Here is a 54591-nt window from a genome sequence, read left to right as displayed (position 1 = left end):
ATCAATCCGGTGACTCGGCAGAACACCATGAACGCCCGGCAGGCATCCTCGGTCCTGACCACGTCCACCGTAGCGCCAAAGCAGGCATTGAAGGCTTTCTGATACAACGCTCCCTGCCGGCGTGCCGGCCAGTCCTGGAGAAAATCCAGCGCCTGCTCGACGCTGTAAATCTCCTCTACCGGCAAGCCGGGGCCTTGCGCAATGCGCACCGGCACCTCGAATTGCAATCTATCCATCAGACATCTCCCGAACTGGCGTCGCCCAAGCAACGCCGTTCGTCGTCAAAAGTTGCTTTGACAGGTTTGTGCCAGGCAAATGTGTCGTCACTGCGGAAACGGCCATTCTGCTGCGGAAAACCCAAGGAAAGTGCCGCCCGCACCAGTTGGTCCGCGGCGCTTTCCAAGTTGACGGGACGATTACTGGTTGGCCGGATCTGTCTCCGCCTCGAAGGCCATGCGCACCACCATCAGCAGAACATAGGCCGACGGCAAGGCGAACAAAGCGCCAAGGACTAGCGCTCCGGTCCGCGAGAGATAGAGCGTCTCGGCGACCGCCCAATAGATGGTTCCGATACAGATGAAGGCCTGGACGGACAGAAACGATGCAGCCGAGGCCGCACGCGTCAGGCTTTTGAATGTCTTGATACGTTGTTGCATTGCAATGATCCGGAAATGACGCGCCGCGCCACCCATGCGCGGCTTAAAGCCGCCGCACGGGTGGCGGCGCGAATGACTTGAACTGGAAGGTGAAGTGCGGTGCTGGACCGCTCAGGCCTGCGTGGCCGGCGGCGCACGCGGCTGGTTGGCGCTGGCGCCAGCGGCGAAGACCGCGCCGGATCCGGTAACAGCCACCGCAGGCGATACCGGAGCGAGCCAAAGGAAAACAGCTTGCGGACCCGGCAGGGCCGGATAGCCGCCGGCGAACTTGGCCAGCACTGGCCGGGCGGCGCGAACCTCCAGCGCGTGGACCTTGTTGGTGACGCGCAGCAGCGCCGCGATCTCACCCGACCGTTCGACGCCAACGCTGGCGCCGCCCTCGCCAGGATCCGCGAAGGCGGGCACATCAGGCCGGCCAAGGCACAGCATCGCTAGCAGCACCAGGCCCAAAAGACATGAGCAGGCTGCCGTCAGCGGCGCTTCAAGCGATCTGGGGCGCTTGGCCGTGGGCAGCGAACGCGATCTTGAAAACATCCTCTCGCCCTAGCGCAGGATGGCCGCGAAGGAAAGCCACCGCGCGAAAACCGGCAAGAGACCGCCCGACGTGACGAATATCCGGGCGGCTCTGGCGGCATCGGCCAGTTCTTCCCTGAACCTTTTGCTTGAACCTTTTGCCCCCAAGTGCCAAATCTGGTGGCATATTCACGCCAGCACTCCTGCTGCGCCCACGCTTCCGTACGGACAACATGGTCACCTATCTCGACGCCGCCACGGCTCCCCTTAGAAACACCGGCCAGATCCGCCTTTATGGCGAAGACGGTTTTGCCGGCATGCGCAAGGCATGCGATCTCACCGCACGCTGCCTCGACCAACTGGTGCCGATGGTCGCGCCCGGCGTGACCACGGACACGATCGACCGTTTCGTCTTCGAGTTCGGCATGGACCACGGCGCGCTGCCGGCGACGCTCAACTATCGCGGCTACACGAAATCGTCCTGCACCTCGATCAACCACGTCGTCTGTCACGGCATTCCCGACAACAAGCCGCTGAAGGATGGCGACATCGTCAATATCGACGTCACCTACATCCTCGACGGCTGGCACGGCGATTCCTCGCGCATGTATCCGGTCGGCACCATCAAGCGCGCGGCGGAACGGCTGCTCGAGGTCACCCATGAGTGCCTGATGCGCGGCATCGCGGCGGTCCGGCCCGGCGCGCGCACCGGCGCCATCGGCGCCGCCATCCAGACCTATGCCGAGGCGGAGCGCTGCTCGGTGGTGCGTGACTTCTGCGGCCATGGCGTCGGCCAGCTTTTCCATGACGCCCCGAACATCCTGCACTATGGCAGCGCCAATGAAGGCGTAGAGATGCGGCCCGGCATGATCTTCACCATCGAGCCGATGATCAACCTCGGCCGACCCCATGTGAAAGTGCTGTCGGACGGCTGGACCGCCGTGACGCGCGACCGTTCGCTGTCGGCGCAGTACGAACATACCATCGGCGTGACCGACACCGGCTGCGAGATTTTCACGCTCTCGCCCAGAAATCTCGACCGTCCCGGTCTGCCGGCCTGATATTTTAGGACGTCGGGCGACAGCTTCGCCCGATTGATTGGCCGGATGCGGGGGCAGATGGGGAAAGCCAGCGACGACGACGAGCGGAGTTTCTTCTCCGAGGTGCCAATCCGGCCAGCGGCGAAAGCCAGGCCGGCTCCAGCCGAAAAACCTGGCTATCTCGGCCATCGCGACCGCTTGCGCGAGCGCTTTGCCTCGGCTGGTCCAGACGCCCTGCCCGACTATGAGCTCCTCGAGCTCCTGCTCTTCCGGCTGATCCCGCGCGCCGACACCAAGCCAGCCGCAAAAGCCTTGCTGGCGCGCTTCGGCACATTTGCCGAAGTGCTCGGTGCGCCCGTCAATCTGCTGCAGGAGGTCAAGGGTATCGGGCCTGCGGTAGCGCTCGACCTGAAAATCGTCGCGGCGACAGCGCAGCGCATGGCGCATGGCGAGGTCCATGGCCGCGAGATCCTTTCGTCGTGGACCCAGCTTCTCGCCTATTGTCGCTCGGCCATGGCCTTCGAGGCACGCGAGCAGTTCCGAATCCTCTTCCTCGACAAGAAGAACGCGCTGATCGCTGACGAGGTGCAGCAAACCGGCACTGTCGACCATACGCCCGTCTATCCCCGCGAAGTGGTCAAGCGCGCGCTCGAACTCTCGGCCACGGCGATCATCCTGGTCCACAATCATCCGTCTGGGGATCCGACACCTTCCCGCGCGGACATCGAGATGACCAAAGAGATCATAGACGCGGGCAAGCGGCTGGGCATCGCCGTGCACGACCACATCATCATCGGGCGCAAGGGATACGCCAGCATGAAGGGCCTGTTGCTCATCTAGGCAACGACCGATATCGACGACCAGATCGTGTCCGTCGAGGGGGCAACCAGGGCGATGTCGCGTGATGCATCCGACCAGGCTTTCGTCATCGACTTCCCGTCTTCCAACGCCTTTCCGATAGGCCGCCCGATAATCATTGATCGGCAGGCAGGACCATGGTCTGACCGGCATGGGACTTCAGTACCACAGGCGATTTTTGGCGCTGATTTTCTTGCAATATCAAATTGTTAGGTTTCCAGCGACTCCCAAGCTCGCGTATTGCGACCGCATTTGTCTAAAGTTTACTCCGTGGCATTAGCGGTTTCTCATACTACGCTTGTTCTAGCGGTTGGGCGGAGGTGGCGATTCCCCGAGGAGATACCATGACAAACCGAAAGACTTTGTTTGCGGCACTTGCCGCATTGGCGCTTCTGGCGTCACCCGCGCTCGCCGGAGCCGGCGGCAACGGGCACGGGGGCGGCGGTGGCAATGGCGGCGGCAATAGCGGCGGCAACGGCAACGGTAACGGCGGCAGCAATGCTGGCGGCAATGGCAATGGCAACAGCGGCGCCTCGCACGGCAAGTCGGCATCGGCCCCAGGACACGTTGGCAAGGTTTCGGCGGACACAACGACGTCCACCACAGTCGACACCACGGTCGACACGTCCACTCAGGTTGCATCCGTGCCCACGGAGAAAAACATCCATGCCAAGCTTGGCCGGCTGAACTCTCTGCAGCGCAACATCAACGCCTACATGAACTCCAAGAGCAAGAAGTTCGCCGCCATCCAGGCGTTCGTGACGCAGTCCGCGAAGGCCAAGGTCGCCCAGGCCGCGGCAGACGCGGCAGCCGTCGCAGCGGCGGCCGCCCAAACCCAGTTGGATGCCCTGAATGCGCAGCTGACCGCGCTGCAGGCGGATCCGACCGCTACGCCTGAACAGATCCAGGCTGTGCAAGACCAGATCACGGCTCAGCAGGCCGTTGTCGACGCCGACAACACGGCGGCGGCCCAGGCGGCGGCGGCTGCCGCCGCTGCGACCGTCGGCACCGATCCGGCATCGCTCGACGCAGCGCTGACGGACATGGCGAACAAGCCCGTCGATGCCGAGGTCACGGCCTGGGCTCAGGGCGTCCTCGCCGGCAAGATCGACCAGATGGCCGCCGGAATGACGCCGTAGCGCAACGCGACGCGTTTCGATCAAAGACAATGCCGCCGGGCTCGCCTTGGCGGCATTGCCGTTTCTTGGCATCGGAGAAACCGGTTGTCGTGACGTTTCGTGCCAGACCGATGTCCTGCGGCGAAAGGAAAGCGTCGCGGTTGCCGAAGCGACCGAGGGTCAATTGTGCGTGGGCTTGTTGCCGAACGAACGGGTCTCGGTGCGCGATCTCGTCGATTGCACGAAGGCGATCGCGATTGCCGTCGAGAAATGGTGCCTCTGAACTCGCAGTGGGCTGAAGTCACCCGCCAAATCGCGGCTCGGGAACACCGGTCACGCCGAGGTCGGTGATGGCGAACAGGCTGCCGCGCAGGACGCCGTCGCTGGGAAAGCGCGGCAGCGGCGGCTTGGCCATCGAGGTGACATAGAGCGTGTCGAGCTTCGGCCCGCCGAACATGACGCTGGTGATCTTCTTCACCGGCATGTCGATGATGCGATCGACGCTGCCGTCAGGCGCATAGCGCACCAGCCGGCCGTCATAGACCAGCGCGTTCCACAGATATCCCTGCGAATCGACGGTCGAGCCATCGGCTGCACCGCCCTTGCTGGTGTCGACACGCACGAAGGTGCGGCGGTTGGTGGCGGCCCCCGTGGCGATGTCGTAGTCGTAAGCCCAGATCTCACCGGTCCAGGTGTCGGCGAAATAGAAGGTTCGGTCGTCGGGGCTCCAGCACGGACCATTGGAGCAGATGATGCCGGAATCGATCTTTTTAACCGAGAAATCCGGATCGAGCCGGTAGAGCCCGCCTGAAGGCCCCTCCTCCATCGTGTCCATGGAGCCGGCGAAAAAACGTCCGCGCCGGTCGACCTTGCCGTCATTGAGCCGGTTCATCGGCCTGTCCGGTTCCGGATCGTGGATCAGCGTCACTTCGCCGGTGGCGAAATCGAGCAGATGGAAGCCGCGCTGCAGCGATACGACGGCGCCACTGCCGTCCTTGAGCAGCGCCATCGAGCCGATCTTCATCGGCACGTCCCAGGAGCGGATTTCACGCCCGTCGGCCGTGGCGCGGAACACGCGCCCGTCGAAACTGTCGATCCAGTAAAGCCGCTCCTGTTCGACGTCCCACAGCGGGCCTTCACCCAGTGTCGTCTTCACGTCCACCACGACCTCGATCTTCATGCCATCCTCCTCATCTATTCGATATCGGCGCAGCGATTTGGTCTGGCCGTGTCAGAAGGCGACCTTGTCGCCGCCCTTCAGGGACAGGATCTCGCGCGCCTCGTCCGGCGTCGCCACCTCCATGCCAAGTCCCTCGATGATCTTGCGCGCCAGCACGACCTGCTCGGCGTTCGACTTGGCGAGCTTGCCCTTCCCGGCCCATAGGCTGTCCTCCAAGCCGACGCGGATGTTGCCGCCGAGGGCTGCCGATTGCGCGGCGATGCGCAACTGGCTGGCGCCGGCGCCGAGCACCGACCAGCGGAACTGGTCGCCGAACAGCCGGTCGGCGGTTCGCTTCATATGGGCGACGTCCTCTGGATGGGTACCGATGCCGCCAAGCAGGCCGAACACCGACTGCACGAAGAACGGCGGCTTCACCAGCCCGCGGTCGGCGAAATGGGCGAGGTTGTAGAGGTGGGCGATGTCGTAGCACTCGAACTCGAAGCGCGTGCCATTGTCGTAGCAAGTCGCTAGAATATACTCGATGTCCTTGAACGAATTGCGGAAGACGAGGTCGCGCGTCGCCTCCAGATGCGGCTTTTCCCAGTCGAACTTGAAGGTCTCGTATTTGTCAGCAAGGTGATAGAGCCCGAAATTGATCGAGCCCATGTTGAGCGAAGCCACTTCCGGCTTGAACTGGGCGGCCGGGCGCACGCGCTCCTCGACCTTCATGTAGGGGCTGCCGCCTGTGGTGATGTTGATGGCGGCATCGGTGCCTTGCTTGACACGCGGCAGGAAGCGGGCAAAGGCCTCCGGCGTCTGGTCGGGCTTGCCGGTCTCCGGGTCGCGCGCGTGCAGGTGCAGGATCGCGGCACCGGCCTCCGCCGCCGCGATCGCCTCCGAAGCGATCTGATCCGGCGTGATCGGCAGATAGGGCGACATGGTCGGCGTGTGGATGGCACCCGTCACCGCGCAGGTGATGATGACCTTGCCCCTGGCCGCCGACGCGCCTGATTTGCGGCTGGTTTCTTTCATTGTCCGAACTCCTGATCCGATTTCTTCTTGTGAGCCGCCAGCGCCATCAGCCGGCGATCCCGCCATACCTGCCGCTCACCGAGCCCATCTCTCGGCAAGCGCTTGCTGCGTTCGGCCTCGACGGTTTTCATGACCTCGCCCGCCCAGTCGACCCGGCGCAGCATCTGCGGGAAGATGTTGGAATAGATGCCCTGGTAGCGGTCGACATAATCGCGGACGCCGCCGGGCGCGTTGAGGTCGATGGTCTCGAACGGTCCCATGAACGACCAGCGCAGCGCCAGCCCGTCACGGATGCCGATATCGACGTCCTCGACGCTGGCGTAGCCGTCGGCGACAAGCCGGAAGGCCTCCTCCAGCAAGGCGCCTTGCAGCCGGTTCATGATGAAACCGTCGAGTTCGCGCTTCATCACCAGCGGCGCATGGCCGGCATCGATGAGGAAGGCGCGCGTCCTTTCCAGCGTCTCGGCCGATGTCCACGGCGCCGGCACCACCTCGGCCGCCGGAATGAGATAGGGCGGGTTGATGGGATGCACGACCAGGCAGCGGTGCCGCCCTTGCAGATGGTCGGTGAATTTCGACGGCAACAGCGCCGAGGTGGAACTGGCAATGACCGTTTCAGTGCCTGCAAGGCTATCGATCAGCGGAAACACCTTCCGCTTGACGTCGAGGTTTTCAGGCGTGTTCTCCTGGACATGGACCGCACCGGACAAGGCCTCCTCCAGCTCGGCGGCGATGGCGATGCGGCCAAGCACGGTGTCGACGGACTGCCCGCGCAGCAGGTCGTTTCCGGCCAGATCGCCGAGCACGCCTTCTATGTAATCGCGGGCGCCACCCGTTGCGGCGGGCGACTGGTCCCACATGCGCACCTCATGGCCGGCGCGGGCGAAGCTGATCGCCCAGGCCCGCCCGATGAACCCGCTCCCGACAATCGCGACATTGGCCATGGATCGTTCCTCAAAGTGTTTCGACGTTGCCGTCGACGCCGAGGGACTGCCCCGAAATGTTGATGCCGGCGTCCGACAACAGAAACGCCACCATAGAGGCCACGTCATAAGGACTGGTCATGCGGCGCAGCGAGATGTTCTGCAGATAGCGTCCGGTCATCTCCTCGTGGCTGATGCCGACCTGTTTGGCGCGTGCCGAGATGACGCCCTCTATGCGTGGCCCCTCGATAATGCCGGGCAGGATGGCGTTGACCCTGATGCCGTGCGGTCCAAGCTCCTTGGCAAGGCTCTGCGTGAAGCCGATGACACCGAACTTGGCCGCCGAATAGGGCGTGCGGAACGCGTAGCCATGGCGTCCGGCCGCCGACGACATCGACACGATCGAGCCGCCGCCGGCCGCCTTGATCAGCGGCACGGCGCGCCGCGCGCAGAGGAACTGTCCGGTGAGGCAGATGTCGATGCAGCGCCGCCAATCATCCGGCTCGATCTCGTCGACGCCGCCGGTCGGTCCGGCAATGCCGGCATTGTTGATCAGCGCGTCAAGGCCGCCGAGTTTTTTCTCGACCGCCTCGAACAGCCGATCAACGTCATCATCACGTGAGACGTCCGCCTTGACCGCCGCGACCAGTTCGATCTTGCCCGGAGCCGCGGCCAGCGCCTCTTCGGAAATGTCGCAGACGACGATGCGGGCGCCGAGCCGCGACAGCGTATCGGCGATGGCAAAGCCGATGCCGCCGGCGCCCGCCGTCACCAGCACGCGCTGTCCTTTCAACCCGGCCAGAAATTCGTCCGCCGTTTCGGGTGCTTTTGCGCTCATCGTCCAGTCCTTTTCATTGCAGCCGCCGTTCGCGCAGCGCCATGACGGCGCCCAGAACGACCAATCCGTAAAGAATTGCCCTTGTCGCGTAGGGCAGCGTGGTGCCGGCCAGCAGCATCTGCAGCGCGGTCAAAAGCATCACGCCGCCGAGCATGCCGAGATAGTGGCCGCGTCCACCGGTGATCAGCGCGCCGCCGACCACCACGACCGCGATCGACGGCAAGAGATAGTCATCGCCCATGCCGAGGCTGGCCTGGCCTGAAAAGCCGGTCAGCATGATGCCGACAACAGCCGCACAAACGGCCGACAGCATGTAGACCAGGATCAGCGTGCGCTCGACGTTGATCCCGGACAGGCGCGCCGCGCGTAGCCCATTGCCGATACCGTAGACCCGACGTCCGAACGGCGTGCGTCCAAGCAGCAGCACCGCCAAGACGACGAAGACGACCATCAGCAGGACGATCGGCGTCACGAAACCGAGCCTGGCGGTCATGAACCAGCGCAGCATCGGCGAAGAAAAACCGGCAGGGGTTCCCTGCGAATAGATCAGCGCGAAGCCTTGCAGGATGCCGTTGGTGGCCAGCGTCATGACGATCGGCGAGATGCCGAGATAAGCGATACCGAAGCCGTTGGCGAAACCGATGGCGCAAGCCAACACCAGCGCGACAGGCAAGGCGTAGAGCAGCGCCGCATCGGAGCCATTGACCATGCCGGCCAGGATGATGCCGGAAATGCCGATCGTCCACGGCACGGACAGATCGAGCCCGCCGGTCAGGATGACCGTTCCCTGCCCCAGCGCCAGCACCGCGAGGAAAGACGACAGCACCAGCAGCGAGTTCCAGTAACCCGGATTGAGGATGGCGCGGCCAAGCCAGATCTGGGTAACGATGACGATGACGACCAGGCACACATAGGCGGGCAGCGCATAGCGCAGGGTCTCGGCGTTGCGCAGACGGAAGGCCGGGGGTGGTGATGCCGGACCGCGCTGGCCGTCCGGGGTTCCGGCAAGTTTCAGCCGGCGGTCGACCGCCTCGATCTGTGAGGGTAATATTCCGGCGCGCCAGGCGGCAAGCCGTGCGCGGGCCGCGCGCAGTTGCACGGCAAGCACCGATGCGTGGGACAGGGATCCGGCAAGAGCTGCCAGCACCAGGATGGTGCCTTCCGCGATGGTCGAATAGTAAGCCGACACATTGAGCACCAGCAGGATATTCACCACCATCATCAGGATATAGGCGCCGAAGACGGTGCCCACCGGACCACCCTGCCCGCCGCCAAGGCGCGTTCCGCCGACGACGACCGCCGCGAACATCGACAAAAGCAGGGGATTGCCGACCAGCGGGTCGGCGCTGCCAGTTTGCGCGCTGATGAACACGCCGGCAAGGCCGTAGCAGCCGCCGGCGATCACGTAGACGGCAAAGCGCACCAGCACCACATTGATGCCGACGGCGGCGGCCGAATCCGGATCGCTGCCGACGGCATAGAGCGCCGTGCCGAAACGGGTTCCCTTCAGCCAGAACCAGGCGAGCAGGACGACGCCGATCACCACCAGCGGCATTGGCAGCCAGCCGGTGATCGCATCGCCGAGGTAGAAGGTGCCGAGATCGGGCGAGACGAAACCGCCGGGCTTGTCCATCACCAGCAGTGTCACGCCTTGCAGGATGAACATGGTGGAGAGCGTCACCACGATCGGCTGCATGCGCAGCACCGCGATAAAGAAACCGTTGAAGGCGCCGACCGCCATGCCGACGCCGATGCCGACGGCCGTCCACAAAAGGATGCTTGCGCCTGGCGCCATCGGGTCCATGCTCGATGCCAGCACGACATTGACCAGCGAGATCACCGCGCCGGCGGACAGATCGAAGCCGCCCGACAGGATGACGATGGTCTGGCCGATCGCCGCCAGCGCCGAGGTCGCACCGCCGCTCGACAGGAACGATACATCGAAATAGGTCAGCGGCCCGGCGCTGATCCAGTCGACGATGAAAAGCAGGATCGCAAGCACGGCAGCTGCAATCAGCGCGCCGCGATTGCGCATCAGCGCGCGGCGCAGGCCGAAGCCGGCGGAAAAAGGTGTGAGGCCCGCTGCGCTGTTCATGCGGCGACTTCTCCGGCATGGCCGAGCGCCGGCCGCATGATGGCGGGCTCGGTGATGGCGTCGCCTTCTAGCTCGGCCGCGATGCGCCCGTCATAGAGAACCAGGACCCGGTCGCATTGGTGGACCAGTTCGGGAATTTCGGTCGAGTGCAGCAGGATAGAGCCGCCGGCGGCGACGTAGTTTCGCATCATCACATAGAGCTCATGCTTGGTACCGACATCGATGCCGCGCGTGGGATCGAACAGAAGCAGGATGCGGCTCTGCGCGACCAGCCATTTGGCGATGGCGATCTTCTGCTGGTTGCCGCCGGAAAATGCGCCGGCTCGCGTCCACAGCGCGCGGCGGTCGACCTCGACAGTAGCGAACGCCTCCTCGACGGAGCGGGTCTCGGCCGCGGCGTCGACAAGGCCGAAGCGAGTGAAGCGCGACACCACGGGCAGCGTGGCGTTCTGGCTGCCCGACAATTTCAGGAACAGGCCTTCGGATTTGCGATCCTCCGGCACCAGCCCGATCGCTATGTTGGGCCGCATCGCATCTGTGGGCGAGCCGAGCCAGACCTTACGGCCGTCGACGAGAACGTCGCCGCGGCTGATTTCGGCCATGCCGAAGCAGGCCAGGAACAGATCCTGCTGGCCCATGCCCTGCAGTCCGGCAATGCCGAGGATCTCCCCCCGGCGCAGGTCGAAGCTCGCGCCGTCGAGCTTGCGCCCGACCTTGAGGTCGCGCACGCCCAGCACCGGCGGCCCGAAGGCCTGGGCGCTGTCGGGCTTGGGCGGGAACGTCTGCTCGATGCTGCGGCCGATGATCTTTTCGATGACGTCGGCATCCGAGATATCGCCAACCGGTGCGGTGACGATGTGTCGGCCATTTCGCAGGATGGTCAGCGTGTCACAAAAGGCGCGTACCTCGCGCATGCGATGAGTGATGAAGACGATGGTCGTGCCAGTCGCTTTCAGCTTGGCGATGATGTCACCCAGCCAGTCGACGTCGCGGCCGGCAAGCGTCGAGGTCGGCTCGTCGAGCAAAAGGATGCGCGGCTTGCGGTAGACGGCGCGCGCGATCTCGATCTTCTGGCGCACCGAAAGTTCGAGTTCGCCGACCTCGGCATCGAGATCGACAAAAAAGCCGAGCTCGTCGATATGCCGGCGGACAGCCTTGCGCGCGGCCGTGCGGCGGATCAGGCCGGAGACGCCGACTGGGGCATAGGGCAGCAGCATGTTGTCGAGGACGGAGAGATCGCGCACCAGGGTCATCTCCTGGAACGCCGTCTGCACGCCGAGCGCATGAGCCGCGCGCGGCGCGCCATAAGCGATCTCCTTGCCGAAGACGCGGACATGGCCTTCGCTCGGCCGCACCAGCCCGGACAGCAATTTCACCAGCGTCGACTTGCCGGCGCCGTTTTCGCCCAGCAATGCATGAACGCTGCCGGGCGCGATCTTGAACGACACGCCATCCAGCGCGACGGTCGGGCCGAACGCTTTGCCGATGCCGTCGATCTCGACGGCGGGGAGCGCGGAATGGTCTGTCATATCCTCGATCACAGGCTGAGCACTTTTGGACACCACGCATGAGCGCGGATCGACGATGCACGGAAAAGGGCTCCGTGCATCGTCATGATTTGCCTTGGGAGGCTCAGTTCTCCGGTTGGCCAACCAGGGCGGCGTTGAGGCCGACCTCGGGCGTCTGGTCCGAAAAGATCGACGCGAACCAGCCGGGATTGGAGACCAGCGACGGCTTGAAGGCGTTGCAGCCGGCCTTCATCTCCGCCCAGGTGCCTTCATCGCACAGCTTGATAGTCTCGTTGGTGACGATCGGCAGCGGCAGGATCGTGGTCTTCGGCACGTCCTTGCCTTCGACCGCCTCGACGGCGAGCTTCAGCGCCAGCGCACCGGAATAAGGCGGCGAGGCATAGGAGATACGTTGGGCGCCTGCCGGTGCATAGGGTGGCGCGGCGCCTTCGACCTCGGTTCCCTCAGGCAGCATCTGGATACGGCCGCCATTGGAGCCTTCGCCGGCGCAAGGCAGGAGTTCGCTGGCCTTCTTGCCGGCCTCGAGTTGCATCGAATTGGCGGTGAAGCAGCCGACCTGCATCCACAGCCCGTTTATATCGCCCCAGCTGCGCGTGGCGAGGATCTTGGAGAGTTCGGTGCGGGCGACCGCCTGACTCCACATGCCGACGGCCTCGCCGACAATCTTGATGTCGGGATACTTGGCGAAAACTTCCTTGGCGGCCTTTGTGCGCTGATCGTCGACGGATGTGCCGGGAACACCGGTGATGGCGATGATGTTGCCCTTGCCGTTGAGCTTCTTGACCAGCCATTCGGCGGTCACCCTGCCCGCCTCCAGCTGATCGATATGGACATTGTAGGCGCAAGGCTCGGTGATTTCGGCGTCGTAGGCGAAGACCTTCACCCCCTTGTCGCAGGCATTCTTCACCACCTGGTTGAGCGCGGTCGGCGAGATCGGATAGACGACGATCGCTTCGGCACCGCTTTGCACCATGGCATTGATCTGCTGGATCTGGCGTTGGGCGTTGGGCCCGGCGACCTGGACCTGCAGGTCGACCTTGTCGGAAAGGCTCTTATGCGCGGCCATGGCCTTGACCATGTTTGCCGCCTCGGCCTGCCAGTCATTACCGATATAGCTCATGCTGAGAAAGATCTTGTGCTTTCCGGCTGCCTCGGCGGCCGAGATACCAAAGGCGCAAGCGGCCATGCCGGCCAGCAGCGCGAGCCGCCGGACTTTCGATCCGATACCCATGTGAATTCCTCCCGATACGAACGACCGAATGCCTCCCAAGGGCACGAGACGTGGCCCTTGCCATTCGATATCGATGACCGTATCAGCATTTGATCAAAGATCAATGATAAAATACCTTGACCACAAAGCGACAGGCGCCGACGCTTGACGCGACAGCCGGAACCCTGCATTCCGGATACGGATTGACGCGCATGCCTTTGCGCGGAAAGGTTGACGGGAAATGGCCGGAGCGGCGTTCAGGAAGCCTGGTGTCGAGATCGTGCCCCTGTCGAGGGAGACCTTGCAGGACAGGGTCTATCGCCATGTCACCGAGTTGATCCTCGACGGCAGCATCGTGCCTGGCGAGATGGTGACGGTGCAAAGCCTGGCCGACGCCTTCGGGGTCAGTCCGATGCCGGTCAGGGAGGCGTTGCGACGGCTGACCGCGGCCAACGCCTTGATGGTCGTTTCAGGCCGCTCGATCGGCATTCCCGCACTCAGCCGCGCGCGCCTCGTCGATCTGAGGAACGTCCGCTTCGAGATCGAAGCGATCGCCGCCGCCTGGGCGGCCGAGCGCATCGACGATCATGGCATCGCGCAGCTCGGCCAGCATCTGGCCGCTCTCGAACAGGCCAATGCGGCAGGGGACGTCAAGTCCTATCTGCGCGCCAACTACGCCTTTCACTTCTCCATCTACCGGGCGGCGGGCTCGGAAAACATCCTGAACATCATCGAGAACCTGTGGCTGCAGATCAGCCCCTATTTCAACATGCTGCATGATTCCGGAAACTATTCGACCGCCAACGAGCACCACCAGAAGATGTTCGCGGCGCTGCGCAACCGCGACACCGAAGCCGTCCGCCAGGCGGTTCGCGCCGATATCGACGCCGCCTTCGACGTCCTGGTCGCCCTGCTGAAATAGGCTGCGAAGCCGGCGAAAATTGGCTGGCGCCTCCGGTCACATTCTCCTCGAGCACGGTTCGGAATTCCCGCTCGACGATCATTGCGGCATGGACGAGATCCGAGCTCTGTTTCTGACCATGTCGAGGCTGAAGGTCGCCATCTATGGCTTTACCAGCCAGGGCTTCGCCATCGCCCTTGACTTCACCAAATACCTCACGGATTGGATCGTCCGCGATGAAAAACCGCAAGCGCTGGAAGTCATTTCGGGAAAACGGTTCCGGGGATCAATCTTCAACTGAGCGCCACGAACTGCGATCAGGGCGGGTCCGTCCGGCAAGTCCCGGCGATCTTATCCACCGCCTCATCGAGCCCGGCAAGGTCGAAATCGGCCCGGCCGCGGCCTGATAACAAACCGAACCGCCAGGAAAGCGACAGCCGGCTTGCGGGAACAAGGCGCTTGATGCCGTCGGCGCCGTCGCGCACCAGCATTCGGCCGCGCGACCCGACCGACCAGCTCTCGTCGAACTTGCCGGCGCGGTCGACGGTGACTGACATGGTGATCTTGCGGCTGGCCGAAACCCCGTCATTCAATTGCAGCCATTCGGTCCAGCGCGGTTCGCCGTCTGCCCGGCAGGCAATGGTCAGCACCGGGCTGTAGCCCAGGGCGCCGCCACCCGTGATCAGTTTGTTGGTGCCATGCAGCGAGGCCGTGACGAGACCATTGTCGTCAGTGCCGAAGCGCCACTCGCCGGCAAGCGCGTCGGCTTGGGCGACATCACAGGTGAAGGCCAGAATGAGCGCCAAGGCGACGGCACGCCCCGTTTCGAAGAATAGGCTCAACGCCCCCTCCAGGAACCACACGGTTGCAGCAGCGCAAATAGTGATCAACGCCATCTATCGCCAAGTGCCGCTTTCCGCAAAGCGAATCCGCTGTTGCAGTTTCGCAACGAAAAAGGCCGCCTCAAGGGCGGCCTTCGTCGATTCCATCAACCACGAGAACTTATTGGGCGTCCTTGGCGGCCTTTTTCTTCGGCGCGGCCTTTTTCTTCGGCTCTTCCGCCTCGTCCTCGCCCGCCTTGGCTTCAGCCTTCTTGGCCGCGGCCTTCTTCGACGGCTTCGCCTTGGTCGTGGTTTCCGCTTCCTCGTCGTCGGCCATCAGCTCTTCCTTGCTGACCTTGACGTCGGTGACCGAGATCTGGCCGAGCAGATGGTCTACCACCTTCTCCTCGAACATCGGTGCGCGCAGCGCGTTCAGCGCCTCGGGGTTGTTGCGGTAAAACTCGAAAGCTTCCTGTTGCTGGTTGGCCGGGAAGCGGCGAACCTGCTCGAACAGGCCGCGCTGCAGTTCTTCGTCCGACACGGTGACACCGGCTTTCTCGCCGATCTCGGCCAGCACCAGGCCGAGACGCACGCGACGCTCGGCAAGGCGCAGATATTCAGCGCGGGCTTCTTCCTCTGTCGTCTCTTCGTCGGCGAAGGTGCGGCCGGCCGCTTCCAGGTCACGATTGACCTGCGCCCAGATGTTGTTGAACTCGGCTTCAATGAGCTTCGATGGCGCCTCGAACGAATAGGCCGCATCGAGCTGGTCGAGCAGCTGGCGCTTGACCTTCTGGCGCGTCATCGAGCCGAACTGGTTCTCGATCTGGCCGCGCACGATCTCACGCAGCCGCTCCAGCGATTCCAGGCCGAGGTTCTTGGCGGTCTCGTCGTTGATCTCCAGTTCGCCGGGCTTCGACACTTCCTTGACGGTGACGTCGAAGGTGGCTTCCTTGCCGGCCAGATGAGCCGCTTGGTAGTTTTCCGGGAAAGTCACGGTGACCTGCTTTTCGTCGCCGGCCTTGGCGCCGATGAGCTGATCCTCGAAGCCCGGAATGAACTCCTTGGAGCCCAGCACCAGCGGCTGGTCGGTGCCGGCGCCGCCGGCAAAGGCCTCGCCGTCGATCTTGCCGACATAGTCGATGCTGACGCGGTCGCCTTCGGCGGCTTTGCCCGTCTTCGGCTCGTAGCTGCGCGCGGATTCGGCGACGCGCTTCACCTGATCGTCGATCTCGGCATCAGGCACGTCGAACACCTGACGCGTCACCTTGATGTCGGAGAAGTCCTTGATCTCGATCGCCGGAATGATCTCGTAGTTGAGACGGAACTCGAAGTCGGTGCCGCCGGCCAGGATCTTCTCCGCTTCCTTCTCGTCCTCGGTCATGATGACTTCGGGCTGCATGGCGGCTTTTTCGCCGCGACCGGTAATGATCGAACGGGTCGAATCGTTGAGGATCTCGTTGACGACTTCGGCCATGAACGACTTGCCGTAGACCTTGCGCAGGTGCTGCACCGGAACCTTGCCCGGCCGGAAGCCGTTGATGCGGACCTTGTCGCGGGCGTCCGATAGCCGCGCCATCAGCTTGGCTTCCATGTCACCCGCCGGCACGGTGATCTTGATCTCGCGCTTGAGACCGGAGTTGAGCGTTTCGGTGACCTGCATCGTAAAACCTTTGTTTTCACCAATGAGACTGCCACGGCCTCTGCCGTTTACAGCCTGCCGGTATAATCTTGCCGGGAATGGCTTTTGGTACGGAACCTGGCGATTTGACCGAAATTACGGCTCAAACTCTCCCACACTGCGTTCCAAAATGTGAATAAGTTCTTGTTTTTCCTACTTCTTATCACATTCTGCAGAAGCGGATCGTCGCGTCCCGTCACATTTGACACGCCTTTTGTCACAGGCGAGGCCAATTTTCAACAGTCTTCGCGTTTAGGCGAATAACCAACATTCCGGCTTCGATCCGACATCTTGTCCGTGACATTGACAGAATGATGGCTACATGGGATTGGCCGGGTAACGCGGGTATGGCGGAACTGGTAGACGCACCAGATTTAGGTTCTGGCGAGAGATCGTGGGGGTTCGAGTCCCTCTACCCGCACCACCCTTCGCTCTGACGAGCTTCGGGTGGCAGGCCACCTGAGGCTCGTCAGAGCGAAGGGTGTCCTCCGAAGCCTCGGCGAAGGAGGGCTGGCGCCAGCCAAACTCCCCCCAATTCCTAATACAGCGGCTCCTCGAACAGCGTCTTGTCGCCGTCGACCAGCGCCTTGATCTGAGCGGTGCCGTCGCTGGCGAGCGCCAGCCTTATCCCGAACGGACGCACCCGCATGTCGTTCTGGATCGTCATACCCTCGCCTTCCGGTAGATAGAAGCGCTCGATGCCGTAGTCCGGCGCGATCGTCATGCCCTCGCTGCGCAGATCCCAACCCGCGGCGACATGGCCCAAAATATCCGCCTCATCCGCGGCGGCGGGCGTCGGCGCCTTGCCGAACCATGCGGTGACCGGCGTCCAGTAACCGTCGGCGCCCTTCTTCAGGCGGACGACGATCGCGGTGTCGTCACTGGAGAACGTGCCAGCGGGAATATTGGCGATCATTTTCACCGGTATGCGCGAGATGTCGTAGCCAAGAGTGATATAGTCGCCGCGCAGCAGGTCGCGTGGATCGACGGGTTCGATCTTCAGCAGCACTTCCTTGCCGTTGCGCAGGATAGCCGCCCGGCCGGCGATGATCCAGCTCAGGAAGCCGATCTGGACGAGCGCCAGCACCAGCGCCGAGATCACAAGCCTCTTTCCCGTCATCATGCCGTGGCTCCCTCTGAAGCTGGACCCTTCATGCGTTTCTCGACGCGGATGATGATGATCGCCAGGATGCCGAGCAGCACGGCGGCGGCAAGGAAGAAGCCGGCCGTGTCGAGCATCGATTGCAAGGTCACTACATAGATCATGGCGAGTTCAAAGGCGAAGCCGAGATAGGCCAGCCAGCGCAGGCCACGGCTCTCCCGCCCAGCCAGCACGATTGCGGCAACAATGCCAGCCAGGGCGACGACCGATGCAATGGCGAAACCGCTGTTATAGGTGCTTTCATCGGCCAATTCGAACTGGATGATGGCGAGGCCGGTGAGAAAGCCGAGCAGTGCGTGCAGCGGCAGGCGGCCCCCGAGTTGCACGATCCTATCGACCGGTTCCGGCGCGAAGACGGCGGCAGCGAAGAGCATGGCGGAGACAATCACCAGCGGGATCGCCACCGGCAGCGTCGCGTGATTCCCGGCCAACAGCACGAGATAAAAGAGCAGCGACAGGATGATCAGATGCCGCGCCGGCTGGCTGCGGGTCCAGAACGAGACGACAAACAACACGATCGCCATGACGACGAAGGCATGCGGAAACGCGCTGCGGCTGTAATAATCGAACCCTTTGAGGAACAGCCAGGCGTCGGCGATGCCGACCGCCGCGACGGTCAGCGGATTCGACCGCAGCGCGACTGCCGCCAATGCCGTGCCGGCGCCCCACGTGATCAAGGCGGAAGCCTCGTCGCCCGACAAATGATACATCTGGCCGATCAGCGCGATCGAACCGCCGAAGGCAGCTGCCGCCACGATCCACAGGGCTTCGCCGATCGCCGAATGGTCGCGCGTCTTCAAGACCGCGCCGCCGACATAGCCGCCAAGGATGATGGCAAAGAGCGCGGCGACCCGCGCCAGCCGCGGAATCGCCTCCCAGTTGGCGGCGACGAAGATCAGGATGGCCGCGCCGAACAGCAGGGCCGCCATCATCGCCAGGATCGAACCGAAGCTGAGTGATTTGCGCGCGTTGGCCTCGACGTCACGCGTCAAGGTATCGGCCGTGGCGGCGTCGATCAGCCCTGCCTGCAGCCACCGCGCGATATCGGACCTGACCCGTGTCGAATAACCCGCCATGCCTTGCCTCCCCCGCTAGGTCGTTTTTTCAGCCGAACCAGCCAAACCGTTGACGTCACGGCACTTTCCGATTCTGGCTTCTTTGTGTCAGGTCCGTGAAGGCGCGTTAATGTTGCATTGCACAATTTGCATTGCTGCCATGCAGCCATAGCGCTTTTAAATCGATATGAGCCCGCCTATTTATGGTTCGTACACAAACGGAATGATCCGCAAGAAAGACGAAACGAGAACTACCATGAACCTGATCCGCAACTACCGCAACTGGCGCCGCTACCGGGACACCGTCTCCGAGCTGAGCCGCCTGAGCAACCGTGAACTGACCGACCTCGGCATCAGCCGCAGCGACATTCCTTACGTCGCTCGCAAGGCGGTCTAATCCTTCGGACCGCGAATGGTCCGAACAAGTTTCTGAAAAGAGAACGACAATGAACCTGATCCGCAACTATCGTAACTGGCGCGTATATCGCGAGACGGTTACCGAGCTGGGTCGCCTTTCGAACCGCCAGCTGCATGATCTCGGTATCGTCCGCGACGAAATCAAGATCGTCGCCCGCCGGGCTATCTAACGACGGAATTTCGCTGAGGTCGACCTCCTCCCCGACCTTAGCGAACGGTCAGCCCTTATCCTCCTCCCGAGGGTTGACCACCAAAACGGCGCTCGCCGCACCTCCTCCCGCGGCGGGCGCTGTTCTCCCGGGCGAGACTTCGTCCAAAAGGGTTTTGCCCCTTTTAAAAATGGCAAAAGAGATTTCGTCAAAGCCGACCTCCTCCCCGGCGATGACGAATAGGCCCGACCTTCACCTCCTCCCGAGGGTCAGCCAACCAAACGGCGCCCGCCGCACCTCCTCCCGCGGCGGGCGTTGTTTCCCCGGAGCGAATTTCGTTCCGAAAGGGTTTTGCCCCTTTCAAAAGATAGCAAAAGAGATTTCGTCAAAGCCGACCTCCTCCCCGGCGATGACGAATACGGTCGATCTTCACCTCCTCCCGAGGGTCGACCCCCAAAACGACACCCGCCGGACCTCCTCCCCCGGCGGGTGTTGTTGTTTTCCGGCAGGCTTTCCCGATCAGGCGTTTCTCGTTGTCGGCGCGCGACAATTGCAATCGCCGCGCCAAGCGATTATTCCGGCGCTCATGAGCAAAAATCCAATCCACATCATCGGCGGCGGTCTCGCCGGTTCCGAAGCCGCATGGCAGGCGGCACAAGCCGGCATTCCCGTTGTGCTGCATGAAATGCGCCCGGTTCGCGGCACCGATGCGCACAAGACCGATGGCCTGGCCGAACTCGTCTGTTCCAATTCCTTCCGCTCCGACGACGCCGAAAACAACGCGGTCGGCCTGCTGCATGCCGAAATGCGGCTCGCCGGATCGTTGATCATGAGCGCCGGCGACGCCAACCAAGTGCCGGCCGGCGGCGCGCTAGCCGTCGACCGCGACGGCTTCTCAGACGCCGTGACGAAAAAGCTCGAGGCCCACCCGCTGATCACCATCCAGCGCGAGGAAGTGCCGGGCCTGCCGCCAGCGGAGTGGGACCAGGCGATCATCGCCACCGGTCCGTTGACCGCGCCAGGGCTCGCCCAGTCGATCGCGGAAGCAACCGGCGCCGATGCGCTCGCCTTCTTCGATGCCATCGCACCGATCATCCATTTCGACACGATCGACATGGACACCTGCTGGTTCCAGTCGCGCTACGACAAGGTCGGGCCTGGCGGCACCGGCAAGGACTACATCAACTGTCCGATGGACAAGGAGCAGTACCTTGCCTTCGTGCAGGCGCTGGTCGACGGCCAGAAGACCGAATTCAAGCAATGGGAAGGCACGCCCTATTTCGACGGCTGCCTGCCGATCGAGATCATGGCCGAGCGCGGCGTCGAGACGCTGCGCTACGGGCCGATGAAGCCGATGGGCCTGACCAATGCGCACAATCCGACGGTCAAGGCCTATGCGGTCGTCCAGTTGCGGCAAGACAATGCGCTGGGCACGCTCTACAACATGGTCGGCTTCCAGACCAAGCTCAGGCATGCCGAGCAGGTCCGTGTCTTCCGCACCATTCCGGGCCTCGAAAACGCCGACTTCGCTCGGCTCGGCGGCCTGCACCGCAACACCTACATCAATTCGCCGACCTTGCTCGACGCGTCGCTGCAGTTGAAATCACGCCCCGGCCTGCGCTTCGCCGGGCAGATCACCGGCTGCGAAGGCTATGTCGAGAGCGCCGCGATCGGCCTGCTCGCCGGCCGCTTCGCCGCAGCCGAGCGGCTCGGCCATGCGCCATCGCTGCCGCCGCTGACCACGGCCTTTGGTGCCTTGCTCAACCACATCACGGGCGGGCACATCGTCTCCGACGATGAGCCGGGCAAACGCTCCTTCCAGCCGATGAATGTCAATTTCGGCCTGTTCCCACCGGTGGAAGCGGTGAAGATCGATGGCAAGCGCCTGCGTGGCAAGGACAAGACCGTTGCCAAAAGGCACGCAATCACCTCGCGCGCGCAGGCCGATTGCCGGCAATGGCTGGGGCTGCCGGCACAAGCCGAGGCGGCAGAATAGTCGATGGCAAAACGCTCCAGGCTGTCCCAGCTGGTGTTCTACGATTCGGCAGGCGGATCGTATTAGCTACTCCGCCGGCTCGACACCAGCCATCGGCAGCCCCGGCTTGCCCGCCTCACCCGGGTTGCGCCTGACATAGGCGGCCTTCAAACTCTCCGAAGTGTCACGCGAGCCGTCATGGCTCCAGCCGGGTGGCTTGATCAGGTAGTTGACGCGATCGCCGAGCGAAAGGCCCGGCGAAAACGCATCCCTGAACATGCCGATCCATTCGTGGAACGCCACTTTCAGCGGGTTGAAGGTGCCGAGATTCTTGACGATGCCGTAGCGCGGCCGGTCCTCTTCCAATTCCTCGACGAAGGTGCCGAACATGCGGTCCCAGATGATCAGCGTGCCGGCATAGTTAGCGTCGAGATAGCGCGGGTTGGTGGCGTGGTGGACACGGTGGTGCGAAGGCGTGTTGAAGACGAATTCGAACCAGCCCCACATCTTGCCGATGGTCTCGGTGTGGATCCAGAACTGCCAGACAAGATTGAAGCCGAAGGTGAAGGCAATCACCGCCGGGTGAAAACCGAGCAGCACCAGCGGCGCCTGCAGCACGAACATGAAGGTGAACAGGCCGGTCCAGCTTTGCCTGAGCGCCGTCGACAGATTGTAGTGCTGGCTGGAGTGATGGTTGACGTGCTCGGCCCACACCCAGCGCACCCGGTGCGCAATGCGGTGATAGACGTAGTAGCGCAGATCATCGAGCAGGAAGGCGGCCAGAAAGACCCAGACCGACAGGCCGAGATTGAAAATGCGGAATTGCCACAGCCACAGCAGCGCCCAATAGGACACGACGCCGAGCAGAAGCCCGGCGACGACATTGCCGGTACCCATCATCAGGCTGGTCAGCGTATCACGCGTCTCGAACGAGCCCTTGGCGCGGCCGCTGCGCACAAGCCAAAGCTCGATCAGGATCGCGGCGACGAAGAACGGAATGGCCAGCTGGGTGACCTGCGGAAAATCATAGCTGTCCATCACGCGGCCTCCGCGGTGGAATTTGAATGGTGCGGCCCAAGAGCAGTCAGCAAGGCCTGGGCATCGCCGGCATTGGCGAAGCGGAAGCGGCCGCCCTTCCAGGTGAAGTCCGTCAGCCGCATCAAAATTGTGTTCGCATCGCCGGCATTGGACACCGACACGTCGGCGGCCGTGACGATACGCGTCAAAAAGCAGTCGCCGATGCTGTGAACGATGCCGATGCGCCCTCGCCCGAGCTCCAGAAATGCTGGCCTGGCATCCGCGGTCAGGCGGATTTCTCGCACCATCTCATCCGGAAAATCCTCGGCGAAACGACGCACTGCCTGATCCGGATCGGCCAGCGTGGCTGTCTTGCTGCCGCCGGTGAAATGTACCGCCGTAACCGACAGCGCAATGCCAAGGACGACGATCGCGACCAAAATGGGCAGGCTCATGGATTTCCTCCGGGCCGGCCTGTCGTCTTCGGCGACAGTTCCGGCTCAGCCGAACCCTTAACACGATTGACGTTTACGTCAAAGTGCCGGCCAGCCCTTGCTCGCGCGCCGCAACAGCAGCCAGTGCCGGCGCAAGGCCGACAGCCTCGCGACGCCGTCGAGCGGCGAATGGCGCGCGCCTTCCATCTTGTCGAGATAGGCGCGCGACAGTACCAGCGGAAGGAATGCCGGGCGCAACGACACCGGCAGCGCCGCGGCGCCCCGCTCGAAGGCGGAAAGATGTTCGCGCGCCAGCGCGATCATCGCCGCAACGGCGCGCTGCGCCCCGGGGCCGCCATCGCCAACGACAAACGCTTCCGGCGACGATCCCGCCGCCGCCAGTATCTCGGCCGGGATAAAGCACTGCCCGCGCTTGCGGTGCAGCGGCAACAGCAGCAAGAGGCCGGTCATCGCCTGCGCACAGCCCGCCCTGCCCGCAAGTTCGGCAAACTTTGGCGCCTCGACGGGATCGAGCACCATCGCCGCAAGCTGGATGAGTGCGGCTGCCGTCTCGCCGCAATAGCCTTCGAGGTCGGTGCGCGACGGCATCGGATCGTCGTAGAGATCGAAGATGCGCGCTTCGAGCATGTTGTCGAAGGCCAGCCGGGGCAGGCGATGGGCGGAAATTGTCGCCTTCAGCGCATCGGCGACGGGGTGGCCAACGCCTGCGCTATCATTGTCGGCGGCGATGAGGTCACGCCACCACTGTAACCGCACTTCACCCGGCAATGCCTCATGGATGCGATCACGGATGCCGGCAATTTCGGCGTTGAAGGCATAAAGCGAAAACAGCGCGTCGCGCTTGTCGGCCGGCGCATAGAGCGCCGTGAGGTAGCGATCATGGTCGGCGGCGCGCACCGCGTCCATGACGATTTTGGCATTCTGCGACATATCAATCGACGGCGATGAGCGCGGCGGCGACCGCGCGGTCTTCCGCCAGAAGCACATTGTAGGTGCGCACCGCGGCTCCGGTCGACATCGGGTCGGAGGCAATGCCTGCGGCCTTCAACGCAGTCCGAAGCGCCGCTGGCAGCGGTCTGAGTTCCCTGCCCATGCCGACCAGCAGGATCTCGACCTTGTCGGCCTCGGCCAGCAGTTTGTCGAAATCCGCGACCGTCAGCGCCAGCGGATTTGCCGGCTCCCAGCCATGGATGCCCGATGGCAGGCACAGCAGCGAGCCGCGATGCGACATGTCGGCAAAGCGGAACCCGCCATTGCCATAGGCCTCGATCGGCGCGCGACCAGGGAAATGCGCCTCGCGGATGACGATGCCTTTTCCGGTCACCACTTTGCCACCCCTTCGGGGCCGCGCGTCAGGTCGCGACCGCCTTGCCGCCGCCGACCGGCTTCTCCTCGTCGGCCGAAGCCTGCGGCCGCAACTTGAACAGGATCAGCAGCGGGGCGGCGATGAAGATCGACGAATAGGTGCCGAACACGACGCCGAACAGCATCGCCAGCGTAAAGGAGCGGATCACCTCGCCGCCGAACAGCACCAGGGCCAGCAGTGCCAAGCTGGTCGTCACCGAGGTCAACGTCGTTCGCGACAGCGTTTCGTTGATGGCGTTGTTCAACAGCTGCGGCAGTGGCATTCGCTTGTATTTTCGCAGATCCTCGCGAACGCGGTCATAGACCACGATCGTATCGTTCAGCGAATAGCCGATGATGGTCAGGATCGCCGCCAGCGATGACTGGTTGAACTCGAGCCCGGAGATGACGAAGAACCCGAGCGTCATGACCACGTCGTGCACCGTCGCGACGATGGCGCCGACCGCGAACTGCCATTCGAAGCGGAACCAGACGTAGACCAGGATGCCGACCAGCGCGACGATCATGGCGATGGTGCCTTGCTTGGCCAGTTCGCCGGAAACCGTCGGTCCCACCACTTCGACGCGGCGGAAATCATACTGGTCCTGCAGCTCGCCGCGGACCTTGTCGATGACGGTCTGCTCGGCATTTTCGCCGCCATCCTGCGTTCCGACGCGGATCAGCACGTCGTTCGGCGCGCCGAACTGCTGAACCTGCACTTCGCCGATATTGAGTTCCGACAGCCTGCCGCGGATGTCGGCAAGATTGGCATCACCGCTCTTGGACTGAACCTCGATCAGCGAACCGCCCTTGAAATCGATGCCGTAATTGATGCCGACACTCATGAACGCCACCACGGACAGTATCGACAATGCGCTCGACAGCGCGAACGTCCACCGACGGATGCCCATGAACGGAATTTTCGTGCCGGGCGGCACGAAGGTTATCGGTGCGCGTGGCAACTCCTTCGGGCGGGCACGGCGCAGCCAGATCGACACCAGCAGGCGGGTGAAGGTGAAAGCGGTGAAGACCGTGGTCAGGATGCCGATGGCATAGGTGATGGCGAAGCCCTTAACCGGTCCGGTGCCGAGATAGAACAGCACCACGGTCGCGATCAGCGAAGTGACGTTGGAATCGACGATCGTCGCCAGCGCCTTCGAGAAACCTGTATCGATCGCCTGGATCACGGAGCGCCCGGCGCGTCGCTCCTCGCGGATACGTTCATAGATCAGCACGTTGGAATCGACCGCCATGCCGATGGTCAGCACGATACCGGCGATACCCGGCAAGGTCAGCGTCGCGCCAAGCAGCGACAACAGGCCGACGATCATCGCCACGTGCACCGCCAGCGCGATGTTGGCGAGGAAACCAAGGAAGCCGTAGGCGACGAACATGAAGGCGACGACGAGGATCGAACCGATGATGCCGGCGACCTTGCCGGCATGGATCGAATCCTGGCCGAGGCCCGGGCCCACGGTGCGCTCTTCGATGACCGTCAATGTCGCCGGCAGCGCGCCGGCGCGCAAAAGCACGGCGAGATCGTTGGCGCTCTGGGCGGTGAAATTGCCTGATATCTGGCCGGTGCCGCCGAGGATCGGTTCACGAATCTGCGGCGCCGAGATCACCTGGTTGTCGAGGATGATGGCGAACAGCTTGCCGACATTCTGCGCGGTCGCCTGGCCGAAGCGAGCGGCTCCCTTCGAATCGAAGCGGAATGAAACCACCGGCTCGTTGTTCTGCGAATTGTATGTCGCTTGCGCATCGACCAGGTTTTCGCCCGAAACGATGACGCGGTTTTCGATCAGGTACGGGACCGGCGGATCGTCCTGCGAATAGAGCACCGTCGAGCCTGCCGGCGGGCGCCCCTTGAGCGCGTCCTGCACCGGCATCGACTGGTCGACCATCTGGAAGGTCAGCTTCGCGGTCTGGCCGAGGATTTCCTTCAGCCGCTGCGGGTCCTGCAGGCCTGGCACCTGGACAAGGATGCGGTCGTCGCCCTGCCGCTGCACGATGGGCTCGGTGGTACCGAGTTCGTTGACGCGGCGCTCGACCACTTCGATCGACTGCGCCAATGCGGTCGACGTGCGGTATTTGATGCCGGCATCGGTGACGGTGAACTTGAGCAAACCCGGCTCGGAATCGTCCAGCGCCATTTCCTGGATGGAGCCGCCGGTGAACAGGCCGGCGGCGACCGGATCGGTCAAGGTCTTCAACGCCTTCTTCGCGGCGTCGAGTTGGGCTGGATCAGTGATGCGAACCTGCAAGGTCCGCCCCGTGCCACCAAGTCCGGTGTAGCCGATCTTGGCGTCGCGCAGCAGCGTGCGGATTTCGTCGCGCGTCGTCTCCAGCCGATCCTTGATCAGATCGTTCTGGTTCATCTCGAGCAGGATGTGCGAGCCGCCCTGCAGGTCGAGGCCGAGTGTCATCTGCCGCTTCGGCACCCAGCTGGGCAGCTGGGCCAATGTGCTCGCGGGAATGAGATTGGGCGCGGCGAGGACCACTGTGGCGGCCACGGCCAGCCAGATCAGGATCATCTTGAAGCGCGAAAAGTAAAGCATCAGTTCTTATCCGTTCAGGCGTACAAGCGGCAGTGTTCCGCCATCGGTTTGGTTCGCGGGCACGTTTCTCATTCTGACCACGGCCGGCCCTATCTTGCTTCTTCGGCGATTGTCAATCTCGCTGGCAATGGACCGGTTCGTAGCAGCAAGGCAATGTTTTTCGCTTCTTGAACCGTGAAATTACCTGAAATCTGACCGAAGCCACTGTCGATGGGCTCACGAATGACAGGCGCCGAAATCACGGAGTCATCCAAGATCACGGCAAACGGCTTGCCCACATTCTGCGCTGTAATCTGCCTGAACCAGGCCGTACCTTTGGAATCAAGCCGGAATACGACAACCGGTTCATCGCCTTGCGCATTGTAGCTGGCCTTGGCGTCGAGCACATTTTTGTCGGAGAGGACGACCCGTTTCTCTATCAGATAAGGAATCGGCGGATCATCCTGCGTATACAGCACCAGCGAGCCAACCGGCAGGCGGCCGTTGATAGCATCCATCACTGGCATAGAAAGATCGATCAGTTGGAAGCTCAGGCGGCCAGGCCGGGTCAGGATATTTCCTAAAATTTGCAGATCCGGAACGCCTGCCGTCTGAATAAGTATGCCGTCCTGGTCCGTCGTCTGAACCACCGGACCGGCGACGCCCAATTCCTGGAGACGATTCTTGATAACCTCGATGCACTGCGCGATCGCAATCGAAGTTTGATGCTTCAAACCCTCATCGCTCAGCAAGAAGTTGAGCAACCCGGGCTCACTGCCATCCAGGGTCATCTCCCGAACACCGCCATCCGCGGCGGGGGCAGTTATGGGTGAAAGTGCCGTCTTGGCGGCATCGATCTGCGCCGGATCGGTAATCCGCACTTGCACGGCCTTGCCCGATACAGCAAGGCCATTGAAGCCAATCTTGGCACCCATCAGCAGTGTTCGGATATCGCCGCGCGTGGCCCTCAGCCGACGGTCGATCATATCCGCCATATCCAGACGCAGCAGGATATGCGGACCATCCTGCTGGTTGAGTTGAACGACTGTCGGACCACCGACAGGCTGTGCGGGTCGCACGACTTGGGGACTGGCGGCGAAGAGGCTTGATGCGTCGAACACAATTGCCGTGGCTACGGCAAGCCACGTCAGCATCATCTTCAGGCGCCAGAAGTGGGACATATGCCGTCGCTCGTCAGAGCCTCGTCCGCGGATCGCTCCGCCTTGAATTGGGTTATTTCTTGGCGTTCTGGTTCGCCACCGGTTCGCCCTTGACGCGCACATCGGCGATCGTCGAGCGCAGCGCCGTCACCTTGGTACCACCGCCGAGGTCGATCTCGAGCTCGTTGTCGTCGATCACCTTCGTCACCTTGCCGACGAAACCGCCGCCGGTAACGACCGTGTCGCCGCGACGGACCGCCGCCAGCATCTCGCCACGCTTCTTCAGCTGCGTGCGCTGCGGGCGGATGATCAGAAAATACATGATCACGAAAATCAGGACAAACGGCAAAATGCTGATGAACATATCGGGAGAGGCGCCGCCGATGCCTTGGGCGTATGCCGGTGTCACGAACATCGAGGTACTCCTGAATTTTGAAAAACGGCCGCCAAACGGTCAAACGGGATTTGGCGGCCCTGCGAAATTTGGCCGGAATATAGTCGGTAAAGTTGTCAATGCAACTGCGCGGCCTGGCAAATCGGCTGCTTTTCCGGCCTGTTTACCCGTGTTAGAGCATGATCGCGACAAGCGCGAGCCGGTTTTCGGAAAAGATCACGCTCGAACAAAAGGTTGGAACCGGTTTCGAACCCGACGGATTCGAATGGGTCCCACCTGCCCGCCCCAGGAAACGAACCAAAAGACCTGAAATGACCGACAGCATCGATGCCCTCAACAAGAAACTCGACCGCCTGATCGAGGCGGTCAGCCGCCTCGCCCCACCGCCGGTGCCACAAACGGACCTCGGCGAGGCCGACTGTTTCGTCTGGCAGGCCGATCCCGGCTATCTGGAGCCGGTGCGCAAGGTCAACCGCGTCGATATCGGCCTGATCCGCGGCGTCGACCGTGTCCGCGACATCCTGGTCGACAACACCGAGCGCTTCGCCGCCGGCCATCCGGCCAACAACGTTTTGTTGTGGGGCGCGCGCGGCATGGGCAAATCGTCGCTGGTCAAGGCCGTGCATGCCGAGATCAACGCCAGGGCCAAATCACAAAAGGCCAAATCCGACCTGCCGCTGAAGCTGATCGAAATCCACCGCGAGGACATCGACACGCTGCCGAAACTGATGGCTCTGCTGAAGGCGGCCCCCTTCCGCTTCATCCTGTTTTGCGACGATCTGTCCTTCGATCATGACGACACCTCCTACAAATCGCTGAAGGCGGCGCTCGAAGGCGGCGTCGAGGGCCGCCCGGCCAATGTCATCTTCTACGCCACCTCGAACCGGCGGCACCTCCTGCCGCGCGACATGATCGACAATGAGCGCTCGACCGCCATCAACCCATCCGAAGCGGTCGAGGAGAAAGTCTCGCTGTCCGATCGTTTCGGGCTGTGGCTCGGCTTCCACAAATGCTCGCAGGACGAATATCTCGACATGGTCAACGGCTATGCCGGCCATCATGGCCTCGACATCGACCCCGAGCAGTTGCGCGCCGAAGCGCTGGAATGGGCGACGACGCGCGGCAGCCGTTCGGGCCGTGTCGCCTGGCAGTTCACCCAGGACCTGGCCGGCCGGCTTGGCAAGCCGCTCAAGGATTGAAGCGGCGCTGAACCGAATTGCGGGATGTCATTCGGGCGGCCGCGCCCGTCGCAAGTCACGCGGTGTCTGGCCGATCTCGCGGCGCATCCAGTGTGCCAGGTGTGACTGGTGCGCGAAGCCCGTCAATTCCGCCACCTCGCCTATGCTGAGACCGTCCTGCTGCAGCAGGACGCGCGCGCGTTCCACACGGCGGCGCAGCACGTAGCGATGCAGGGTAACGCCCGTCGCCACCTTGAACCATGTCCGCAGATGCGAGCTGCTGGCGCCTGCAACGCGGCTTAGTCGGTCGATTGAAAGCGGCTCGTGAAGAGCCGCCTCTATATGCTCCAGCACGCGCTTGAGCTGGGTATCCGATAAGCGGCCCGTTCGATCCTGGCTTGTTGGATCCCGGCTTGTTCGATCGATGTCTGGGACATCGAGGCCGAGCAGCCTCACCGCGAGCGCAGCGCCAACGCTGTCGGCAAACAAGGCGCCACTCGGCGCGCCTGCGGTGAGATCGCTCTGGAGTGCCCGGGCAAGATGTTCGATGCGCTTGTCGCGAAGCAAATGGCGTGTATCGAGCCGCACTGTTGGCGCGTTGCCGCCAAGTTCCGCCGCTACCCTTTCCAGCAAGGCCGGCTGCAAGACAATCTCGATCGTCTCGAATGGAGTCTCGGCCTCGAACCCGCCCTCCTCGCCCGCCGGCACTAGGTCGATATCGCCGGCGCGCCTGACGAAATAGCGCCCGACCTGATTGCAGTAAGAGCGGGTCGCCGCACTTGCGTGCACCATGATGCGATGGTGCGGCGCCCGGGATAGACGATGGACGCCCGCCGCAACGTGCAGCGAAGCCATTGTTACGTCGGACGGAGATCGGGGCGGAGCGAACTGCGGACGCATGCTCTCTCGATTCATGGCGAAACCTGTCCAAGATTTGGCAATTCCCGCGCGATTTTCAATGCCGCGAACCTGTACTCACGCCTCTCCATCAAGTTGGGAAGAGAGGTTGCCATGAGTTTCTATGTTGTTGTCGGTGCAGGCCCGGTTGGTCGCGAGACCGCCCGCCTTCTTGGTGAAGAAGGACATGATGTCGTTCTCACCAGCCGAAGCGTCGGTTCGCAGACGCTGCGCAACGTGCGGGCCATACAGGCCGACGCCACCGATGCGGCGGAACTGTCGCGTGTCTGCCAAGGCGCCGAGACCATCTTCATGTGTGCCATGGCCACCTATCACCGGTGGCCGACCGACTTTTTCCCGATCATCGACGGTACTGTGCGCGCCGCGGAAGCGGTTGGCGCGAAACTCATCGTGGTCGGAAACCTCTACGGCTATGGAGAAAATGCCGAGAGTCCGCTTCGCTCCGACCAGGCCCTGAACCCGACTTCGAAAAAAGGAACCGCCAGGACCATCATGTGGCAGCGGGCGGTCCGTGCCGATATACCGGCGATCGAAGTGCGGCCCAGCGATTATCTCGGACATGGCGCGATCAGCTACTTCTCGCTGGTTGCGCTGCCCTCCATCATCGAGGGCAAGCCCACCGCCTTCATTGGAGACCTGGACGCGACGCATGCCTGGACCTTCACCAAGGACGTCGCCCGGACACTCGTCGCGGCGTCCCGTTACACCGGTGAATGGGGACGGGCGTTTCACGTTCCCTCGCAATACGCCTCACCCCGCGAGCTCATCCAGAAAACCGCGGCGATGCTCGGACGAGAAGTCCCAGAGACACGCTCCTACACCGTCGCCGAGATGGAAGCCTTGGGCATGCATGAGCTCATCGAGATGCGCTACCTCTTCGAGCGTCCCTTGCTGGTCGATTCCTCCGACACCGAGGCCCTGCTGGGTGTGAGCGCCAGCAGCCTTGAGGAGATGATCGCCGACACGTTGCGTGATCATCTCTAAAGCGCGTCGCCCTGAAACGGATTCAGGCGACGCGCTTTAAGTCTTTGTTTTGATGCATGTCGTTGTCCTAGAACCGCTGCACACTTCTGGGCGACATGCAGTAAGCCCCGCGGGGCATTTTGCACAAACTGAAAAAGCCCGCTCCTTGCGGAACGGGCTGAGCCGGCGGGCCGGACTGGAGGTCAGACGGCCCGCAAATCGCTTCTTATTCTATTCGAGATAGGTCGAGGGATCGACCGGGGCCGAATTCTTGCGCACCTCGAAGTGCAGCTTCGGTGAGTCCGTCGTGCCGCTCATGCCCGACAGCGCGATCTCCTGGCCGCGCTTGACCTTCTGGCCGCGCTGCACCTCGATCGAGCTGGCATGGCCGTAGACCGTGACCAGGCCGTTCTCGTGGCGTACCAGCACGGTGTTGCCGAACTCCTTGAGCCCGTCGCCGGCGTAGATGACGACACCGTTCTCGGCCGCCTTGATCGGCGTGCCCGACGGCACGGCGATGTCGACGCCATCCTTGCCGGACCCGAAACCGGAGATCACCCGGCCGCGCACCGGCCAGCGCATCTTGCCGATACCCGTGGCATCCGGCGCGACCGCCTCGTCGTCCTCGGCCTGCTGGATGACCTTCGCGTCCTTCTTCGGCGGCGTGTAGGACGCCAGTGTTTCCGAAGGCGTGGTCTTTGCCGGAGCTTGCGTGGTTGCCGTGGTGACCGGATCGACCTTCGCCGGCTTGGCACTGGCAACCGTCGCGGTGCCGCCAGCCGGCACTTTCAGGGTCTGGCCGATCTTGAGCAAGCCGTCCTTCATGCCGTTGGCCTGCTTCAGCGCAACGACGCCGACGCCGGTCTTCCTGGCGATCGAGGACATCGTGTCACCCGACTGGACCGTATAGGTGCCGGCGGCGGTTGCCTTGGCGACCTGCGCGGGCTTGGGCTCCTTGGGCTGGCTGGCGGCGGCCGAAGCGTCGACCTGCGCGGCGGACTTGCCGTCCTTGAGCTTAGGCTGCTGCGGCAGGACGGCGACCTTCTCCGGCGCGGTGGCCGGCAGGTCGTGCTTGCCGTCCTTCGCCGGCTTTGCATCGGCGACCTTGGGTTCGGCCTTGCTCGAATAGGCGTAGGCCGGGATGACGATCTTCTGGCCGGTCTTCAGCCCCTTGGTCGGGCTCAGGCCATTCACTTTCATGATGACGTCGGCCGGCACTTTGTAATGCGCCGCGAGGCCGGAAATGGTCTCGCCATCCCTGACGACGATCTCGGTCGCGTGCGGCCTGCCCGCCTCGGCCACCTTCGGCGCATCAGGTTGGGCATTCTTGAACGGCCTGGCGGCCGGTTCGACGGTGCCGGTTGTCGTCCTGTCGACATGGGGCGCCGGCCGAACCATGGCGGGCGCCGATGCGACACGCACCGGATTGGCGGCAGGCGCGAGCGCCGGCGCCGGCTGCGCCTGGGCCGAAACGGGCGGCGGCAACGGCCGGCTCGAAACCGGCTCGAGGCTCGAGCGAGCGACCGACTGCGTGTGGGTGCCGTCGAGCGGAGCCGCCGACACATCCCCCGGATAGGGTTGCACGGCATCCTGCTTGTTGATGATGGCGCGCTGATTGTTTGTCGAGGAAGTGAAGACGTCGTCGACACTGTTGAACCGCGAAGCCTGGGAACTACACCCGGCGGCCGCGCCTGCAATCATGAGAACGGCGCAACCCCGCGCCAGATTGCGACTGTTTGTCTTCAAAACACTGAGTTGCATCGCACTAACCCGCACAAACTCTGCACCAACTGGACAGGATTAAAGCGCGTTAATGTTACTGGCCGGTTAACCCATTAGAATCCGACGAAAATTTTCTTAAAACATTTTGGGACGGTTGGCGGTGGGCCACAAACCCGAATGGCTGTCCAACGGCCCGTTGGAAAACTAGATTACAGCCGCGACGCTGCGCAGGATCGGCTGCAGCCGGACCAGGCCGATATCCTCGCGCTCGAAACGGCTGCCGACCTTGGTCAGCTTGGCCAGCACCTGCTCGCCTTCCTCCGGCCCGATCGGCGCGATGACGATGCCGCCGCTCGACAATTGGTCCAGCAGGAAGCGCGGCAGGCTGTCGAAGGCCGCCCAGACGACGATGCGGTCGAACGGCCCTTCGGCTGGCAGGCCGCCGGAGCCATCCGTCTGGCGAACGATGACATTGCCGATGCCGAGCGCTTCGAAACGCTGCCTGGCCTGCTCGACCAGCGTCTTGTAGCGGTCGATGGTCACGACGCGCGCTGCCAGCCGCGACATCACCGCCGCCGTGTAACCGGAACCGGTGCCGATCTCGAGCACCCGGTTTCCCGCTTCGATGGCAAGCGCCGCGATCACCGCCGCCTGCATGTCGGCGCCTTCGATCGCCTCGCCGCATTCGATCGGCAGCATGCGATCGGACCAAGCGATCTGGTGGAAGTGGGGCGCCAGGAAACCGCGCCGCGGCGTCGCCTCGAAAGCCGCGATCAGCGCCTTCGGCACGGTTCCCCTGCCGCGCAGGCGCAAAAGGAGAGCGGCAAAACCTTCGCGGTCGTCGATTGGCAGGTTCATGCCAAAACCTTTTTCATGACAACGCCTTGCTCAGCTGATCACGGATCTCATGCGCGGTAAGGTCGAGCTGCAACGGCGTCACCGACACCAGACGATTGCGCAAGGCATGGAGGTCGGTGCCGTGCTTGCCCTCGACCGGCTCGCGGCCAAAGCGCAGCCAGTAATAAGGCAGGCCGCGCCCGTCACGGCGCTCGTCGACCCACAGGCTGTGCACGAGTTTTCCTTGCGTGGTGACCACCGTGCCGGCAACCTCTTCGGGAAGGCAGTTCGGAAAATTGACGTTGAGCAGCACGCCGTCCGGCAGTGGCGTCGCGACAAGCTTCTTCAGGAGTGCCGGCGCCAGCGCCTCGGTCGTCTCATAAGGAACGACGCGGTCCTCGCCGACATAGGAATAGCCCTGGCTGAGCGCGATCGAGCGGATGCCGAGCAGCGCGCCCTCCATGGCACCGGCGACGGTTCCCGAATAGGTCACATCGTCGGCGATGTTGGCGCCGGAATTGATGCCGGACAGGATCAGGTCGGGCGCGCCGGGCAGGATCTTCTTCACCCCCATGATGACGCAATCCGTCGGCGTGCCGCGGACGGCAAAATGCTTCTCGCCGATCTTGCGCAGCCTGAGCGGCTCCGAGATCGACAGCGAATGCGCATAGCCGGACTGGTCCTGCTCCGGCGCCACCACCCAGACATCGTCGGACAGCGTGCGGGCGACGCGTTCGAGCGACGCCAGGCCCTCGGCATGAATGCCATCGTCATTGGTCAGAAGAATGCGCATTATTTCGATTCGATCTTTGCCAGGCTGCCCATGTAAGGCCGCAGCACTTCAGGAATGGTTACGCTGCCATCCTCATTCTGATAGTTTTCGATGACAGCTATGAGCGCGCGGCCGACAGCGGTGCCCGAACCGTTGAGCGTATGGACGAAGCGGTTGCCCTTGCCATCCTTGTCCTTGTAGCGGGCGTCCATGCGACGCGCCTGGAAATCGCCGCAGACCGAGCAGGACGAGATTTCGCGATAGGCGTTCTGGCCGGGAAGCCAGACCTCGATATCGTAGGTCTTGCGGGCGCCAAAACCCATGTCGCCGGTGCACAAGGTCATGGTGCGGAACGGCAGTTCCAGCCGCTTCAGCACTTCCTCGGCGCATTGCGTCATCCGCTCATGCTCGGCGAGCGAGGACTCCTGGTCGGTGATCGACACCAGTTCGACCTTGTAGAACTGGTGCTGGCGCAGCATGCCGCGCGTATCACGCCCTGCCGAGCCGGCCTCGGAACGGAAGCACGGCGTCAGCGCCGTATAGCGCAGCGGCAGCTTTTCATGCGCTGTGATCTCCTCGCGCACCAGATTGGTGAGCGGCACTTCGGCGGTCGGGATCAGGCCAAGCCTGCCCTCCCCGTGCGGTGTGAAGAACAGATCCTCTTCGAATTTCGGCAGCTGGTTCGTGCCGAAAAGCACCTCGTCGCGGACCATCAGCGGCGGAATGACTTCCTCATACCCATGCTCGGTCGTGTGTAGGTCGAGCATGAACTGGCCAATGGCGCGTTCCATCCTCGCCAGCCCGCTTTTCAGCACGGTGAAGCGCGAGCCGGATAATTTCGCTGCCCGCTCGAAATCCATCATGCCGAGCGCTTCGCCGATCTCGAAATGCTCCTTCACCCAGTTCGGCCGCGTCGGCACCGTGCCGACGATGTGTTTGACGACGTTGTCATGTTCATCCTTGCCGACCGGCACATCGTCGAGCGGCACGTTGGGCAGCACCGCCAGCGCGTCGTTCAGCGCCTTGTCGAGCTCGCGCTCGCGCGCCTCGCCATTCTGGATGAAGGTCTTTATCTCGCCGACTTCGGCTTTCAGATTTTCGGCTAGCGCGGCATCGCCTGAACGCATGGCGTTGCCGATCTCCTTGGAGGCGGCGTTGCGGCGCTCCTGCTTCGTCTGCAACTCGGTGACATGCTCACGCCGCGCCTCGTCCCTGGAGATCAGCCCGTCGACCGTGGATTGCGCCTCGGCCGCCGACCACGAGCGCTTCACCAGCGCCTCGACAAGGGCCTTCGGGTTGTCGCGAATCCATTTGATGTCAAGCATGGTCTATCCGTCCTCAGGGAGCATGCCGCCCAAAAGTGCGCGGCGGTTTTGGGACAACGACATGCTCAAAACAAAAACTGAAACGCACCGCCTTAATGGCGATGCGTTTCAGTCAGAGGGCGTAAACCGCATCCATGATTGATGCAAGATAGGCTGGGCAGCGACCGTCTTTTTCCGTCGCCGCCCCTTGCTTTACGAAGCAGCTGGCGTTGGCGGCTCGTCCGGCGTTTTGTCCGCCACGGTCTCTGCGGCATCTTCCTTCTCGCGCGCCACCCGCTGCTTTTCCTGGTCCCGCTCGATCCACCGCGCGGCCCAGATCGAGACCTCGTAGAGAAGGATGGTCGGAATGGCCAGGCCGATCTGGCTCATCGGATCCGGCGGTGTCAGCACGGCGGCAACGATGAAGGCAATGACGATTGCCCATTTTCGTTTTTCCGCCAACGCCTTTGACGACAGCATGCCGACGCGGGTCATCAGGCTGGTCACCACCGGCAACTGGAACACCAGGCCAAAGGAGAAGATCAGCGTCATGATCAGGCTGAGATATTCCGACACTTTCGGCAGCAGTGAAATCTGCACCTGGTCGTCGGTGCCTACCTGCTGCATGGCGAGGAAGAACCACATCACCATCGGCGTGAAGAAGAAATAGACCAGCGAAGCGCCCATCAGGAACAGGATGGGCGACGCGATCAGGAACGGCAGGAAGGCGTTGCGCTCGTTCTTGTAGAGACCGGGCGCGATGAATTTGTAGATCTGCGTGGCGATCAGCGGAAAGGCGATCACCATGCCGCCGAACATGGCGAGCTTGACCTGCGTGAAGAAGAATTCCTGCGGCGCGGTGTAGATCAGCTCGACCTTGTGCGGATCGAGACCAGCCCATTTCGTCGCCCATTTGAACGGCACCACCAGCAGGTTGAACAGCTTCTTGGCAAAGAAGAAGCACACCAGGAAGGCGACGAAGAAGCCGCCGAGCGACCAGATCAGCCGGCGGCGCAACTCGACGAGATGCTCGATCAGCGGCGCCGACGATTTCTCGATCTCATCCTTTTCCTTGTCCGAAACGCTCACTTGGCGGCTCCAGCCGTCTTCTTGGTTGCCGGCTTCTTCACTGGCGCGGGTTTCGGTTCGGCTTTCGCTCCAGTCTTGGCAGAGGTCGCCTTGGGAGCAGTCGCCTTGGCGGCAGTCGCCTTGGCCACAGTCGCCTTCGCCGCGGCAGGCTTTGTAGCAGCGGCAGGTAAGGGCTTTACCGCCTTTGCCTTCGTGGACGTCGACGCCTTGGACTGCACATTTGCGGCCGGTGCCGCCTTGGCGGCCTTCCTGGCCGCGGATGCCTTGGGCGCCACAGCCGGTTCCTTGGCCGCCGCTACCACCGATTCATCGGTCATCGCAGGGAAAATCGGCGTCGGCGCAGCCGCTCCCGCCTCGCTGGCGCCAGGCATTTCCGTTGCGCCATTCTTCAACGGCTCAACCGCCTGCGGCGTTGAAGCGGCAGGCGTTGCCGGATCGGCGGCCGGCTTCGGCTTCAGCGCCGCATCGACACCGGCACGCACATCGGCGGCCGCCTGTTCGAACGGATTGAGCTGCTTCTTGATCTCGGCAACCGGGCTCAGGCCCCTGAGCTCGTCGACCGACTTCTTGACGTCGTCGAGCTCGGCTTCCTTCAGCGCCTCGTTGAACTGTTTCTGGAAGTCGGCCGCCATGGCACGCAGCTTCGCCGTCGTACGGCCGAAGGTGCGCAGCATATTGGGCAAATCCTTCGGCCCGACGACCACGATCATGACGATCGCGATCACCAGCATTTCGGTCCAGCCGACTTCAAACATGGCACTCTGTTCCGACTAGAACTTCTTCAGCTCAGCTCTTGCTGGCTTTTTCCTTCACGGCCGAAACGGTCTCGTCGGCACGGTGTTCGACGGTACGCTTGTCGTCGGCGACGTCGTCGTCCGCCATGCCCTTCTTGAAGCTCTTGATGCCTTTGGCCATGTCGCCCATCAGTTCCGGAATCTTGCCGCGGCCGAAAACCAGCAGCACGATCACCAGCACGATCATCCAGTGCCAAATCGAAAATGAACCCATAGCAAATCTCTCTCGAATGTTTTCCCTGGCGATGATCTATGCGTTTTCGCGTTGGGATTCAAACACAACAGCGACAGAGTTTATGAAAGGGTGACGTATGTCACGCTTTTTCGACTCGCTGGCCCGCTACCAATCGGCGCATCTACGACCTATCGGCTCGCTTGGACAGAGGCCGACCGGTCAATCTTCCGTGACGCGCGGCGTTAACAGGCCGAGCTCCTCGAGGTCGATGTCGGTCAGCGGATCTTCGTCCTCGGTCAGCACGTCGGGGTCGGCCGGCGGCTGCGGGATGGAGAAATTCGACGGCATGCGGCCCGACAGCAGGCCGGCGCCCTTCAGTTCTTCCATGCCGGGAAGATCGCGGATTTCCTCGAGCGCAAAATGGTCGAGGAAGGTTTCGGTGGTGCCGTAGGTGACGGGACGGCCGGGTGTCTTGCGGCGGCCGCGCATGCGCACCCATTCCGTTTCGAGCAGCGTGTCCAGCGTGCCTTTAGACGTCTCGACACCTCGGATGTCCTCGATCTCGGCGCGCGTCACCGGCTGGTGGTAGGCGATGATCGCCAGCACTTCGAGCGCCGCCCGCGACAGCTTGCGCTGCTGCACCGTGTCGCGGCTCATCAGGAAGGCGAGATCGCCGGCGGTGCGGAACGCCCAGCCGTCGCCGACCCGCACCAGATTGACGCCGCGCCGAGCATAGATTTGCTGCAGTTCCGCCATGGCCACGGCGACATTGATGCCGTCGGGAAGGCGTGCCGCAAGCTGCTTTTCGCTGACGGGTTCAGCGCTGGCGAACACGATCGCCTCGGCCATGCGCACGGCTTCGGCCATATGCAGGCGCTCGGCCGGATTCTGCGCCGGATTCTGGGGCGAAGCCTGGTCGAACTCGCCTTCTTCCCGATCATCGTCGACCTTGAAGGGGATAACCGAAGCGTTGGCGCGTTCGCTCATGATGCCACCTCGACTGCCTTGATTGCCGGCGTGCGGCCGCGCAGATAGATCGGCGCGAATGTCTGATCCTGCCGCACGTCCATCGTGCCATCGCGCACGAGTTCCAATGTTGCCGCGAAGGAACTGGCGATGGCCGTGCGCCTTTCCTCGGGACTGGTCATGTACTCGATCAGAAAACTTTCCAGCGTGGTCCAGTCGCTTACGGCCCCGACCAAGCGGGTCAGGATATCGCGCGCGTCCTTCAGCGCCCAGACGCCGCGCCTGGCGATCGTCACATTGTTGATCGCCTGCTTCTGCCGCTGCTGGGCATAGGCGGTCAGGAGATCGTAGAGCGATGCCGAATAGGCGTTACGCTTCTCGATGATGACCATTTCCGGCATGCCGCGCGCGAACACGTCGCGGCCAAGCCGGTTGCGGTTGACCAGACGCGCGGATGCGTCACGCATGGCTTCCAGCCGCTTCAGCCGGAATTGCAGCACCGCCGCCAGTTCCTCGCCGCTTTCACCCTCTTCCCCCGGCTGCTTGGGGATCAAGAGCTTCGACTTCAGGAAGGCGAGCCACGCCGCCATCACCAAATAGTCGGCTGCAAGTTCGAGCCGCAGCGCCCTCGCCGTCTCGACAAACGTCAAATACTGCTCGACCAGCGCCAGGATCGAGATGCGTGCCAGATCGACCTTTTGGGTGCGGGCAAGATGCAGCAACAGATCGAGCGGGCCTTCGAAGCCGGCCACATCGACGACCAGCGAGGGGTCGCCGGTGACGCGTGAATCGTCATTCTCGGCCCACAGGCGGTCCATCGGTGCGGCCTTCGGGGCCTTGCTCTCCAATGTTTCCGCCACAGCCCTGTCACTTCCCTGTCGTTAGGCCACCGCATCGAAATAAGTGGCAAATTCCGCGCGTATCTCGGTTTCTTCAACCGTGTCGCTTTTCCTAATATAGGTCATTGCCCGCTTTGCGCGCTCCAGCGATTTGCCTTCAAGTCCCGTGGTACGCGACGCAATGCCCGCCATCTCCTCGAAAACGCCGTTGCAGTGAAGGACCAGATCGCAGCCCGCCGCAAGGATCGATGCCGCCTTTGTCGGGAAATCCCCAGAAAGTGCCTTCATCGAGGTGTCGTCGCTCATCAGCAGGCCGTCAAAGCCAATGTCGCGCCGGATAATCTCGTCGATCACCTTGCCGGATGTCGTCGCCGGGTTCTTCGGGTCGATGGCGCTATAGACCACATGCGCGGTCATTGCCATCGGCAGGTGGTTGAGCTCGCGGAACGGGGCAAAGTCATGCCGCTGCAGATCGCTGAGCGAGGCATCAACCGTCGGCAACTCGAAATGCGTGTCGGCAAAGGCCCGGCCATGGCCCGGAATATGCTTCATCACCGGCAGCACGCCGCCCGACATCAGGCCTTCGGCGGCGGCGCAGCCGAGTTCGATGACCGCGCGCGGTTCCTTGCCATAGGCACGCGCGCCAATGACGTCGCTGGCGCCCTCGATCGGCACGTCGAGCACCGGCAGGCAATCCGCCGTGATGCCGTAGCGCAGCAGGTCGAAGGCATGCAGGCGCGCCATCAGCCAGGCGGCACGGGTGCCAGCGTCATGATCGTCACGCCACAGCGCGCCAAGCGCGCCGCCGGCCGGATAGTTCGGCGCCAGCGGCGGCCGCAGGCGTTGCACCCTGCCGCCTTCCTGATCGATGAACACCAGCGCGTCCGGGCGCCCGATGCAGTCGCGCATCTCGGCGACCAGATCGCGGATCTGCTCGGTCTCGCCAATGTTGCGGGCAAACAGAATGAAGGCCCACGGGCATTCATTGCGATAGAAATTGATTTCTTCGCGGGTGAGCGATTTCCCGGCACAGCCGAGGATCATGGATTTTGATTCGGTCATATCAGGACTCTAGGGCTTCACGCGGCCAAAGGGAATCGTCTTGGATTACATGCTGTCCAACGCCGGAAATGCTTGCACAAGCCATCTCGGGCACATGAAAAAGCCGGCGCGACCCTGGGCCGCGCCGGCTTTGAATGGTTGAACGTTGCCTAGCGCGAGACGAAGCAGTTGCCGCCGGCGGCCTTGTAGCTGGTGCACAGGTTGATGGCATCGTTGCGCGACTGGGCCGTAACGCGGACGCGGTAGAACGTGCCCTTGCCGGCGATCTCGGCCTTGACGATGTTGGCGGTGCGGCCGGCAAGCACATTGCCGTAGCGGCGCTGCAGATCCTGGTAGGTCGACTGGGCGCTTTCCACCGTTGGCTGCGACGCAACCTGCATCGACCACGAACCACCACCGGTCGCCGTCGTTGCCGGATCGATGGACGCGACCTGATCAGGCTTGACCTCGCCGACGACATCGACGGGCTGGTCCGACGGACGCTGCGGCGCGATCGCGACCTTGGCCGGCGTGTTGGCCGATTGCGCCTTGGCCTCGGCCTTGGTCGGTTTGGCTGCCGGCTTGAGGGCCGGCTCGTCGCCCGACTGGGCTGCGGCGGGCGCCACGGTGCCGGTCTGATCGGCATCGGCCTGGGCCGACGGCGCTACATGCTGCGGCGCCGGATCGGCAGGTTCAACGGCGGCCACCTGCGGCGCGGCCGGTGCCACATCCTCGCGCGGCACCAGCGAGCCGTCCGATTTGACCACCATCGTCCTCACCTTGCGCGGTGCAACGGCGACGACATCTGTGTTGGTGCCCTTGTCGGCATCCTGCAGCACCTGCGCGATGCGATCCTCGGACTTGGGCGCCGGCGCGACATTGGCGACCGGCGCGGCATTGTCAGCCGGCGCGGCACTTGCGGTTGGCGTGGCATTGTTGTCGGCTCCGCCGACGGCAGCGCCCTGGTCAGCGGAAAGATCGGCGGCACGGGCCGGATCCTTGGCCTGCACATCCACCGGAACCTCGGTGTTGGTGACAAGCTTCTGCTGCACGGGCTCGGCAGGCTTCGCGCCCTTGACCACCGCGTCATAGACCTTGTTGTCCTGGTTCGGCACCACGGTGCCGCCTGGATTTTCCGGCTTGACCTTGATCGGCGAATTGTCGGCCTTGACGATGACAGGAGCTTCGCTGCCGCCCTTGCCACCAAACGACAGGGCAAAGGCACCCAGGCCACCCGCGATCGCCACGGCACCAACAATGGCAGCGATGAACAGGCCGCGTCGGCCCGACGGCCTGCCCGCTTCCCGCTCGTCGAGACCCGGAACGGACATCGCCTCGTCCAGTTCGGGATCATAGTCGAGTTCGTCGACGGTGAAATCGTCGGCCTGCGAGACCGGCTGGCTGCCGGGCAAATTGTCGAGATCGAAGCCGGCGGCGTCTGCATAGCCCGTGTTCGTAGCGGCGCGTGGCGGCATTTCCGCCGGACGCGCCACATAGGTCCGCGCTTCCGGCTGATAGGCCGGTTTGACCCCGTCATAACCGTGCGTGGGCTCCTCATACGCCGGCGCCTGATGGCCCGGTTTGAATCCGGCGCTGTAGGATTCATCGGTATAGGAAGCGCTACTCGCCGGAGCGGCGGCAGCCGGCGCCACCTCCACCGAATTCATTTCCGTCAGCAGGCTGGCGAACTCGGCATCGAGATCGTCGTAACCAGGCGTGGCCGGCTCATCTTCCTCGAAATGCAGTTCCGGAATGTCGAGATCGTCCGCCAGTGCCACCACACGCTCCGGCACATCGACCGTCTCGACATCGGGCATTTCTTCATAGCGCGACTGTCGCGGCTGGGGCGCAGATACGGGGGCTGCATAGGGAGCAGCCGCAACCGGCTCGGGCGCGCGGTAGGAAGGCACCACGGCTACGGCCGGGGCCATTTCCGGCGCGGCAGTCCTGGCCGCGATCGAGGCGGAGGGCTGCGCGGCGAATGCCGGCTGCTGCGGAACCGGCGTCACGCGGCTCCACGAGCGGCTCGGCTCCGTCGGCGCGGAGCGTTCGGCCAGCCAATCGAGGGAATCGGCCTGATCGTGCCGGGAAGCAGCCCCGTCGCGCGGTTCAAGATTCCTTGCCAAGGCGGCATCGAACGCATCGTTGTCAAAATCGACATGATCAGCGGCATCAGCGCCGAAATCCTGACCCTGGAGCTCATCGAGCAGCATGTTGTCGAGATCGCCATCAGCGGCGTGAGCAGCGCTGGAGGGATGCGCATCCTCGGCCGCTTGTTCGTCGAGATCCCAGTCGAGATTGCCGACCGGACCGGCGGGTTCCTCGGCAACCCTCGCAGGCGCGGCGTACTGCTGCTGAACAGGAGCAGCAGCCGGCTGAGCCACGAAGGGCTGGGTGACGACAGGCTGTGCCACGACAGGTGGGGTTACGACAGGCTCCTTGACCGACGGCAGCGTGCGCGCGGTCATCGCGCCCAGAAGCGCGTTCAACTCGTCTTCGAGGCTCCGTTCGTCCGCCACGGGGGCCGACACCGGCTCCGCTGGCGCCATTTGCTGAACCGCGGCAGCCGACACCTCGGCAACCGGCTCCTCGGCGGGCTCGACGAACGCATCATCGAAGTTCAGGTCGAAAGCATCATCCGGGACGGCCTCGAAATCCGAAGTCCCGTCATTCGCCTCCACGGCATGGGTGGGCACCTCGTGCGCGTCCGGCTGATCAAACGCCACCGGCTCGTCCGCCTGAGCGTCAAAGTCCACATCGACATCGGCCATGGAGTGGTCGAAGTCACCCGCGAAATCCTCGTCGGAAATCGCCTGCGCTTCATTCGAGGCGGCCAATGCGGGCTCGGGATAGTCGACCGCGGTTGCAGCCGCATGGCGCTGGTCCGCCGAATGGTCGTCAAGCATCAGCTCGTCTTCGAGCGAAAGCGCAACCGCATCATCGAATTCGTGCTCGGGGGCCGGCTCGACAGCCACCGGCACTTCGGCAACGGCATGCTGGGGCTCGACGGCCTCGACCTCGACGGCATGGTCCTCGATGTGGAAATCCCGATCGAGGGACGCGGCAAGCTCGTCCTCCATCGGCAGATCGTCTTCGAACGGCGAAACGTCTTCGAGCGAACTGGCGACGGCGTTGTCGAAATCGGCGTCGAAGGCGGGTTCGACGGCTGGCGCGGCTTCCGCCACAACGGGGTCCGCATGGCTGGCGACCAGCGCCTGATCATCGACACCCGTGAAGTCCAGATGGAAATCGTCGTCGAGCGACAGCGCAAGATCATCGTCGGCCGCATGGGTCGCCGCCGTTTCGAATGCCGGCTGATGAACCTCGACAACCGGAGCGGCGACGCTGTCGTCAGCGTCGAACTCGCCCATCAGTTCCTTTTCCAGGTCGATGTCGAAATCGCCCTCTTGCGCGGGCTGACTGGCGGCGGCCGCCTGTGGCTGGGCCTGCTGCTTGACCGGCTGGCGCGGGTCGAATCCCATGATCCTGGTCAGTTCCGCGAACGGATCATCGTCAGCGATGTCGTTGTTGTCGGCTACTCTCAGCTGGGTTCTGTCTGCCATTATTGTTCCCGAACTCGCACTCATTCGGACGCCATGGACGTCGCGCAGGGTTGGCCCTTACCAGCGCAATGTGGGCAAAAGGTGACAGGTTTTTTAGTCAAACCTAACGCATTTCGGTGGGCGCGGCGGCCCCGATCAGCGTCAGGCCGGACGTCAGAACGTCCGAAACAGCCTGCACCAGCCCTAGTCTGGCATGCGTCAATTGTCGGTCGTTAACCTTAACAAAACGTAAGTCCGGATTATCCGTGCCCCGGTTCCAGTGCCCGTGGAAACTGGAAGCCAGATCATAGAGATAAAATGCCAGCCTATGCGGCTCCAGCGCAAGAGCGGCGGATTCGATCAGGCGCGGATATTCCGCGAGTTTGCGGATCAGGCCGATCTCGCCCTCGTCGGTTAGCGAAGCCGCGGCGGCGGCCAGGCTCTTGCGGTCGAAATTCGCCTCACCCAGTTGCTCGCTTGCCTGCCGGAACACCGAATGGCAGCGCGCCGAGGCGTACTGGACATAAAACACCGGATTGTCCTTGGACTGTTCGGTCACCTTGGCGAAGTCGAAGTCGAGCGGTGCATCACTCTTGCGGTAAAGCATCATGAAGCGGATGGCGTCGCGGCCGACCTCCTCCACCACTTCCCGAAGCGTGACAAAATCGCCGGACCGCTTTGACATGCGGATAGGCTCGCCATCGCGAAACAGCTTGACCAGATTGCAAAGCAGAACGGTGAGCTTCACCTCGTCGCCGGCAATCGCCCGCGCCAGGGCTTCCAGCCGCTTGACGTAGCCGCCATGGTCGGCGCCGAGCACATAGATCAGGTCGACGAAGCCGCGATCGACCTTGTCCTTCAGATACGCCACGTCGGCGGCGAAATAGGTGAACGCGCCGTCCGACTTGACCAGCGCCCGGTCCATGTCGTCGCCGACCGCGGTCGAGCGAAACAGCGTCTGCTCGCGGTCTTCCCAGTCGTCCGGCTTCTCGCCCTTGGGCGGCGGCAGCTTGCCCTTGTAGATATGGCCCTTCAGCGTCAGGTCGTTGATCGCCGAGCGGATCTTTCTGGCATTGTCGGCATGCAGCGTGCGTTCGGAGAAGAACACGTCGTGATGCACGTTGAGCAGCGCCAGATCCTCGCGGATCATCGCCATCATCGCATCGATTGCGCGGTCCTTGACGATGGCTAGCGCCTCATCGTCCGGCATCTGGAGCAGACTGCGCCCGAACTCCTTCGCCAGCGCCTGGCCGAGAGGAACCAGGTAATCGCCGGGATAAAGGCCGGCCGGAATATCACCGATCTCGTCGCCAAGCGCCTCCCGATAGCGGAGGATGACAGAGCGGCCGAGCACGTCGATCTGCCCGCCGGCATCGTTGATGACATATTCCTTGGTCACGTCGTAACCGGCGAACGCCATCAGATTGGCGAGCGCGTCGCCGACAACCGCGCCCCGGCAATGGCCGACATGCATCGGACCCGTCGGGTTGGCCGAGACATATTCGACATTGGTTTTCCGGCCGGCACCGACCTTCGAGCGGCCGTAATCGCGGCCCTCGCCCAGAAGCGCCGTTAGATGAGCCTGCCAGAAGCCGTCCTTGAGCCGCAGATTGACGAAGCCCGGGCCGGCGACTTCGGCGGCGGCGACATCCTCGTCTGCCTGCAGTGCCAGCGCCAGCCTTTCGGCCAGCGCGCGCGGATTCTGGCCGGTGGGCTTGGCCAGCACCATCGCCGCATTGGTCGCGAGGTCGCCATGGCTGGCATCGCGCGGCGGTTCGACGGCAATGCGCGACAGGTCGGGCGAAACGCCGTCCTTGTCTTTCAGGTCAAGCGCTTCGACAGCCTTTGTGACTCGCGCGGTGAAATCGGCGAAGATGTTCATGGGTATTGCTCTGGCGGCTTTATGGCGAATCCGGCTCGCTGGCCGGCAAAATCGCGCCCGCCCTAGCTCAAATCCGGAGTGCGGTCAAACAAACGCCTGTGTTCCTTGAGTGCGTAGGTGTCGGTCATCCCTGCCAGGAAATCGGCCACGCTGCGCGCCTTGATGCGATCTTCGGCCCGGTCCAGGCCCTCGCGCCAGCCGTCCGGCATGGCGCGCGGGTCGGCGAAATAGGCGTCGAACAGGTCCCTGACGATCTGCTCGGCACCAGCGCGCACCCGCATCACCTCCTTGTGCCGGTAGAGATGCTTGTAGAGGAAGGCCTTCAATTCCTTCTCCGCCGCGGCCATCGCGGTGGAAAAGGTCACCATCGTCTCGCCCGCCGCCCTGACCGCATCTGCGCTCCGCGGCCCGACACGCTCCAGATTGGCGGTCGCGGAAACGATGACATCCTCGACCATGGCGGTGATCTGCCGCCGCATCAGTTCGTGCCCGGTGCGCACGTCATCGAGCGTGGGATAGCGCTGGCGCACGCCTGCCAGGATCTTGCCCGGCAGCGAGACGGTTTCCAGCATATCCAGCGTCAGCAGCCCTGCCCGCAGGCCGTCGTCGATGTCATGGGTGTTGTAGGCGATGTCGTCGGCGATCGCCGCGCACTGCGCCTCGATGCCGGCGAACCGGTCGAGTTCGAGGTCCTGCAACTGCGAATAATCACGGATCGCCTGCGGCACCGGCCCGTTCAGGCCCTTGCCACTGCTGTCCGTCAGCGGGCCATTGTGCTTGACCAGGCCCTCCAGCGTTTCCCAGGTCAGGTTCAACCCGTCGAATTCGGCGTAGCGCGCCTCCAGCCGTGTCACGATACGCAACGACTGCGCATTGTGGTCAAAGCCGCCCCAGGCAGCCATCTTGTCGTTCAGCGCGTCCTCGCCGGTATGGCCGAACGGCGTGTGGCCGAAATCATGCACCAGCGCCACCGCCTCGGCGAGATCCTCGTCGCCGCGCAGCGCCCGCGCTAGCGCACGTGCGATCTGCGCCACCTCGATCGAATGGGTCAGCCTTGTGCGATAATGGTCGCCCTCATGGGCGATGAAGACCTGGGTCTTGTGCTTGAGCCGCCGAAACGCGGTCGAATGGATGATGCGGTCACGGTCGCGCTGGAACGGCGTACGGGTCGGGCTTTCGACCTCGTCGAACAGCCGGCCGCGCGAGCGCGCCGGATCGGTGGCATAGGCCGCACGTGGCCGATAGCCGAATCCGATGTCGCCCAACTCGTTGGTCATGGTCGATGCCGCAGGTTGACTGGTCTAGTTGACTTGGCCGCTCGCGCTTCATACCTATCATGTGAAACCGAAAGCAAGGTGACGCCCATGGGCGCTGATGCCAAGACTGCCATGAAAGTCGACATGACCGAGGCTGCGGCCAGGCGGATCGCCAAGATCGTCTCTGGCGAGGCCGGCAAGACGGCACTGCGCGTTTCCGTCGAAGGCGGCGGCTGCTCCGGCTTTTCCTACAAGTTCGATCTGGTCGACACCCGCAACGACGATGACGTCGCCATCGAGAAGGACGGCGCCACCGTTCTGATCGACGATTTGTCGCTGGTCTATATGGGCGGCTCGGTGATCGACTTCGTAGACGATCTGATGGGCCAGTCCTTCCAGATACGCAATCCGAATGCGGTCGCCTCCTGCGGCTGTGGCACCAGTTTCTCCATCTAGCGGCATGCCTGCCATAGGTGCGGTCCGTCAGGTCGCCCTGTCGGCCGGACGCGATCTTGATTCGACGCTCGCCTTCTGGCACGACGTGCTCGGCATGGGCGTTCACGCCCGCTACGATCCCCCCGGCATCGCCTTCATCATGGCGGGCGACGTGCGCCTGCTGTTTACTGACGGCGTTCCGGCCGGGACGGCCTATCTCGACATTAGGGGCCTGGAAACTTTCCACGCCGAGGCGAAAGCCGCGGGCGTTCCCTTCACCGCGCCGCCGGCACTTGTCCATCGCGACGCCGAAGGCACCTTCGGCGCGCCTGGGGAAAGCGAATGGATGGCCTTTCTAAAGGACCCGGCAGGCAATACGATCGGCCTTGTCGAACGCCTTCCGCCGGAACACCCCTGAGGTTGCCATGAAAATCGTCACCTGGAACATCAATGGCGTTCGCGCTCGCATCGGCAACCTCACCCATTGGCTGACCGAGAGCGCGCCCGACATCGTCTGCCTGCAGGAGATCAAGACGGTCGACGAGCAGTTCCCGCGCGCTGAGATCGAGGCGCTGGGCTACAACGTCGAAACCCATGGCCAAAAGGGCTTCAATGGCGTGGCGCTGCTGTCAAAGCTGCGCTTTGACGAAGTCAATCGCGGCTTGCCGGGTGACGACACCGACGAGCAGGCTCGCTTCATCGAAGGCGTGTTCTCGACCGACAAGGGCGCGTTGCGCGTCGCCTCGCTCTATCTGCCGAATGGCAATCCAATCGATGACGATAAGAAATTTCCCTACAAACTGTCCTGGATGGCGCGGCTGGAGCGCTGGGCCGAAGAGCGGTTGAGGCTGGAGGAAGCGCTGGTGCTGGCGGGCGACTACAACGTCATTCCCGAGCCGATCGACGCGCGCTTTCCGGAGAACTGGCTGGGCGACGCGCTGTTCCAGCCGCAGACACGGCAGGCCTTCCGGCGGCTGCTCAACCTCGGTTTCACCGAGGCGGTGCGCGCGGTCACCGATGCACCCGACACCTACACCTTCTGGGACTATCAGGCCGGCGCCTGGCAGAAGAACAACGGCATTCGCATCGACCATCTGCTGTTGTCGCCGGAAGCCGCCAACCGGTTCTCGTCGGCCTCGATCGAAAAGCATGTGCGTGCCTGGGAAAAGCCCTCCGATCACGTGCCGGTGGCGATCGATCTCGCCTTGCTGCCGGCCTGACAGCCGCTTCTCGCGGACCTTCTATCGCCACATTCCGGCGCATGATGGAAAATTCATCATGGCGCCGGGGATTCCATGACCACGCGAAGTCTACTTTGTCCGATCGGTCTGGCACTGGCCATGGCCGCTCCCGCGACGGCACTTGCCGATCAGGAATGCCTGGCCAATGGAAAGTCGTACCAGGTCGGCCAGGTCGCTTGCCTTACTGTTGCCGGCCAAAGCCACCTCGCCCGTTGCGATATGGTGCTCAATAACACATCCTGGACGAAAATCGGCGATACCTGCCCCGCCAACACCATGGCTCCGCATCTGCATGTGACGCCGATTTCGACACCCGCGCCGAGCATGGTGCCGACAGAACCCACCGAGAACTGATTTTCTCATCAAGGCTATCGACCTCGCCGCCGACTATTTTCATCGTTATGTCTTATGTTAAAGACGCAGACCTCGGTTCGGTACAAGGTGCGTCAGTCAGCGGCCAGTTAAATGGGCTCCGCTGCTTGGGAGCGACCATCGCACTCTCGCCCTTGCCGGAGCGCAGAGATGTTTGGACAAGACAGCAGCCAAATTCTGTATCCCGAGGATATCGACCGTCTTTGCGCGATATTTGACGCTGTGTGTGACCGCTACCGGATTTTGCCGGATTCCGAAGCCGCTCTCGACCTAGCCGCGGATTTGGTGCGCTTGTTCCAGTCCGGCATGGCAGGCGAAACGGCCCTCAGAATTGCGGCGGAGGCGCGCCTCACGGAACCCTATCGTCTCGCGGGCTGATCTAGCGTCGGCTGCTGGTGACTTCCATGATCACCGCCCGCCGTTCAGCCTCGATCTGGGCGACGTTGACCAACGTGTCTATGTCCAGCATCTCATGAAGGTGACCGGATTGCACAACCATGTTTCGAACGGTTTTCAGCATTTCGCTGGTGGCTCGAAGCGTCGCGGCGAGCGTAGGCATGTCAGTCATTTGCTACTCCCGGAGAAATCACGCGTGGAGACAAACACTCAACCAGACATAGCGTTCCCCAGCAAAGTTCGACCGCGGGTTTATTGATTATCGGCCAGCGCCAATTTCACAATTCAGCCGCAACCGCTTGCGCAACCGTGCCGCATTCTATTCGCCAAAATTGGCTCTGATATTTACCAGCCCGCGACGAAGCCAGGTCCGCATCGTGTTTATCGGCACGTCATGACGCGCGGCCAATTGCGCGTAAGAGAGGCCCTCGATGTAAGCGCCTCGCACGGCTTCCGCCTTTTCCCTTCCCAGTGCATCGATGCATCGATGCACGCGCTTCGTATCGTCGGCTGCGATTAGCAAAGCTTCGGCCAAAGGGGTCGGATCGGCGACATCGTCCGCGGCAGCGAGGTCGGCGGTAGCTGGCCGGCGCGACCTGACCCGATCTATCGCATGATTGCGAGCGATTGCCGCAAGCCATGAAATGGGACTGAGTTCCGAAATCACGAAGCGGTCTGCTTTGGACCAGATCTTGACGTAAACCTCCTGCAACGCCTCCTCCGCTTCGCACCGATGACCAAGTATCCCCAGGCAAATTCCGAATAGTTTCCCGCTCGTATGCCGATAGAGAAGATCGAACGCGGCGCGGTCTTGCATGCTCGTCCGCAGGATCAGCCTTGATATGTCATCACGATTCATCACGGGAATCGCTCGAGCTCGACCGGAGGTGAAACAACCTTGGATCCGCGCGCGTCGCGAAAATCGCTTGGAAATACCGAGTTTGGAATATTCCTTACAGAAGATCTCCAGAGGTCATCGATTTTAGAGAGAGAGACTCGATCGAAGTCCGAGATACTTTCCCAATACCGCCCACTCTGGACAAAATAGCCAAGCTCACTTTCCAGCCTGATGGCGTTCTCCATCGACGTATTGTCGATCGCCGATCTGAACTTCGCCGTGATGGCATTGATACGGGCGGAGGTAAGCCGCTCGATTAAAGGCAGCGCCACGCGCGGCAAGGCAAGACGGGTTTCCGGAAGCTCAGACAGGTTGAGGCACAGCGTTCCGTGACGCAGGGCTTGGGCGAACAGCCTTGCCGACTTCGCCTTCAGATCCCTCAGCGTTACGTCGTTTCTCAGCGGATCTGCTGTGCCAACGCCATAGAAGTGCGTAGGCGCGTTCGCGGGATACACCATATCGCAGCCTAAAAAGGCTATGATGTCGGGCTTCAGCGCCTTCAGCGCCCAGTAGCCCGCGGTAAATGCCATTGTCCCGCCGGCGTAGACGAATCCACCGAACAGGTTCTGCGCGGGCACGAACTCGGCGGATGTTATGATCGATGCAAACCGCGGGCTCTGGCTATCCGGCAACCGTCCCTCGGGAAAATCGTCTGGGTGGATCAGATAGTCCCAATCGGGCCGCACGGCCCAGGCGTTGTTTATGGCGACGACCTCGGTGAATGCCGAGCGATCCCAGTCCCTGGCCCTGACCGCGTCGGGCGCGCTGCCGATTATCAGCGAGATCTTAGGCATCTCAGGCGGGCTCCTGACTGCTGGTCGCTTGCGAAGCGATTGATTTGTTCTGGATACGGCCCAAGACCCGAATTGGATCACTGCCGATCAAACGAACAAAAATCATTTTGCCTGGGGAATGTGATCCGAACCCGCGCCCAGTTCGTAACCAGACCAACGACCCCAAAGAGCTGCCTGGTCAGCCGGAGCAAGTTTGAGCGTATACTGCAAGGCGATGGTTGAATTCGATCCAGCCTGGTTAATCACTCGCGTTGCGGCAACCCAGGATCGGGATGCTTTCGTGAGCCTATTCGAGCACTACGCGCCACGCGTGAAATCCATGATGATCCGACGCGGCGCAAGCCCCGACCATGCGGAAGACCTCGCGCAGGAAGCCCTGCTCAGGCTCTGGCGAAATGCCAGCCAGTTCGACCCCGGACGCGCTACGGCATCGAGCTGGGTCTATGCCATCGCGCGCAATGTAGGCATCGATCTCGGCCGTCGTGACCTTCGAGCCGCCAGATGGTTGGAAGACGAAGCCGTTCAGGAAGAGGCAGATCCGGACGAACCAGAAGGGCAGCTTCTCGCGGCCGAGCGCGAAGACCTGGTCAGGACCTCGATCGCAACGCTGCCCAGCGACCAATTGCGCGTTGTCCGATTGTCGTTTTTCGACGGCTTGGCGCATGCCGAGATCGCCAAACTGCTTGGAATTCCGCTCGGCACAGTAAAGTCGCGGATGAGGCTGGCTCTGCATCGATTGAGAGGGAAGCTTGGTGAGCTGAGATGACGAACGCCATTACCCACCATCCGAGCGACGAGACTCTGGCCGCCTACGCCTCCGGCACGCTTGATGAAGCGCGTAGCCTGGTCGTCTCGATCCATCGATCCTTGTGCGCCGCCTGTGGCCACGCGGTCGATCAATATGAAGCGATCGGTGGAGCGCTCCTTGAACAGGCATCGCCAGTGTCGATGAGGCCCGGCGCGCTCCAGGCGGCGCTGGGATCGATCGGTACGAGCGCCCAGGGCGCGGAGATTGCATCCGAGCAGCCGCTCGACCGTCATAAGCTCGGTCCATGGCGCCGGGTGTGGCCCGGTCTGCAGCAACGCGCCGTCTCCGTCGCCGGCGATTCCGATATCAAGGTCTTCATGCTGAAGGCCGCACCCGGAATCACGCTTCCGCACCACAAGCATACCGGTGACGAATGGACGTGTGTGCTGGAGGGCGCTTTTGAACACCAATTCGGCCGTTACGGTCCTGGCGACTTCGACGAGGCGGACGAGACCGTCGACCACAAGCCACGCATTTGCAGTGACGTGCCCTGCGTCTGCATAGTCGCGCTTCAAGGAAGCATCAGGCTTCAAAGCTTTTTGGGCCGGTTGATACAGCCAATCCTCAGGCTCTGATCGCCGCAGGGAGCGCGGCAATCGTTACCGTTCGCGACCTGATGCATGTCGCCCAGAAGTGTGCAGCGGTTCTGGGACAATGACATGCACTTTAAAGCGCGTCGCCTGAATCGGCTTCAGCGCGACGCGCTTTAAAAGCCGGCCTTTGTCGCATCGAACGCAATCGCCACGTTACCGACGAAAGAACCGAAGCAAGGATCAGGAGAATAGGGTGCGGGCGTGCCGCAACGGCGCTCGACAGCTTACCGGGAAGGACAGTAGGACTCAGGTGTCCGGACTGCACCAGAAACAGCACCTTCTGATCGGTCGTCATGCCATTTCCTTCTGCCACCTCTCGAAGTTGCGGATCGCTGAACATGACCATGAGGACACCATTGAGAACTCGATGTCACATAACGTGATCGAGCCTCACGCGTTCCAATCATTTGTGATCTCAGGGAAAGATGTTCGCCAACGTGAACGGAGGGCGCGAAAGGTCGCTACCTCGAGCCAAGACGCGGTCAGCCGCTATTGGTCGGCGTTGGCGGTGCCCTTGGTCAGGATGTCGTCGGCCAGCGAAATCGCCGTGCGTCGGTCGGCTTCGCCGGCGGCGGCGAAGGCCTCTTCCTGCATGCCGCGAATCCAGGGCTGATCGGTCGGCGACGCGCGTTCGAGCGCCGCCGTCATCATTGCCAGGCCGCGAACGATCTTTCCGCTCTGGAACAAGAGATGACCAAGCGTCGCCTGCGCTCCGGCATGACCCTTCTCGGCGGCGAGTTGGAACCAGCGCCCGGCCTGCTTGACGCTGGCCTTCACGCCGCCCTCGCCCTTCAGGAACATCTGTCCCATCTCGAACTGGGCGTTCGGGTTGCGGTAGTTGGCGGCGGCGCGCATGTAATATTCCTGAGCCGCCACCTCGTTCTCGGTGACCGGACTGCCAGGAATGCCCTTGCGCAGATAATCGCCGAGCGCCACCAGCGCATCCGAGACGTAGCTTTCCTCGGGCGAGCCGGGCTCGACATCCTGGTCGACGATCTCGGAGAAGAACTTGAACGCCTCATAGTCGTCGCGCGCCACGCCGTCGCCTTCTGCATACATGCGGGCAAGCTTCCAGGTGGCGCCGATCTGGCCGTTTTCGGCGGCGTATTTATAGGCCTCGGCGGCCTGTTCCTTGTGGCCGTTCTTGTAGGCGGAGAACCCGAACTGGAACACTGCCCAGGGGCTGGACTGCGGCTTCACGCCGGTCTTGTCGTCGAACACCTTGTCGTCGAAGGCCATGGCCTGGCCCACGGCGCCAAAGATCGCAAACGCGACCAGCGCCGAAAGCACAGATGACCTCAACAACTCTGGTGTTGACTTCAACAACTCAGATATCCGCATAACAGTGTGTTTCGTTCGCACCGCCCGGATGGGTGACCGCGCCGTCGCGGGCTGACCCGACCGTCTGTGCGTATTTCCAGATCGCGCCCGACTGGTAGTCGGTCGTGCGCGCCTTCCAGGTCTTGGCCCGCGCCGCCAGTTCACTGTCGGAAAGCGCCACTTCGATCGTACCGTTCACCGCATCGATCGAAATCACGTCACCATCCCGGATAAGACCGATCGGCCCGCCCACGGCTGCTTCCGGCCCGACATGGCCAATGCAGAAGCCGCGCGTCGCGCCCGAGAAGCGGCCGTCGGTGATCAGCGCCACCTTGCCGCCCATGCCCTGGCCGTAGAGTGCCGCCGTCGTCGACAGCATCTCGCGCATGCCAGGACCGCCGCGCGGCCCTTCGTAGC

General features: G+C 62.8%; 59 protein-coding genes and 1 tRNA gene (2 of these 60 running past the window's edge). 19 read left to right on the top strand and 41 right to left on the bottom strand.

The genetic code is table 11. The features are described from left to right. From EB233_RS17860 to EB233_RS17850, 3 genes are all read right to left on the bottom strand, one after another. A protein-coding gene (locus EB233_RS17860) for a DUF982 domain-containing protein (RefSeq protein ID WP_064988466.1) crosses the window boundary here: on the bottom strand, positions 1–236 show its 5' portion. The gene continues 61 nt to the left of window position 1, outside the view; 236 of the gene's 297 nt are visible here — the first part of the coding sequence; it begins with the start codon at positions 234–236; its stop codon lies off the left edge, out of view. 180 nt (positions 237–416) lie between these two features. Further along, the gene (locus EB233_RS17855; RefSeq protein WP_244277594.1) at positions 417–656 is read right to left on the bottom strand and encodes a hypothetical protein; all 240 of its coding nucleotides are present in this window, start codon (positions 654–656) and stop codon (positions 417–419) included. Positions 657–767: 111 nt separating this feature from the next. Beyond that, positions 768–1190 carry a hypothetical protein gene (locus EB233_RS17850; RefSeq protein ID WP_081293946.1) on the bottom strand — a complete coding sequence of 141 codons (423 nt, stop codon included), beginning with the start codon at positions 1188–1190 and terminating at the stop codon, positions 768–770. A 212-nt stretch (positions 1191–1402) separates the two neighbouring features. Between EB233_RS17850 and map the strand changes: the two genes are divergently transcribed. The 4 genes from map (at position 1403) to EB233_RS17830 (ending at position 4468) form a co-directional block, all read left to right on the top strand. Then, positions 1403–2230: a type I methionyl aminopeptidase gene (gene map, locus EB233_RS17845; protein WP_064988464.1), complete on the top strand. Its 828-nt coding sequence runs from the start codon at positions 1403–1405 to the stop codon at positions 2228–2230. 57 nt (positions 2231–2287) lie between these two features. Next, entirely contained in the window at positions 2288–3049 is a 762-nt protein-coding gene (radC, locus tag EB233_RS17840; RefSeq protein WP_064988463.1) for a RadC family protein, read from the top strand. Between the two features lie 362 nt (positions 3050–3411). Next, the gene (locus EB233_RS17835) at positions 3412–4206 is read left to right on the top strand and encodes a hypothetical protein (RefSeq protein WP_064988462.1); all 795 of its coding nucleotides are present in this window, start codon (positions 3412–3414) and stop codon (positions 4204–4206) included. Positions 4207–4252: 46 nt separating this feature from the next. Beyond that, the gene (locus EB233_RS17830; protein WP_064988461.1) at positions 4253–4468 is read left to right on the top strand and encodes a hypothetical protein; all 216 of its coding nucleotides are present in this window, start codon (positions 4253–4255) and stop codon (positions 4466–4468) included. Between the two features lie 18 nt (positions 4469–4486). Here the strand turns inward: EB233_RS17830 and EB233_RS17825 are convergent, their stop codons facing one another. The 7 genes from EB233_RS17825 to EB233_RS17795 form a co-directional block, all read right to left on the bottom strand. Further along, positions 4487–5365: an SMP-30/gluconolactonase/LRE family protein gene (locus EB233_RS17825; RefSeq protein WP_064988460.1), complete on the bottom strand. Its 879-nt coding sequence runs from the start codon at positions 5363–5365 to the stop codon at positions 4487–4489. A gap of 51 nt (positions 5366–5416) precedes the next feature. Next, entirely contained in the window at positions 5417–6379 is a 963-nt protein-coding gene (gene kce / locus EB233_RS17820; RefSeq protein ID WP_064988459.1) for a 3,5-dioxohexanoate:acetyl-CoA acetone transferase, read from the bottom strand. Continuing rightward, a complete protein-coding gene (locus EB233_RS17815; protein WP_064988458.1) occupies positions 6376–7323 on the bottom strand; it encodes a 3-hydroxyacyl-CoA dehydrogenase in 948 nt (315 codons plus the stop codon). Before EB233_RS17815 ends, kce begins: the two co-directional genes overlap by 4 nt. Before the next feature lie 10 nt (positions 7324–7333). Next, complete coding sequence (locus tag EB233_RS17810; RefSeq protein WP_064988457.1) at positions 7334–8140, bottom strand: SDR family oxidoreductase; 807 nt, start codon at positions 8138–8140, stop codon at positions 7334–7336. A 13-nt stretch (positions 8141–8153) separates the two neighbouring features. Further along, a complete protein-coding gene (locus EB233_RS17805) occupies positions 8154–10235 on the bottom strand; it encodes an ABC transporter permease subunit (RefSeq protein WP_064988456.1) in 2082 nt (693 codons plus the stop codon). Continuing rightward, positions 10232–11764 (bottom strand): sugar ABC transporter ATP-binding protein, encoded by a 1533-nt coding sequence (locus EB233_RS17800; protein ID WP_064988455.1) that lies wholly within the window; start codon positions 11762–11764, stop codon positions 10232–10234. The genes EB233_RS17805 and EB233_RS17800 overlap by 4 nt, the downstream gene beginning before the upstream one ends. Positions 11765–11867: 103 nt before the next feature. Continuing rightward, positions 11868–12995, bottom strand: coding sequence for a sugar ABC transporter substrate-binding protein (locus EB233_RS17795; protein ID WP_064988454.1), 1128 nt, complete (start codon positions 12993–12995; stop codon positions 11868–11870). Between the two features lie 220 nt (positions 12996–13215). On the opposite strand from EB233_RS17795, the gene EB233_RS17790 reads away from it, so the two are divergent. Both EB233_RS17790 and EB233_RS17785 read left to right on the top strand, forming a co-directional pair. Next, positions 13216–13896, top strand: a complete 681-nt coding sequence (locus EB233_RS17790; RefSeq protein WP_064988453.1) for a GntR family transcriptional regulator — start codon at positions 13216–13218, stop codon at positions 13894–13896. Between the two features lie 19 nt (positions 13897–13915). After that, a complete protein-coding gene (locus tag EB233_RS17785) occupies positions 13916–14176 on the top strand; it encodes a hypothetical protein (RefSeq protein WP_155765297.1) in 261 nt (86 codons plus the stop codon). Between the two features lie 16 nt (positions 14177–14192). Here EB233_RS17785 and EB233_RS17780 read toward each other — a convergent pair whose 3' ends face one another. After that, on the bottom strand, positions 14193–14717 hold the full coding sequence (locus EB233_RS17780; RefSeq protein ID WP_064988826.1) for a hypothetical protein: 525 nt from the start codon (positions 14715–14717) through the stop codon (positions 14193–14195). Between the two features lie 160 nt (positions 14718–14877). After that, positions 14878–16356: a trigger factor gene (gene tig / locus EB233_RS17775; RefSeq protein WP_064988451.1), complete on the bottom strand. Its 1479-nt coding sequence runs from the start codon at positions 16354–16356 to the stop codon at positions 14878–14880. Between the two features lie 359 nt (positions 16357–16715). On the opposite strand from tig, the gene EB233_RS17770 reads away from it, so the two are divergent. Beyond that, a tRNA-Leu gene (locus EB233_RS17770) sits at positions 16716–16798 on the top strand. Positions 16799–16912: 114 nt separating this feature from the next. On the opposite strand, the gene EB233_RS17765 is transcribed toward EB233_RS17770, so the two are convergent. Both EB233_RS17765 and EB233_RS17760 read right to left on the bottom strand, forming a co-directional pair. Beyond that, a complete protein-coding gene (locus EB233_RS17765; RefSeq protein WP_064988450.1) occupies positions 16913–17497 on the bottom strand; it encodes a GDYXXLXY domain-containing protein in 585 nt (194 codons plus the stop codon). After that, complete coding sequence (locus EB233_RS17760; RefSeq protein ID WP_064988449.1) at positions 17494–18612, bottom strand: DUF2157 domain-containing protein; 1119 nt, start codon at positions 18610–18612, stop codon at positions 17494–17496. Before EB233_RS17760 ends, EB233_RS17765 begins: the two co-directional genes overlap by 4 nt. A gap of 235 nt (positions 18613–18847) precedes the next feature. Between EB233_RS17760 and EB233_RS17755 the strand changes: the two genes are divergently transcribed. The 3 genes from EB233_RS17755 to trmFO all read left to right on the top strand — a co-directional run bounded on the left by EB233_RS17755 (position 18848) and on the right by trmFO (position 21153). After that, positions 18848–18988, top strand: coding sequence for a DUF1127 domain-containing protein (locus EB233_RS17755; RefSeq protein ID WP_013531315.1), 141 nt, complete (start codon positions 18848–18850; stop codon positions 18986–18988). A 49-nt stretch (positions 18989–19037) separates the two neighbouring features. Continuing rightward, complete coding sequence (locus EB233_RS17750; RefSeq protein ID WP_013895120.1) at positions 19038–19178, top strand: DUF1127 domain-containing protein; 141 nt, start codon at positions 19038–19040, stop codon at positions 19176–19178. Positions 19179–19743: 565 nt separating this feature from the next. Continuing rightward, positions 19744–21153, top strand: a complete 1410-nt coding sequence (gene trmFO / locus EB233_RS17745) for a methylenetetrahydrofolate--tRNA-(uracil(54)-C(5))-methyltransferase (FADH(2)-oxidizing) TrmFO (protein ID WP_027052128.1) — start codon at positions 19744–19746, stop codon at positions 21151–21153. A 66-nt stretch (positions 21154–21219) separates the two neighbouring features. Here the strand turns inward: trmFO and EB233_RS17740 are convergent, their stop codons facing one another. From EB233_RS17740 to yajC, 7 genes are all read right to left on the bottom strand, one after another. Further along, positions 21220–22170, bottom strand: a complete 951-nt coding sequence (locus EB233_RS17740; protein WP_171892242.1) for a sterol desaturase family protein — start codon at positions 22168–22170, stop codon at positions 21220–21222. Next, entirely contained in the window at positions 22170–22604 is a 435-nt protein-coding gene (locus EB233_RS17735; RefSeq protein ID WP_064988447.1) for a hypothetical protein, read from the bottom strand. Before EB233_RS17735 ends, EB233_RS17740 begins: the two co-directional genes overlap by 1 nt. 78 nt (positions 22605–22682) lie before the next feature. After that, complete coding sequence (locus EB233_RS17730; RefSeq protein ID WP_064988446.1) at positions 22683–23534, bottom strand: phytoene/squalene synthase family protein; 852 nt, start codon at positions 23532–23534, stop codon at positions 22683–22685. 1 nt (position 23535) lies between these two features. After that, a complete protein-coding gene (locus EB233_RS17725; protein WP_032916909.1) occupies positions 23536–23931 on the bottom strand; it encodes an Mth938-like domain-containing protein in 396 nt (131 codons plus the stop codon). A 25-nt stretch (positions 23932–23956) separates the two neighbouring features. Then, complete coding sequence (gene secDF / locus EB233_RS17720; RefSeq protein WP_064988445.1) at positions 23957–26506, bottom strand: protein translocase subunit SecDF; 2550 nt, start codon at positions 26504–26506, stop codon at positions 23957–23959. Positions 26507–26595: 89 nt separating this feature from the next. Further along, positions 26596–27666: a SecDF P1 head subdomain-containing protein gene (locus EB233_RS17715; RefSeq protein WP_064988444.1), complete on the bottom strand. Its 1071-nt coding sequence runs from the start codon at positions 27664–27666 to the stop codon at positions 26596–26598. A gap of 52 nt (positions 27667–27718) precedes the next feature. Beyond that, positions 27719–28060 carry a preprotein translocase subunit YajC gene (gene yajC, locus EB233_RS17710; RefSeq protein ID WP_010909882.1) on the bottom strand — a complete coding sequence of 114 codons (342 nt, stop codon included), beginning with the start codon at positions 28058–28060 and terminating at the stop codon, positions 27719–27721. A gap of 290 nt (positions 28061–28350) precedes the next feature. Here yajC and EB233_RS17705 point away from each other — a divergent pair, with 290 nt between their 5' ends. Then, the gene (locus EB233_RS17705; protein ID WP_064988825.1) at positions 28351–29238 is read left to right on the top strand and encodes an ATP-binding protein; all 888 of its coding nucleotides are present in this window, start codon (positions 28351–28353) and stop codon (positions 29236–29238) included. A gap of 27 nt (positions 29239–29265) precedes the next feature. Here the strand turns inward: EB233_RS17705 and EB233_RS17700 are convergent, their stop codons facing one another. Continuing rightward, entirely contained in the window at positions 29266–30117 is an 852-nt protein-coding gene (locus EB233_RS17700; protein ID WP_064988443.1) for a helix-turn-helix domain-containing protein, read from the bottom strand. Positions 30118–30228: 111 nt separating this feature from the next. On the opposite strand from EB233_RS17700, the gene EB233_RS17695 reads away from it, so the two are divergent. Next, entirely contained in the window at positions 30229–31119 is an 891-nt protein-coding gene (locus EB233_RS17695; protein WP_064988442.1) for an NAD-dependent epimerase/dehydratase family protein, read from the top strand. A gap of 210 nt (positions 31120–31329) precedes the next feature. Here the strand turns inward: EB233_RS17695 and EB233_RS17690 are convergent, their stop codons facing one another. From EB233_RS17690 to EB233_RS17630, 13 genes are all read right to left on the bottom strand, one after another. Next, complete coding sequence (locus tag EB233_RS17690; RefSeq protein WP_064988441.1) at positions 31330–32859, bottom strand: peptidoglycan DD-metalloendopeptidase family protein; 1530 nt, start codon at positions 32857–32859, stop codon at positions 31330–31332. A 165-nt stretch (positions 32860–33024) separates the two neighbouring features. Continuing rightward, entirely contained in the window at positions 33025–33678 is a 654-nt protein-coding gene (locus EB233_RS17685) for a protein-L-isoaspartate(D-aspartate) O-methyltransferase (RefSeq protein ID WP_027052139.1), read from the bottom strand. A 13-nt stretch (positions 33679–33691) separates the two neighbouring features. Continuing rightward, the gene (gene surE / locus EB233_RS17680) at positions 33692–34450 is read right to left on the bottom strand and encodes a 5'/3'-nucleotidase SurE (protein WP_027052140.1); all 759 of its coding nucleotides are present in this window, start codon (positions 34448–34450) and stop codon (positions 33692–33694) included. Further along, positions 34450–35754, bottom strand: coding sequence for a serine--tRNA ligase (gene serS / locus EB233_RS17675; protein WP_064988440.1), 1305 nt, complete (start codon positions 35752–35754; stop codon positions 34450–34452). Before serS ends, surE begins: the two co-directional genes overlap by 1 nt. 192 nt (positions 35755–35946) lie before the next feature. Continuing rightward, complete coding sequence (gene tatC / locus EB233_RS17670) at positions 35947–36822, bottom strand: twin-arginine translocase subunit TatC (RefSeq protein ID WP_027052142.1); 876 nt, start codon at positions 36820–36822, stop codon at positions 35947–35949. After that, on the bottom strand, positions 36819–37577 hold the full coding sequence (tatB, locus tag EB233_RS17665; RefSeq protein ID WP_064988439.1) for a Sec-independent protein translocase protein TatB: 759 nt from the start codon (positions 37575–37577) through the stop codon (positions 36819–36821). The genes tatC and tatB overlap by 4 nt, the downstream gene beginning before the upstream one ends. A gap of 31 nt (positions 37578–37608) precedes the next feature. Next, entirely contained in the window at positions 37609–37830 is a 222-nt protein-coding gene (locus EB233_RS17660; protein WP_010909892.1) for a twin-arginine translocase TatA/TatE family subunit, read from the bottom strand. Positions 37831–38010: 180 nt separating this feature from the next. Continuing rightward, entirely contained in the window at positions 38011–38778 is a 768-nt protein-coding gene (gene scpB, locus EB233_RS17655) for an SMC-Scp complex subunit ScpB (RefSeq protein WP_064988438.1), read from the bottom strand. Continuing rightward, the gene (locus EB233_RS17650; protein WP_051355291.1) at positions 38775–39575 is read right to left on the bottom strand and encodes a segregation and condensation protein A; all 801 of its coding nucleotides are present in this window, start codon (positions 39573–39575) and stop codon (positions 38775–38777) included. The genes scpB and EB233_RS17650 overlap by 4 nt, the downstream gene beginning before the upstream one ends. A 63-nt stretch (positions 39576–39638) precedes the next feature. Continuing rightward, positions 39639–40658, bottom strand: coding sequence for a beta-N-acetylhexosaminidase (nagZ, locus tag EB233_RS17645; RefSeq protein ID WP_064988437.1), 1020 nt, complete (start codon positions 40656–40658; stop codon positions 39639–39641). Positions 40659–40807: 149 nt separating this feature from the next. Then, positions 40808–44200: an SPOR domain-containing protein gene (locus EB233_RS17640; protein ID WP_064988436.1), complete on the bottom strand. Its 3393-nt coding sequence runs from the start codon at positions 44198–44200 to the stop codon at positions 40808–40810. Between the two features lie 103 nt (positions 44201–44303). Further along, entirely contained in the window at positions 44304–46061 is a 1758-nt protein-coding gene (gene argS, locus EB233_RS17635) for an arginine--tRNA ligase (RefSeq protein ID WP_064988435.1), read from the bottom strand. A 62-nt stretch (positions 46062–46123) separates the two neighbouring features. Then, entirely contained in the window at positions 46124–47338 is a 1215-nt protein-coding gene (locus EB233_RS17630; protein ID WP_064988434.1) for a deoxyguanosinetriphosphate triphosphohydrolase, read from the bottom strand. Between the two features lie 87 nt (positions 47339–47425). On the opposite strand from EB233_RS17630, the gene erpA reads away from it, so the two are divergent. The 5 genes from erpA to EB233_RS17605 all read left to right on the top strand — a co-directional run bounded on the left by erpA (position 47426) and on the right by EB233_RS17605 (position 49743). Continuing rightward, complete coding sequence (erpA, locus tag EB233_RS17625) at positions 47426–47773, top strand: iron-sulfur cluster insertion protein ErpA (protein ID WP_027024881.1); 348 nt, start codon at positions 47426–47428, stop codon at positions 47771–47773. Between the two features lie 4 nt (positions 47774–47777). Next, complete coding sequence (locus EB233_RS17620; protein WP_064988433.1) at positions 47778–48170, top strand: VOC family protein; 393 nt, start codon at positions 47778–47780, stop codon at positions 48168–48170. A gap of 7 nt (positions 48171–48177) precedes the next feature. Next, positions 48178–48972, top strand: coding sequence for an exodeoxyribonuclease III (gene xth, locus EB233_RS17615; RefSeq protein ID WP_027052152.1), 795 nt, complete (start codon positions 48178–48180; stop codon positions 48970–48972). A 75-nt stretch (positions 48973–49047) separates the two neighbouring features. Further along, the gene (locus tag EB233_RS17610) at positions 49048–49347 is read left to right on the top strand and encodes a hypothetical protein (RefSeq protein WP_027052153.1); all 300 of its coding nucleotides are present in this window, start codon (positions 49048–49050) and stop codon (positions 49345–49347) included. A gap of 168 nt (positions 49348–49515) precedes the next feature. Further along, a complete protein-coding gene (locus EB233_RS17605; protein ID WP_064988432.1) occupies positions 49516–49743 on the top strand; it encodes a hypothetical protein in 228 nt (75 codons plus the stop codon). A 1-nt stretch (position 49744) separates the two neighbouring features. On the opposite strand, the gene EB233_RS17600 is transcribed toward EB233_RS17605, so the two are convergent. The 3 genes from EB233_RS17600 to EB233_RS17590 all read right to left on the bottom strand — a co-directional run bounded on the left by EB233_RS17600 (position 49745) and on the right by EB233_RS17590 (position 51453). Next, on the bottom strand, positions 49745–49933 hold the full coding sequence (locus EB233_RS17600) for a hypothetical protein (RefSeq protein ID WP_064988431.1): 189 nt from the start codon (positions 49931–49933) through the stop codon (positions 49745–49747). A gap of 147 nt (positions 49934–50080) precedes the next feature. Continuing rightward, complete coding sequence (locus EB233_RS17595; protein WP_064988430.1) at positions 50081–50620, bottom strand: sigma-70 family RNA polymerase sigma factor; 540 nt, start codon at positions 50618–50620, stop codon at positions 50081–50083. After that, positions 50620–51453 (bottom strand): hypothetical protein, encoded by an 834-nt coding sequence (locus tag EB233_RS17590; protein ID WP_064988429.1) that lies wholly within the window; start codon positions 51451–51453, stop codon positions 50620–50622. The genes EB233_RS17595 and EB233_RS17590 overlap by 1 nt, the downstream gene beginning before the upstream one ends. A 214-nt stretch (positions 51454–51667) precedes the next feature. Here EB233_RS17590 and EB233_RS17585 point away from each other — a divergent pair, with 214 nt between their 5' ends. Beyond that, a complete protein-coding gene (locus EB233_RS17585; protein ID WP_064988428.1) occupies positions 51668–52219 on the top strand; it encodes a sigma-70 family RNA polymerase sigma factor in 552 nt (183 codons plus the stop codon). Beyond that, positions 52216–52836, top strand: coding sequence for a ChrR family anti-sigma-E factor (locus tag EB233_RS17580; protein WP_064988427.1), 621 nt, complete (start codon positions 52216–52218; stop codon positions 52834–52836). Before EB233_RS17585 ends, EB233_RS17580 begins: the two co-directional genes overlap by 4 nt. A gap of 91 nt (positions 52837–52927) precedes the next feature. Here EB233_RS17580 and EB233_RS17575 read toward each other — a convergent pair whose 3' ends face one another. The 3 genes from EB233_RS17575 to ilvD all read right to left on the bottom strand — a co-directional run. Then, positions 52928–53200, bottom strand: coding sequence for a hypothetical protein (locus EB233_RS17575; protein ID WP_155765296.1), 273 nt, complete (start codon positions 53198–53200; stop codon positions 52928–52930). A 143-nt stretch (positions 53201–53343) separates the two neighbouring features. Then, positions 53344–54195, bottom strand: coding sequence for a tetratricopeptide repeat protein (locus EB233_RS17570; protein WP_064988426.1), 852 nt, complete (start codon positions 54193–54195; stop codon positions 53344–53346). Beyond that, positions 54182–54591: the 3' end of a dihydroxy-acid dehydratase gene (gene ilvD / locus EB233_RS17565; RefSeq protein ID WP_064988425.1), read on the bottom strand. 1315 nt of this gene lie beyond the right edge of the window; the window shows 410 of its 1725 coding nt (coding positions 1316–1725); its start codon lies off the right edge, out of view; it ends in the stop codon at positions 54182–54184. The genes EB233_RS17570 and ilvD overlap by 14 nt, the downstream gene beginning before the upstream one ends.

Source organism: Mesorhizobium erdmanii (assembly GCF_013170725.1).
GTDB lineage: Bacteria > Pseudomonadota > Alphaproteobacteria > Rhizobiales > Rhizobiaceae > Mesorhizobium > Mesorhizobium erdmanii.
Note: the sequence above shows the minus strand (reverse complement) of the source record. Positions and strands in the feature narration are given on the sequence as shown.

Excerpts from the sequence above, each read along its gene's own strand:
- EB233_RS17855 (WP_244277594.1), bottom strand. The coding sequence starts at position 656 with ATGCAACAACGTATCAAGACATTCAAAAGCCTGACGCGTGCGGCCTCG.
- EB233_RS17850 (WP_081293946.1), bottom strand. The coding sequence starts at position 1,190 with ATGTTTTCAAGATCGCGTTCGCTGCCCACGGCCAAGCGCCCCAGATCG.
- map (WP_064988464.1), top strand. The coding sequence starts at position 1,403 with ATGGTCACCTATCTCGACGCCGCCACGGCTCCCCTTAGAAACACCGGC.
- radC (WP_064988463.1), top strand. The coding sequence starts at position 2,288 with ATGGGGAAAGCCAGCGACGACGACGAGCGGAGTTTCTTCTCCGAGGTG.
- EB233_RS17835 (WP_064988462.1), top strand. The coding sequence starts at position 3,412 with ATGACAAACCGAAAGACTTTGTTTGCGGCACTTGCCGCATTGGCGCTT.
- EB233_RS17825 (WP_064988460.1), bottom strand. The coding sequence starts at position 5,365 with ATGAAGATCGAGGTCGTGGTGGACGTGAAGACGACACTGGGTGAAGGC.
- kce (WP_064988459.1), bottom strand. The coding sequence starts at position 6,379 with ATGAAAGAAACCAGCCGCAAATCAGGCGCGTCGGCGGCCAGGGGCAAG.
- EB233_RS17815 (WP_064988458.1), bottom strand. The coding sequence starts at position 7,323 with ATGGCCAATGTCGCGATTGTCGGGAGCGGGTTCATCGGGCGGGCCTGG.
- EB233_RS17810 (WP_064988457.1), bottom strand. The coding sequence starts at position 8,140 with ATGAGCGCAAAAGCACCCGAAACGGCGGACGAATTTCTGGCCGGGTTG.
- EB233_RS17805 (WP_064988456.1), bottom strand. The coding sequence starts at position 10,235 with ATGAACAGCGCAGCGGGCCTCACACCTTTTTCCGCCGGCTTCGGCCTG.
- EB233_RS17800 (WP_064988455.1), bottom strand. The coding sequence starts at position 11,764 with ATGACAGACCATTCCGCGCTCCCCGCCGTCGAGATCGACGGCATCGGC.
- EB233_RS17795 (WP_064988454.1), bottom strand. The coding sequence starts at position 12,995 with ATGGGTATCGGATCGAAAGTCCGGCGGCTCGCGCTGCTGGCCGGCATG.
- EB233_RS17790 (WP_064988453.1), top strand. The coding sequence starts at position 13,216 with ATGGCCGGAGCGGCGTTCAGGAAGCCTGGTGTCGAGATCGTGCCCCTG.
- tig (WP_064988451.1), bottom strand. The coding sequence starts at position 16,356 with ATGCAGGTCACCGAAACGCTCAACTCCGGTCTCAAGCGCGAGATCAAG.
- EB233_RS17765 (WP_064988450.1), bottom strand. The coding sequence starts at position 17,497 with ATGATGACGGGAAAGAGGCTTGTGATCTCGGCGCTGGTGCTGGCGCTC.
- EB233_RS17760 (WP_064988449.1), bottom strand. The coding sequence starts at position 18,612 with ATGGCGGGTTATTCGACACGGGTCAGGTCCGATATCGCGCGGTGGCTG.
- EB233_RS17755 (WP_013531315.1), top strand. The coding sequence starts at position 18,848 with ATGAACCTGATCCGCAACTACCGCAACTGGCGCCGCTACCGGGACACC.
- EB233_RS17750 (WP_013895120.1), top strand. The coding sequence starts at position 19,038 with ATGAACCTGATCCGCAACTATCGTAACTGGCGCGTATATCGCGAGACG.
- trmFO (WP_027052128.1), top strand. The coding sequence starts at position 19,744 with ATGAGCAAAAATCCAATCCACATCATCGGCGGCGGTCTCGCCGGTTCC.
- EB233_RS17740 (WP_171892242.1), bottom strand. The coding sequence starts at position 22,170 with ATGGACAGCTATGATTTTCCGCAGGTCACCCAGCTGGCCATTCCGTTC.
- EB233_RS17735 (WP_064988447.1), bottom strand. The coding sequence starts at position 22,604 with ATGAGCCTGCCCATTTTGGTCGCGATCGTCGTCCTTGGCATTGCGCTG.
- EB233_RS17730 (WP_064988446.1), bottom strand. The coding sequence starts at position 23,534 with ATGTCGCAGAATGCCAAAATCGTCATGGACGCGGTGCGCGCCGCCGAC.
- secDF (WP_064988445.1), bottom strand. The coding sequence starts at position 26,506 with ATGCTTTACTTTTCGCGCTTCAAGATGATCCTGATCTGGCTGGCCGTG.
- EB233_RS17715 (WP_064988444.1), bottom strand. The coding sequence starts at position 27,666 with ATGTCCCACTTCTGGCGCCTGAAGATGATGCTGACGTGGCTTGCCGTA.
- yajC (WP_010909882.1), bottom strand. The coding sequence starts at position 28,060 with ATGTTCGTGACACCGGCATACGCCCAAGGCATCGGCGGCGCCTCTCCC.
- EB233_RS17705 (WP_064988825.1), top strand. The coding sequence starts at position 28,351 with ATGACCGACAGCATCGATGCCCTCAACAAGAAACTCGACCGCCTGATC.
- EB233_RS17700 (WP_064988443.1), bottom strand. The coding sequence starts at position 30,117 with ATGCGTCCGCAGTTCGCTCCGCCCCGATCTCCGTCCGACGTAACAATG.
- EB233_RS17695 (WP_064988442.1), top strand. The coding sequence starts at position 30,229 with ATGAGTTTCTATGTTGTTGTCGGTGCAGGCCCGGTTGGTCGCGAGACC.
- EB233_RS17690 (WP_064988441.1), bottom strand. The coding sequence starts at position 32,859 with ATGCAACTCAGTGTTTTGAAGACAAACAGTCGCAATCTGGCGCGGGGT.
- EB233_RS17685 (WP_027052139.1), bottom strand. The coding sequence starts at position 33,678 with ATGAACCTGCCAATCGACGACCGCGAAGGTTTTGCCGCTCTCCTTTTG.
- surE (WP_027052140.1), bottom strand. The coding sequence starts at position 34,450 with ATGCGCATTCTTCTGACCAATGACGATGGCATTCATGCCGAGGGCCTG.
- serS (WP_064988440.1), bottom strand. The coding sequence starts at position 35,754 with ATGCTTGACATCAAATGGATTCGCGACAACCCGAAGGCCCTTGTCGAG.
- tatB (WP_064988439.1), bottom strand. The coding sequence starts at position 37,577 with ATGTTTGAAGTCGGCTGGACCGAAATGCTGGTGATCGCGATCGTCATG.
- EB233_RS17660 (WP_010909892.1), bottom strand. The coding sequence starts at position 37,830 with ATGGGTTCATTTTCGATTTGGCACTGGATGATCGTGCTGGTGATCGTG.
- scpB (WP_064988438.1), bottom strand. The coding sequence starts at position 38,778 with ATGAGCGAACGCGCCAACGCTTCGGTTATCCCCTTCAAGGTCGACGAT.
- EB233_RS17650 (WP_051355291.1), bottom strand. The coding sequence starts at position 39,575 with ATGGACCGCCTGTGGGCCGAGAATGACGATTCACGCGTCACCGGCGAC.
- nagZ (WP_064988437.1), bottom strand. The coding sequence starts at position 40,658 with ATGACCGAATCAAAATCCATGATCCTCGGCTGTGCCGGGAAATCGCTC.
- EB233_RS17640 (WP_064988436.1), bottom strand. The coding sequence starts at position 44,200 with ATGGCAGACAGAACCCAGCTGAGAGTAGCCGACAACAACGACATCGCT.
- argS (WP_064988435.1), bottom strand. The coding sequence starts at position 46,061 with ATGAACATCTTCGCCGATTTCACCGCGCGAGTCACAAAGGCTGTCGAA.
- EB233_RS17630 (WP_064988434.1), bottom strand. The coding sequence starts at position 47,338 with ATGACCAACGAGTTGGGCGACATCGGATTCGGCTATCGGCCACGTGCG.
- erpA (WP_027024881.1), top strand. The coding sequence starts at position 47,426 with ATGGGCGCTGATGCCAAGACTGCCATGAAAGTCGACATGACCGAGGCT.
- EB233_RS17620 (WP_064988433.1), top strand. The coding sequence starts at position 47,778 with ATGCCTGCCATAGGTGCGGTCCGTCAGGTCGCCCTGTCGGCCGGACGC.
- xth (WP_027052152.1), top strand. The coding sequence starts at position 48,178 with ATGAAAATCGTCACCTGGAACATCAATGGCGTTCGCGCTCGCATCGGC.
- EB233_RS17610 (WP_027052153.1), top strand. The coding sequence starts at position 49,048 with ATGACCACGCGAAGTCTACTTTGTCCGATCGGTCTGGCACTGGCCATG.
- EB233_RS17605 (WP_064988432.1), top strand. The coding sequence starts at position 49,516 with ATGTTTGGACAAGACAGCAGCCAAATTCTGTATCCCGAGGATATCGAC.
- EB233_RS17600 (WP_064988431.1), bottom strand. The coding sequence starts at position 49,933 with ATGACTGACATGCCTACGCTCGCCGCGACGCTTCGAGCCACCAGCGAA.
- EB233_RS17595 (WP_064988430.1), bottom strand. The coding sequence starts at position 50,620 with ATGAATCGTGATGACATATCAAGGCTGATCCTGCGGACGAGCATGCAA.
- EB233_RS17590 (WP_064988429.1), bottom strand. The coding sequence starts at position 51,453 with ATGCCTAAGATCTCGCTGATAATCGGCAGCGCGCCCGACGCGGTCAGG.
- EB233_RS17585 (WP_064988428.1), top strand. The coding sequence starts at position 51,668 with ATGGTTGAATTCGATCCAGCCTGGTTAATCACTCGCGTTGCGGCAACC.
- EB233_RS17580 (WP_064988427.1), top strand. The coding sequence starts at position 52,216 with ATGACGAACGCCATTACCCACCATCCGAGCGACGAGACTCTGGCCGCC.
- EB233_RS17575 (WP_155765296.1), bottom strand. The coding sequence starts at position 53,200 with ATGGTCATGTTCAGCGATCCGCAACTTCGAGAGGTGGCAGAAGGAAAT.
- EB233_RS17570 (WP_064988426.1), bottom strand. The coding sequence starts at position 54,195 with ATGCGGATATCTGAGTTGTTGAAGTCAACACCAGAGTTGTTGAGGTCA.